61 protein-coding genes (2 of these 61 cut by a window edge) are annotated in these 54590 nt (G+C 71.0%); 23 read left to right on the forward strand and 38 right to left on the reverse strand.

The features are described from left to right. Both C7C45_RS21965 and C7C45_RS34185 read right to left on the reverse strand, forming a co-directional pair. Positions 1-901: the 5' portion of a helix-turn-helix domain-containing protein gene (locus C7C45_RS21965; RefSeq protein WP_110565581.1), read on the reverse strand. Its footprint begins 284 nt before the window's first position; the window shows 901 of its 1185 coding nt (coding positions 1-901); its start codon is at positions 899-901; its stop codon lies beyond the left edge, outside the window. Beyond that, positions 901-1047, reverse strand: a complete 147-nt coding sequence (locus C7C45_RS34185; protein ID WP_167454786.1) for a hypothetical protein — start codon at positions 1045-1047, stop codon at positions 901-903. Before C7C45_RS34185 ends, C7C45_RS21965 begins: the two co-directional genes overlap by 1 nt. A 199-nt stretch (positions 1048-1246) precedes the next feature. On the opposite strand from C7C45_RS34185, the gene C7C45_RS21970 reads away from it, so the two are divergent. Beyond that, a complete protein-coding gene (locus C7C45_RS21970; RefSeq protein WP_167454787.1) occupies positions 1247-2095 on the forward strand; it encodes a helix-turn-helix domain-containing protein in 849 nt (282 codons plus the stop codon). Beyond that, positions 2085-2273 carry a DUF397 domain-containing protein gene (locus C7C45_RS21975; RefSeq protein WP_110565583.1) on the forward strand — a complete coding sequence of 63 codons (189 nt, stop codon included), beginning with the start codon at positions 2085-2087 and terminating at the stop codon, positions 2271-2273. Before C7C45_RS21970 ends, C7C45_RS21975 begins: the two co-directional genes overlap by 11 nt. Before the next feature lie 57 nt (positions 2274-2330). On the opposite strand, the gene C7C45_RS21980 is transcribed toward C7C45_RS21975, so the two are convergent. The 6 genes from C7C45_RS21980 to C7C45_RS22005 all read right to left on the reverse strand — a co-directional run bounded on the left by C7C45_RS21980 (position 2331) and on the right by C7C45_RS22005 (position 7283). After that, positions 2331-4244 carry a GGDEF domain-containing phosphodiesterase gene (locus tag C7C45_RS21980; protein ID WP_110565584.1) on the reverse strand — a complete coding sequence of 638 codons (1914 nt, stop codon included), beginning with the start codon at positions 4242-4244 and terminating at the stop codon, positions 2331-2333. Further along, complete coding sequence (locus tag C7C45_RS21985) at positions 4231-4851, reverse strand: RNA polymerase sigma factor (protein ID WP_244200506.1); 621 nt, start codon at positions 4849-4851, stop codon at positions 4231-4233. The genes C7C45_RS21980 and C7C45_RS21985 overlap by 14 nt, the downstream gene beginning before the upstream one ends. Then, positions 4851-5144, reverse strand: coding sequence for a hypothetical protein (locus C7C45_RS21990; RefSeq protein WP_110565586.1), 294 nt, complete (start codon positions 5142-5144; stop codon positions 4851-4853). The genes C7C45_RS21985 and C7C45_RS21990 overlap by 1 nt, the downstream gene beginning before the upstream one ends. 261 nt (positions 5145-5405) lie before the next feature. Then, entirely contained in the window at positions 5406-5837 is a 432-nt protein-coding gene (locus tag C7C45_RS21995; RefSeq protein WP_110565587.1) for a hypothetical protein, read from the reverse strand. Positions 5838-5933: 96 nt separating this feature from the next. Further along, positions 5934-6638, reverse strand: coding sequence for a TMEM175 family protein (locus C7C45_RS22000; protein WP_110565588.1), 705 nt, complete (start codon positions 6636-6638; stop codon positions 5934-5936). A 189-nt stretch (positions 6639-6827) separates the two neighbouring features. Beyond that, positions 6828-7283, reverse strand: a complete 456-nt coding sequence (locus C7C45_RS22005; protein ID WP_146247370.1) for a hypothetical protein — start codon at positions 7281-7283, stop codon at positions 6828-6830. Positions 7284-7796: 513 nt separating this feature from the next. Between C7C45_RS22005 and C7C45_RS22015 the strand changes: the two genes are divergently transcribed. Then, complete coding sequence (locus C7C45_RS22015; protein WP_110565590.1) at positions 7797-11063, forward strand: arabinofuranosidase catalytic domain-containing protein; 3267 nt, start codon at positions 7797-7799, stop codon at positions 11061-11063. 181 nt (positions 11064-11244) lie between these two features. On the opposite strand, the gene C7C45_RS22020 is transcribed toward C7C45_RS22015, so the two are convergent. Genes C7C45_RS22020 through C7C45_RS22030 form a run of 3 tightly spaced genes read right to left on the reverse strand, consistent with a single transcriptional unit; the run spans position 11245 to position 13525 of the window. Then, entirely contained in the window at positions 11245-12261 is a 1017-nt protein-coding gene (locus C7C45_RS22020; protein WP_110565591.1) for an ABC transporter permease subunit, read from the reverse strand. Further along, positions 12258-13139: an ABC transporter ATP-binding protein gene (locus tag C7C45_RS22025; protein WP_110565592.1), complete on the reverse strand. Its 882-nt coding sequence runs from the start codon at positions 13137-13139 to the stop codon at positions 12258-12260. The genes C7C45_RS22020 and C7C45_RS22025 overlap by 4 nt, the downstream gene beginning before the upstream one ends. Beyond that, positions 13136-13525 carry a GntR family transcriptional regulator gene (locus tag C7C45_RS22030; RefSeq protein WP_110565758.1) on the reverse strand — a complete coding sequence of 130 codons (390 nt, stop codon included), beginning with the start codon at positions 13523-13525 and terminating at the stop codon, positions 13136-13138. The genes C7C45_RS22025 and C7C45_RS22030 overlap by 4 nt, the downstream gene beginning before the upstream one ends. A gap of 135 nt (positions 13526-13660) precedes the next feature. Between C7C45_RS22030 and C7C45_RS22035 the strand changes: the two genes are divergently transcribed. After that, complete coding sequence (locus tag C7C45_RS22035) at positions 13661-13936, forward strand: type II toxin-antitoxin system Phd/YefM family antitoxin (RefSeq protein ID WP_167454788.1); 276 nt, start codon at positions 13661-13663, stop codon at positions 13934-13936. Further along, on the forward strand, positions 13933-14190 hold the full coding sequence (locus C7C45_RS22040; RefSeq protein ID WP_110565594.1) for a Txe/YoeB family addiction module toxin: 258 nt from the start codon (positions 13933-13935) through the stop codon (positions 14188-14190). The genes C7C45_RS22035 and C7C45_RS22040 overlap by 4 nt, the downstream gene beginning before the upstream one ends. A 38-nt stretch (positions 14191-14228) precedes the next feature. On the opposite strand, the gene C7C45_RS22045 is transcribed toward C7C45_RS22040, so the two are convergent. After that, positions 14229-15464 carry a TolB family protein gene (locus C7C45_RS22045; RefSeq protein WP_146247371.1) on the reverse strand — a complete coding sequence of 412 codons (1236 nt, stop codon included), beginning with the start codon at positions 15462-15464 and terminating at the stop codon, positions 14229-14231. A gap of 159 nt (positions 15465-15623) precedes the next feature. Between C7C45_RS22045 and C7C45_RS33680 the strand changes: the two genes are divergently transcribed. Then, complete coding sequence (locus C7C45_RS33680; RefSeq protein WP_146247372.1) at positions 15624-16178, forward strand: hypothetical protein; 555 nt, start codon at positions 15624-15626, stop codon at positions 16176-16178. 170 nt (positions 16179-16348) lie between these two features. Here the strand turns inward: C7C45_RS33680 and C7C45_RS22055 are convergent, their stop codons facing one another. From C7C45_RS22055 to C7C45_RS22075, 6 genes are all read right to left on the reverse strand, one after another. Further along, positions 16349-16696 carry a hypothetical protein gene (locus C7C45_RS22055; protein ID WP_110565597.1) on the reverse strand — a complete coding sequence of 116 codons (348 nt, stop codon included), beginning with the start codon at positions 16694-16696 and terminating at the stop codon, positions 16349-16351. Positions 16697-16760: 64 nt separating this feature from the next. Then, the gene (locus C7C45_RS35550) at positions 16761-16889 is read right to left on the reverse strand and encodes a hypothetical protein (protein ID WP_280101386.1); all 129 of its coding nucleotides are present in this window, start codon (positions 16887-16889) and stop codon (positions 16761-16763) included. A gap of 241 nt (positions 16890-17130) precedes the next feature. Further along, positions 17131-17649 (reverse strand): hypothetical protein, encoded by a 519-nt coding sequence (locus C7C45_RS22060; RefSeq protein WP_110565598.1) that lies wholly within the window; start codon positions 17647-17649, stop codon positions 17131-17133. Between the two features lie 93 nt (positions 17650-17742). Then, positions 17743-18927, reverse strand: a complete 1185-nt coding sequence (locus C7C45_RS22065) for an NAD(P)/FAD-dependent oxidoreductase (RefSeq protein WP_110565599.1) — start codon at positions 18925-18927, stop codon at positions 17743-17745. A gap of 82 nt (positions 18928-19009) precedes the next feature. Beyond that, a complete protein-coding gene (locus C7C45_RS22070) occupies positions 19010-19954 on the reverse strand; it encodes an RNA polymerase sigma-70 factor (protein WP_110565600.1) in 945 nt (314 codons plus the stop codon). Beyond that, positions 19945-20382 carry an SDR family NAD(P)-dependent oxidoreductase gene (locus C7C45_RS22075; RefSeq protein WP_341866503.1) on the reverse strand — a complete coding sequence of 146 codons (438 nt, stop codon included), beginning with the start codon at positions 20380-20382 and terminating at the stop codon, positions 19945-19947. The genes C7C45_RS22070 and C7C45_RS22075 overlap by 10 nt, the downstream gene beginning before the upstream one ends. A 176-nt stretch (positions 20383-20558) precedes the next feature. Here C7C45_RS22075 and C7C45_RS22080 point away from each other — a divergent pair, with 176 nt between their 5' ends. Together C7C45_RS22080 and C7C45_RS22085 are read left to right on the forward strand one after the other, a co-directional pair. Next, positions 20559-21710, forward strand: a complete 1152-nt coding sequence (locus C7C45_RS22080) for an epoxide hydrolase family protein (RefSeq protein WP_110565601.1) — start codon at positions 20559-20561, stop codon at positions 21708-21710. Positions 21711-21750: 40 nt separating this feature from the next. Continuing rightward, positions 21751-22347 carry an HD domain-containing protein gene (locus C7C45_RS22085; RefSeq protein WP_110565602.1) on the forward strand — a complete coding sequence of 199 codons (597 nt, stop codon included), beginning with the start codon at positions 21751-21753 and terminating at the stop codon, positions 22345-22347. Between the two features lie 11 nt (positions 22348-22358). On the opposite strand, the gene C7C45_RS22090 is transcribed toward C7C45_RS22085, so the two are convergent. The 3 genes from C7C45_RS22090 to C7C45_RS22100 all read right to left on the reverse strand — a co-directional run bounded on the left by C7C45_RS22090 (position 22359) and on the right by C7C45_RS22100 (position 24587). Continuing rightward, complete coding sequence (locus C7C45_RS22090) at positions 22359-23555, reverse strand: MFS transporter (RefSeq protein WP_110565603.1); 1197 nt, start codon at positions 23553-23555, stop codon at positions 22359-22361. A 76-nt stretch (positions 23556-23631) separates the two neighbouring features. Continuing rightward, positions 23632-24111: a hypothetical protein gene (locus tag C7C45_RS22095; RefSeq protein ID WP_110565604.1), complete on the reverse strand. Its 480-nt coding sequence runs from the start codon at positions 24109-24111 to the stop codon at positions 23632-23634. 29 nt (positions 24112-24140) lie between these two features. Next, a complete protein-coding gene (locus C7C45_RS22100; RefSeq protein ID WP_110565760.1) occupies positions 24141-24587 on the reverse strand; it encodes a GNAT family N-acetyltransferase in 447 nt (148 codons plus the stop codon). A 74-nt stretch (positions 24588-24661) separates the two neighbouring features. On the opposite strand from C7C45_RS22100, the gene C7C45_RS22105 reads away from it, so the two are divergent. From C7C45_RS22105 to C7C45_RS22115, 3 genes are all read left to right on the forward strand, one after another. Then, positions 24662-25216 carry a Uma2 family endonuclease gene (locus C7C45_RS22105; RefSeq protein ID WP_110565605.1) on the forward strand — a complete coding sequence of 185 codons (555 nt, stop codon included), beginning with the start codon at positions 24662-24664 and terminating at the stop codon, positions 25214-25216. A gap of 347 nt (positions 25217-25563) precedes the next feature. Further along, entirely contained in the window at positions 25564-25833 is a 270-nt protein-coding gene (locus tag C7C45_RS22110) for a hypothetical protein (protein ID WP_110565606.1), read from the forward strand. Continuing rightward, positions 25833-26870 (forward strand): hypothetical protein, encoded by a 1038-nt coding sequence (locus tag C7C45_RS22115; protein ID WP_110565761.1) that lies wholly within the window; start codon positions 25833-25835, stop codon positions 26868-26870. The genes C7C45_RS22110 and C7C45_RS22115 overlap by 1 nt, the downstream gene beginning before the upstream one ends. Before the next feature lie 8 nt (positions 26871-26878). Here the strand turns inward: C7C45_RS22115 and C7C45_RS22120 are convergent, their stop codons facing one another. Beyond that, positions 26879-27316, reverse strand: a complete 438-nt coding sequence (locus C7C45_RS22120; protein WP_110565607.1) for a hypothetical protein — start codon at positions 27314-27316, stop codon at positions 26879-26881. A 119-nt stretch (positions 27317-27435) separates the two neighbouring features. Between C7C45_RS22120 and C7C45_RS22125 the strand changes: the two genes are divergently transcribed. Beyond that, a complete protein-coding gene (locus C7C45_RS22125; protein WP_146247373.1) occupies positions 27436-28188 on the forward strand; it encodes a hypothetical protein in 753 nt (250 codons plus the stop codon). Beyond that, positions 28185-29468, forward strand: a complete 1284-nt coding sequence (locus C7C45_RS22130; RefSeq protein WP_110565609.1) for an FAD-binding protein — start codon at positions 28185-28187, stop codon at positions 29466-29468. The genes C7C45_RS22125 and C7C45_RS22130 overlap by 4 nt, the downstream gene beginning before the upstream one ends. Here the strand turns inward: C7C45_RS22130 and C7C45_RS22135 are convergent. The 4 genes from C7C45_RS22135 to C7C45_RS22150 form a co-directional block, all read right to left on the reverse strand. Then, a complete protein-coding gene (locus C7C45_RS22135) occupies positions 29465-30586 on the reverse strand; it encodes a site-2 protease family protein (RefSeq protein WP_110565610.1) in 1122 nt (373 codons plus the stop codon). The genes C7C45_RS22130 and C7C45_RS22135 overlap by 4 nt on opposite strands. Positions 30587-30644: 58 nt before the next feature. Continuing rightward, a complete protein-coding gene (locus C7C45_RS22140; RefSeq protein WP_110565611.1) occupies positions 30645-31064 on the reverse strand; it encodes a PIN domain nuclease in 420 nt (139 codons plus the stop codon). Then, positions 31061-31270: a type II toxin-antitoxin system VapB family antitoxin gene (locus C7C45_RS22145; RefSeq protein ID WP_110565612.1), complete on the reverse strand. Its 210-nt coding sequence runs from the start codon at positions 31268-31270 to the stop codon at positions 31061-31063. The genes C7C45_RS22140 and C7C45_RS22145 overlap by 4 nt, the downstream gene beginning before the upstream one ends. 131 nt (positions 31271-31401) lie before the next feature. Continuing rightward, on the reverse strand, positions 31402-32256 hold the full coding sequence (locus tag C7C45_RS22150) for an alpha/beta hydrolase (RefSeq protein WP_110565613.1): 855 nt from the start codon (positions 32254-32256) through the stop codon (positions 31402-31404). 256 nt (positions 32257-32512) lie between these two features. Between C7C45_RS22150 and C7C45_RS22155 the strand changes: the two genes are divergently transcribed. From C7C45_RS22155 to C7C45_RS22170, 4 genes are read left to right on the forward strand one after another with little or no spacing between them, the layout of a single operon-like run. Further along, entirely contained in the window at positions 32513-33412 is a 900-nt protein-coding gene (locus C7C45_RS22155; protein WP_110565614.1) for an ABC transporter ATP-binding protein, read from the forward strand. A 1-nt stretch (position 33413) separates the two neighbouring features. Next, positions 33414-34220, forward strand: coding sequence for an ABC transporter permease (locus tag C7C45_RS22160; RefSeq protein ID WP_110565615.1), 807 nt, complete (start codon positions 33414-33416; stop codon positions 34218-34220). 26 nt (positions 34221-34246) lie between these two features. Further along, positions 34247-35377, forward strand: a complete 1131-nt coding sequence (locus tag C7C45_RS22165) for a sensor histidine kinase (RefSeq protein WP_110565616.1) — start codon at positions 34247-34249, stop codon at positions 35375-35377. After that, complete coding sequence (locus tag C7C45_RS22170) at positions 35374-36018, forward strand: response regulator transcription factor (RefSeq protein WP_167454790.1); 645 nt, start codon at positions 35374-35376, stop codon at positions 36016-36018. The genes C7C45_RS22165 and C7C45_RS22170 overlap by 4 nt, the downstream gene beginning before the upstream one ends. A gap of 10 nt (positions 36019-36028) precedes the next feature. Here C7C45_RS22170 and C7C45_RS22175 read toward each other — a convergent pair whose 3' ends face one another. Beyond that, positions 36029-36937 (reverse strand): L,D-transpeptidase, encoded by a 909-nt coding sequence (locus C7C45_RS22175; protein ID WP_110565617.1) that lies wholly within the window; start codon positions 36935-36937, stop codon positions 36029-36031. Between the two features lie 202 nt (positions 36938-37139). On the opposite strand from C7C45_RS22175, the gene C7C45_RS22180 reads away from it, so the two are divergent. From C7C45_RS22180 to C7C45_RS22195, 4 genes are read left to right on the forward strand one after another with little or no spacing between them, the layout of a single operon-like run. Continuing rightward, positions 37140-38777, forward strand: coding sequence for a ferric reductase-like transmembrane domain-containing protein (locus tag C7C45_RS22180; RefSeq protein ID WP_244200496.1), 1638 nt, complete (start codon positions 37140-37142; stop codon positions 38775-38777). Then, positions 38774-40240 carry an NADH-quinone oxidoreductase subunit NuoF family protein gene (locus C7C45_RS22185; protein WP_110565618.1) on the forward strand — a complete coding sequence of 489 codons (1467 nt, stop codon included), beginning with the start codon at positions 38774-38776 and terminating at the stop codon, positions 40238-40240. Before C7C45_RS22180 ends, C7C45_RS22185 begins: the two co-directional genes overlap by 4 nt. 40 nt (positions 40241-40280) lie before the next feature. Further along, a complete protein-coding gene (locus C7C45_RS22190; protein WP_110565619.1) occupies positions 40281-40901 on the forward strand; it encodes a TlpA family protein disulfide reductase in 621 nt (206 codons plus the stop codon). Beyond that, a complete protein-coding gene (locus C7C45_RS22195; RefSeq protein WP_110565620.1) occupies positions 40898-41821 on the forward strand; it encodes a cytochrome c biogenesis CcdA family protein in 924 nt (307 codons plus the stop codon). The genes C7C45_RS22190 and C7C45_RS22195 overlap by 4 nt, the downstream gene beginning before the upstream one ends. A 13-nt stretch (positions 41822-41834) precedes the next feature. On the opposite strand, the gene serS is transcribed toward C7C45_RS22195, so the two are convergent. The 5 genes from serS to C7C45_RS22220 all read right to left on the reverse strand — a co-directional run bounded on the left by serS (position 41835) and on the right by C7C45_RS22220 (position 47131). Then, complete coding sequence (serS, locus tag C7C45_RS22200; RefSeq protein WP_110565764.1) at positions 41835-43118, reverse strand: serine--tRNA ligase; 1284 nt, start codon at positions 43116-43118, stop codon at positions 41835-41837. 96 nt (positions 43119-43214) lie between these two features. Then, positions 43215-44297: a DNA polymerase III subunit beta family protein gene (locus C7C45_RS22205; protein ID WP_110565621.1), complete on the reverse strand. Its 1083-nt coding sequence runs from the start codon at positions 44295-44297 to the stop codon at positions 43215-43217. Positions 44298-44322: 25 nt separating this feature from the next. After that, positions 44323-45507, reverse strand: a complete 1185-nt coding sequence (locus tag C7C45_RS22210; RefSeq protein ID WP_110565622.1) for a saccharopine dehydrogenase family protein — start codon at positions 45505-45507, stop codon at positions 44323-44325. 50 nt (positions 45508-45557) lie between these two features. Then, the gene (locus C7C45_RS22215; protein ID WP_110565623.1) at positions 45558-46694 is read right to left on the reverse strand and encodes an alcohol dehydrogenase catalytic domain-containing protein; all 1137 of its coding nucleotides are present in this window, start codon (positions 46692-46694) and stop codon (positions 45558-45560) included. After that, positions 46691-47131 carry a hypothetical protein gene (locus C7C45_RS22220; protein ID WP_110565765.1) on the reverse strand — a complete coding sequence of 147 codons (441 nt, stop codon included), beginning with the start codon at positions 47129-47131 and terminating at the stop codon, positions 46691-46693. Before C7C45_RS22220 ends, C7C45_RS22215 begins: the two co-directional genes overlap by 4 nt. A 228-nt stretch (positions 47132-47359) precedes the next feature. Here C7C45_RS22220 and C7C45_RS22225 point away from each other — a divergent pair, with 228 nt between their 5' ends. Further along, positions 47360-50218, forward strand: a complete 2859-nt coding sequence (locus C7C45_RS22225) for a helix-turn-helix transcriptional regulator (RefSeq protein WP_244200497.1) — start codon at positions 47360-47362, stop codon at positions 50216-50218. 18 nt (positions 50219-50236) lie between these two features. Here C7C45_RS22225 and C7C45_RS22230 read toward each other — a convergent pair whose 3' ends face one another. The 5 genes from C7C45_RS22230 to C7C45_RS34190 form a co-directional block, all read right to left on the reverse strand. Then, the gene (locus C7C45_RS22230; RefSeq protein WP_110565625.1) at positions 50237-50785 is read right to left on the reverse strand and encodes a DsbA family protein; all 549 of its coding nucleotides are present in this window, start codon (positions 50783-50785) and stop codon (positions 50237-50239) included. Then, on the reverse strand, positions 50782-51279 hold the full coding sequence (locus C7C45_RS22235; protein WP_110565626.1) for a redoxin domain-containing protein: 498 nt from the start codon (positions 51277-51279) through the stop codon (positions 50782-50784). The genes C7C45_RS22230 and C7C45_RS22235 overlap by 4 nt, the downstream gene beginning before the upstream one ends. Positions 51280-51343: 64 nt before the next feature. Then, on the reverse strand, positions 51344-52030 hold the full coding sequence (locus C7C45_RS22240; protein ID WP_110565627.1) for a BON domain-containing protein: 687 nt from the start codon (positions 52028-52030) through the stop codon (positions 51344-51346). 660 nt (positions 52031-52690) lie between these two features. Continuing rightward, positions 52691-53089, reverse strand: coding sequence for a hypothetical protein (locus C7C45_RS22245; protein WP_110565628.1), 399 nt, complete (start codon positions 53087-53089; stop codon positions 52691-52693). 141 nt (positions 53090-53230) lie between these two features. Further along, entirely contained in the window at positions 53231-53368 is a 138-nt protein-coding gene (locus tag C7C45_RS34190; protein ID WP_167454791.1) for a hypothetical protein, read from the reverse strand. Between the two features lie 386 nt (positions 53369-53754). Between C7C45_RS34190 and C7C45_RS22250 the strand changes: the two genes are divergently transcribed. Then, a complete protein-coding gene (locus tag C7C45_RS22250) occupies positions 53755-54117 on the forward strand; it encodes an STAS domain-containing protein (RefSeq protein WP_110565629.1) in 363 nt (120 codons plus the stop codon). A gap of 17 nt (positions 54118-54134) precedes the next feature. Here C7C45_RS22250 and surE read toward each other — a convergent pair whose 3' ends face one another. Further along, positions 54135-54590, reverse strand: partial view of a 5'/3'-nucleotidase SurE gene (gene surE, locus C7C45_RS22255; RefSeq protein WP_110565630.1) — the 3' portion only. It continues 372 nt past the right edge of the window; only the last 456 of its 828 coding nucleotides appear in the window; its start codon lies off the right edge, out of view — the gene reads right to left on this strand; the stop codon is at positions 54135-54137.

Genomic DNA, 54590 nt, shown 5'->3' on the forward strand with positions numbered 1-54590 from the left:
GGTCACCAGACCACATCGCGATCAGGGCTCGGGCGAGGTCGACAGGTGTGGGACCGAATCCGATGCCGTCGCGGTCATGCTGACGCTGGCCGTCGGCGAGGCGAGCCGCGCGCTCGGTGAGTTCGCCTGCCGCGCTCGCGTCCCCGCTGACGGCGGCAGCGAGCGCCGCTTCGATCAACAGGGTTCCCGTCACGCCCGGCTGGCGGACGTGGGGCGGTGCCAGGTCCAGTTGGTGCACGGCGTTGACGGCGGCCGTCAGCGCCAACTGGCCTCGCCGTAGGGCTCGCAGCGCCTGTGCGAGAGAGATTGCCGCAAGGCCCGCCCGCCAGGGGCCACCGGAGGTCGCGCTCATCGCCCGATCGGCGGCCAGCCAGGCGAGATCCGCCTCGCCGAGCTTGACCAGCACCTGGGCGGCGAGCCGGTACACCCGTACCAGCAAATCCGCGGTGTCTCCCGGCTGCGTGCGGCTGTCGCAGAGCAGGTCGGGCAGCAGACGCAGCACCTGGGGGTGGTGACCGTTGCGGTACGCCATCCACGCGTACCCCGCTTGGGCATCGAGCTGGGCCAACGACGGCGCTGCTTTACCGCCGGAGGGTATGTCGTGGCGAGCCAGCGCCGCGCGGAGTCGTTCCACGTCGCCACCGGTGTCGGCGACCGGCTCGCGCGGTGCCTTGCCCGCGAGCAGGACGTCCGGGGCGACGCCGAGGGCTGCGGCGACCGTCTCGATCACCGAGAGCCGGTCGAGACTACGCACCCCGCGCTCGACTTTGTCCACCCAGCTCTTCGACTTGCGGATCCGGTCGGCGAAGACCTGCTGACTCATGCCCCGACGCGCCCGCAGCTCGGCCATCCGCCGCCCTATTGGCGGCTCGTTGCCGTTGCGGCGGCCCGGCCCGGTCATCACTCCCGCTCCGGCGACGGCTGGATGGCATCGGTGGACTCCCCGCAGCGCGGGCACCATCGCGACTTGACCCGGAAGGCGAGGAGCCCGAACAGGAAACCCGGCACCAGGCCGCCGAACACGATCGACACGACTTCGGAAACCATGCGCACGCTCGCTCTCTGACGACGCCGCGGGCCGGGAGGCTGCCGGGCGCCCGTGGCTCACGCTGTGGCGACGCCTCGTTGCTGACAGTCATCAGAGTTGCGCATCATGTGATGCAAAGCAAGAAGATGAGCATGATCGACACGCCGGGCACGTGAGTCAGGGCACGGAGAAATGCGAGGCAGGGAGCAGAATCACGACATGCCTCGATTTACGCCCGCGACACCGCGCTCTCGGCGACTGGGCCGGGAGCTGCGCAAGCTCCGCGAAGCCAAGGGTCTGACCGGTGAGGGAGTGGCGGAGACTCTCGCCTGCTCACCGTCTCGGATCAGTCGGATCGAGTCGGGCGAGATCAGGCCTCGTGTCGGTGACGTCATGGAGTTGCTGGTCGCGTACGGCGTCAAGATTGACGAGGAGCCAGGGACGTCGCTGCTCGATCAGGCGCGCGGTCTGCGTGAGGACGGCTGGTGGCAGCGCCTCGGTGGCAAGTACGCCACCTACATCGCGTACGAGATCGAGGCAGTGGAACTCAAGAACTTCGAGCCGATGCTCGTGCCCGGTCTACTCCAGACCGAGAGCTATGCCCGCGAGGTCAACGTCATCGGCCGGGAGACCGACCAGGAGACCATCGACCAGCGGGTTTCCGCTCGGATGACCCGGCAGGAGGTGCTGCGTCGGCAACCGACTCCGCTGCGGATGCACGCCATCCTGTCCGAGGCGTCCCTGCGCACCGAGGTGGGCGGCCCGGACGTGCTGCGTGAGCAACTCGATCATCTGGTCACCTTGAGTCGGCTGCCGAACGTGACGATCCAGGTGCTGCGCTTCGAGGCCGGTGCCCATCTTGCGATTAGCAGCGGCTTCGCCCTGCTCAGCTTCGAGCAGGACGAGCCGCCACTCGGCTACATCGAGACACTGGCCGGCGAGCTGTTCCTTGAGTCGAGCCGCGACCTGGCGCGGCTGTCGGCGGCGTACGACAATCTGAAGACGCTGGCGCGGTCACCCGCCGAGTCGATCAGGTTCATCAAGGAGCTGAGCAAGCATGGAACGTAACGCCTGGCGCACGTCGAGCCGCTCCGGCAACAACGGCCAGTGCGTGGAGGTACGCGACCGGCGCGTCCAGGTCGACGTTCGCGACTCCAAGGCGCCCGATGCCGGGATGCTGAGCTTCGCACCCGCCTCCTGGGACGCGTTCGTCGACACGATCAAGAAGAACACCTGCCGGCCCTGAGTCCAGGGGAGCGCATTGGCGGCCGTGGTCTGGGTGGCGCACGTCTCTGGCTCCCACTCAGCCCATGGCGGTGTGCTGCGGCGGTAGCCGCAGTTCGAGTTCGATCGTCCGCACCGCCTTCTCGGGGCTCACTGTGATCGGTTCGGGTCGTCCGGTCTTGTAGCCCTGGGCAAAGTCGACTCCACACTCCTTCAGAAATTCGAGCGTCTCCTCGTCCTGGACATATTCGGCAGCAACACGGATGCCGAGCGTGTGGCACAGCTCCACCAGCTTTGAGACGACGGCCTGGTCGGCGGGCGACCGGCAGAGATCGACGACGAACACACCGTCGATCTTCACTAGATCCACCGGAAGGTACTTCAGGTGGGCGAGGGCACCGTATCCCGTACCGAAGTCGTCCAACGCGAGATGACAGCCGACCTCTCTGATCCCAGTTGCGAAGGCGAGTGCCTCGTTACGGTTCTCGATGAGGGTGGTTTCGGTGATTTCGAAGGTCAGGCATTCCGGCCTCACTCCGTGTCGGCGGATCGCCTCGGTGACGTAGGTGAGCAGCCCCGGGTCGGCGAGGGACTTGCCGGAGATGTTGACCTGATAGTGGGAGGTCTGGGCCCTGCGGCCGATCAGTTCGAGGGCATGGTCGATGACCCACTTGTCCACGGTGAGGATTTCGCCGACGCGCTCTGCCATGTCGAGGAATCCCCACGGTGCCACGGAGTCGCCGGTATCGTTCCGAACCCGCAGAAGGATCTCGTGGCGAGTGACCTCGTTGAGGCGGAGGTCGACGATGGGCTGGGCGTAGAGAGCGAACCCGTTGGCAGACACTGCCTGTCGTACCTGCCTACGGCAATTGTCTATCCGGTCCTCGGTCGCCATCGGCTTGTTGAGCACGGTGATCGGGGTGCCGCTGCGGCGCGCGTCGCGGGCGGCGTGTTCGCCGTCGATGAGCAGGTCGAATCCGGTGGCGACAACCCCGCTCTCGAAGAGCACCAGACCCGCACACGTGTTGAGGCGCACGGTCTTGTGCTGAACGCTGAACAGGTGGCGTCGGAACGTGTCGACGATCCGAGCCGCCAGCGCCTCAGGAGCTTCCGCGTGCTCTTTCTGCGGAGCGAGGAGTACGCCCCACAGGCCGGGGCCGACCAGACCGCAGGTCACCCCGTCGCCAATGACTGTTCGCAGGTGCTGTGCGACCTCTGCGGTCAGTTGGTCGTGGTTCTCGTCGGTTAGCGCATCGGGTATCCGGGTGGTGGGTTCGGTTGCCACGACGATGAGCGCACCGCCAGTGGTGCGGCGGGCTCGGTCGACCTCGTCGGTCAGGTAGCTGCGGGTCGGCAGTCCGGTGACAATGTCCAGCGCTGCCAGGTCGGCACAGAGCATCTCGCTTCGAGTGGCGAGCCGGCGACGCTCTTGCCGCGCGAGTTCGAGCGCGGTGGCATCTGCGCCGGTGGCGACGATCCCTGATGGTGCGCCGTCGGTGGTGAGTATCTCGATGTGGCAGTGCACGTGGCGGACGGTGCCACCCGGCTGGATCACCCTGAACGTGACCTCGTCGGGGCGGCGACGGTCCCATGCCGTCCGCACAACCTTGCGAACCGCCCCCACGTCTGCGGGATGGACGAGGTCGGCAAGCCTTTCGGGCGTGAGACGCAGCGTTCCCGGAGCATGCCCGAAGATCATCGCCATCTCGTCCGACCAGGTGAGGCGGCCGAAACCACCGGACATCCCTCCGCCGGTCGTCCAGGTGATCGTGCCGAGCTTCGCCAGTTGCGCGGCACGGGCGACTCTGGTCGCCTCGTCAACAACCGTGGTCAACGGGTCGACGAGATCGGCATCGACAATGATTTCGTACCCATCGGCGACGGACTGGTCGTACCGGCCCTGCGCCGCCCGCGCCACGCGGCGTGCCCGGGCGAGTTCCAGAGGACTGGGTTGGCCTGTCTCGGCCAACGTGAGAATGTCATCGAGGTCCACGACTGCCTCCCTGCCGCCGGCGGCTTTCCGAGTCCGTATAGCCGGCCTCCTCGGCCAGCTCACGCAGGCGTTTCTTGGCAGCTTGCTTGTAGGAGCGGATGCTGGTTTCGGCCAATCCGAGGACGCGCGCGATGTCCTGGTTGGAGTATCCCTCGCGAGACAACTGGAACACTTCGGCGTGCCGCGGCGGCAGGTGGTGCAACCAGGTCCTCAACGTCTCCTGGGCCTCCCATGCGTCGGCGATGTCCGTGTGCGGCGCCGGGGGCAGATCCTCCGGTGCTACTGCGGCTTCGCGCTGACGTCGTTGCAGCTCCTTGAGAATCTTGTATCGAGCCGTGATGATCACCCAACCAGTCGGCTCCCTGTAAGTGCGGATCTTGAGCCACTGGACCCGCCCGTGCAGGTACGCCTCGTTGAGGGCGTCCTCAACGACCTCGCGGTCCCGGCACGCCGCTCGGAGAATCCGCTCCACAGTGTGGTAACTGCCCTCGGCGAAAGCGGCGAACTCCTTGTCGTGCTCTGCTTTGAGGCGCGCGGCCTCCGCCCTGCGCGCCGCTTCACTGTCGACCGGCTGCGGTGTCAGGGCCGCGGTGCCCTCCACCCCCATCACGCGGCCTCCTGAATGTCGTCGCGCCGTGCGGCGTCGCGGCTGCCGAGCTCCACCTCACGATGCCCGTCCCGATCACGCTCCACGATCCGCACGACGTCGTGATCAGCCTCCGCCAGCCTGATCAGCCAGGTCGCCCGGGCGGCGGTTCGTGTCGATGCCTCACGCTCTTCGTGCAGACGTGTTCGGTGCGCAACGTATGCGCGTACCAACCCTGCCGCCGTTCCGGCGATGGCTAGAGCCAAGGCCAACGCTCCGTGATCGGAGACGGCCGTCGCCAACGTTTCGTTCATCGTTTCCCCTCGTCATCCCCGGTTAGCTAATTACTATCCGTGGCGAGGGGTGAATGTGGATGCCTCACCGTCCACAATATTCCGCTTGATCAATGATCAGGCGTTTGAACTGCTAATACTTCCGAAAGTCATGCTACTGGCACGTCGAGCGAGCAAGGTCTGCTCTGCCCTCGTGCTCCACGATTCACTCGCTCGACTACTGTGCGTGAAATTGGGATCACTTGGGGCGGGTGCTTGAGGGCGGACCCAGCAGGACCGGTTTCAGGACTGAGAGCTACCAGTGCGGTCCGCGTACTCGCCAAACGGCTCGATGGACCCATCCCAACCGTTCCAACCCTGTTGGGTGATCTGGCCGTCCGCGTAGGTGTATGACCAGCGGGCGCCGTCTTCGCCCTCGATCTGGACGATTCCCGAGCGAGCGAACGGCGCGATCGCGACGTAGAAGGCCGTCGCCCGGTCGGACCACTTGGGGTCACCCTCGTCGTCGTACCCGAACTCGATCCAGTCTCCGTCGCGGGCAATTGAGGCTCTGGCTGCCTCTGCCAGGTGGACCAGCGTGCCGTTCGAGGGAGCCGCAGCCGGCTCGTACCACTCACCTCGCCCAGCCAGGGCGGCTTGGACGGCGGCGGCCGCAGCGGCGTCCTCTGACTCCGGGAGGTTCAGGCGGCCAGAAGGAATCACCGTGTATCCCACGCCGGGCACCCTACAAGGGTCGATGCGGTTCCAGGCCCCCATCCAGGATGCGGTGGGGCGGCTGTCGTGGAGGAGGAATGCCTGGAGAAGGTCGGGCTACAGGGCGCCGGGACTCTGCTCGCGGATGCGCCTGATGCTGGCGACCTCGCCATTGATTGGCCACCAGTAGAAGGGGACGAACGCGATGACCACGACGAGGCCCACGACCGGATGAAGAGCGCCCAGAGCGGTTCCGGCGGCGATCCAAAACGGCGCGGGGCGGAAACGTCTGCTGATCGCCCTGGCGGTGTCGTTGTCGGTGGCGGAGTTCAGCAAGCGACGGCCATGTCTGGCGTACTCCCAGATCACATTGAAGAGGATGGCGGCCAGCTCGTAGGTGGCTCCGTAGAAGATGAGTGCGGTTTGCTTGCCGTGGCCGGACTCGAAGGCGTGGGCCAGCAGGGATGAGGCGAACGGCAGGAACGCGATCACCATCAGCAGCAGGGTGTTGAGCAGGAGCAGTGGGCGGTCGGCCGAGCCGATGTGATCGAACATGACGTGGTGATTCACCCACATCTGCCCGATCAGTAGGAAGGTGATGGCGTAGGCCACGTATGAGGGCCACAGTTCGATGAGACCGCGAAGCAGGTGCTCGGTGTCCTCCGGCGGCTGGATCTCCAGGACCAGCAAGGTAACGGCGATGGCGATAACCGCGTCGCTGAAGGTGACCAACCTCTTCGGATCCCGTTCCGCGCCGATCGGGTTGCTGGATCGGGTTGTGTCCTTCGTGGAGCCGTCGCTGGCCGCACGGAACCAGCGCATGAGCCTCCCCCAACGGTTGAGGGCACCTGGGCGCACGCACCCGCAGGCAGGGCTAACCGCCTGCATGTGCTAGTGGGCCGTTTCGGTATGAAAGGACCCGTTGCACCCCGACCTTCCGGTGCCGAGGGTTCCCGCCGTCGCATGAACCAAACCGGCCATCCGGCCACCGACCGAGGTGCTCGAATGCCTTCAGCCAATGTGCAGCAGCAACACCTGGTCATCGCGGAGTTCGGAGATGCTGTCGCGCAACAGCCTCAGCCCGTCAAGAGCGACCATGCCGCTCTCCTCGAAGTCCATCCCCATTTCATCGAAGTGAGCGGCCAACTCCTCCGCACGGTGACCAGTGGGGTCGAGCTGATCCAATAATCGCTCCGTGGCGGGAGTGATGAGTACGGTCAGCCCGTAGGCGCTGTTGATGGCCTCCGACTCGGCATTGAACCCGGACCGCTCCAGGTCGATGCCGCGCTCCTCCAGATAGGTCAGGACGTTGAGCATGCAGTAGCCGGACCATTCGTACTCCTGCCGCGCCCTGCTCCCGTGTTCGGCCAGGTATGAATGGAGCGACGACGGCGATGTGCGGGCCAGGCGGGCCAACTCGGTGATGCTGTCCCTGGGGACCAGGGTCAAAGACGCGATCGCGGACACCACAAGCTCCCTCGTACGACTCTGCCGCCACGGTTTCCGGCCGGCTTGTCGGGCAGGCTACTGAGAGGGACTGACTCGGTTCAGGGCGGCACGCGATAGGGCACGTGCCGTACCGAACTCGCCGCCCGCGCCGTCACGTGTTCGAGTTTCAGCGGCGGGACGCCCTTAGGCGCTGGGGCGGCAGGACCCGGTCTGTCCACATTTGACTGGGCTGGAGACCTATCCCCGGGGGCCGACCGCAACCGTTGACACCAATGTGTCGGCGATGTTTCAATCAATGTCCACCGACGTTGTTAGCGCTAACAACCCTCACCATTGCGGCTATGCGGCAGTCCTCACGACCTGCATGTTGTCGCTCACATCGGCATGTGGCACCCGTGCGCCACAACGGCGACCGAACAGTGCCGCCACATCGTGCGTGACCTTCCGGTGATCGCGCACCAGCAACCCGGCCCGCCTCACGGCCACGCCAAAGCTCGGCTCGGTCAAGCAGGACGCAGTAGGAGCTGATCCATGTTCAGACCCACCACCGCCCGCGCCCACCACAGAAGACTCGCCACTCGTGCAGCGATCGCGTTATCGCTTGTCGGCACCTCACTTGCGTTGGCGCTGCCAGCGCAGGCGAGCGAGCCGGCGGCGCCAGCCAGACCGCAAGGCCCCTGTGACATCTATGCCGCCGATTCCACCCCGTGCGTGACCGCCCACAGCACCACGCGAGCGCTCTCCGCCTCGTATGACGGCCCGCTCTACCAGGTCCTGCGCACATCAGACCAGGCGGTCAAAGATATCGGCATCGTCGCACCATCCGCTGGGCCGGTTCCGGACGCGGGCGGATACGCCGACGCCGCCGCGCAGGACGCATTCTGTGCCAGCACGCTCTGTCTGATCACGGTCGTCTACGACCAGTCCGGCAAGGGCAACCACCTTTACCAGGCGCCACCGGGAACGTTCCGGGGCCAGGAGGTGGGGGGTTACAACACGCTTTCGATCGCCGACATGGCGCCGGTGACTGTCAGCGGCCACAAAGCCTATGGCGTCTACATCATGCCGGGCATGGGGTATCGCAACAACGACGCCTCCTACCTCGCGAAGGACGATGAGCCGCAGGGGATCTACATGGTCTTCGACGGCACGCACTTCGACAGCGGGTGCTGCTTCAACTACGGCAACACCTCGACCAACAGTCGTGCCGTGGGAACGGGCACCATGGACACCGTCTACTTCGGCACCGCCACCGCGTGGGGCAAGGGCCGAGGTCCGGGCCCCTGGATCATGTCCGACATGGAGGCCGGGCTGTTCTCCGGCTACAACGCTGGCGTGAACGAGGCGGATCCGACCATCGACTCGTGGCGGTTCGTGACCGGTTCGGTGAACGGCGGTGGCGGGAATCAATGGGATCTGCGAGGTGGCAACGCGCAGGACGGCACCCTCTCGACCTTCTACAGTGGACCTCGCCCCGGCTCGCTGACCAACAGCACCTACTTCCCGATGCACCGCAGGGGTGCTGTTCAGCTGGGCAATGGCGGCGACAACGGCAACGGCTCAGCCGGCACCTTCTACGAAGGCGTGATGACGGCCGGTTACCCGACGGACGCCAGCGTGCAGGCGGTTCAGGCCAACATCGTCGCGGCGAAGTACGAGGTACAGCGGCTGAGTCTCTCGCGGGCCACGACCTTCACGCCGGGCTCGACGCAGAGTGTCACCGAGACGTTCACGAACACCACCGGCTCACGTGCGACTGACGTCGAGCTGAGCCTCGCCACGCCCAACGGGTGGAAAGCCGTCGTCTCCGGCACCAGCAACACGTCGAAGACGATCTCCGCAGTTGAGCCCGGCGCAAGCGTGGAGGCGACCTTCACGGTCACCGCGGCGTCGACGACGGGTGCTGGCTACCTGAGCGGCAAGGCCGGGTGGACCAGTCCGACGCTTGGCGGGGGCCAGTCGACGTCGATCGCTCAGGCCGTCCGCAACGTACTCCCTGTGAAGATCAACGAGGTCCGGTTCCGGACCAGTAGCAATGCCACCGACCAGTTCATCGAGCTCTACAACCCCACGGGCGTCGATATCGACATCTCGAACTGGACTCTGACCAACACGCCGGGCCAGTCCGCTGCGACCCTGCTCGCGACGATCCCGGCCTCGACGAAGCTCGCGGCCGGCGGCACCTACCTGCTTGGTCTGTCCGGTTCGGGGCTGGCGGCCCCGGCGAACCCGGGCGCGACCACGATCAACGTCCGAAGCACCACCGATTTCGCTGTCGGCCAGCAGATCGACATAGACAACGGCTCGGGCCGGGGGACCCGCGTTGTCCAAGCGGTCGGGACCGCGGCCACCACGCCGACGACGCTGTTCGTGCCCGTCACCACCGGGCCGTGGCTGACGATTCCCGCAGGCTCGACCAATGTGCCGGTCACGAGTGCGGCAGGCTTCGCGGTGGGACAGAAGATCGCCATCGACTCGGCCGCCAACTACGAGTTGGCCACGGTGACCGAGGTCGGCAAGGCGTCCACGCAAACGACCCTGTCGGCAGCGGCGGCCGCGGGCGCGTCCAACATCAAGGTCGCGGCCAATGCCAACATGACGGTCGGTGACAAGCTGACGATCGACGCCGGAGAATACAAGGAGGTCGTCACGGTCGCCGAGATCGGCACCACCGGCGTGAACGGGACCGGCATCACTCTGACCGCCCCGCTTCGGTTCAACCACCGCTCCGCCGTCGACGTGTCCGATCGGGGCACCGGCATCAGCTTCTCGCCGGCCACGAGCCGAGCGCACTCGAGCGGAGTGTCGGTTCAGGCGCTCGGCAGTGGCATCACGCTCGACACCGCCGTGAACACCGGCCACCCGCTCGGCGCGGCCATCGTGAACCCGCAGGTCACCACGGCGGGATACCAGGGGTCGCCAAGGCCTGACCAGTGGTTCGGAGGCGCTCTGTCCGTCAGCGCCGGCTCGATCGCGCTGCGGGACGCCACCGGCGCGGTGGTCGTCGACGCGATGGTCTACGGCTCTCAGCAGAGCAGTTCGAGCGGGAACGGAACCATCACCAGCCCGGAGCTGGCGGTGCTGGAGGCCGACCAGGGCGGCGGGGGCTGCATCGTGGTGGTCGCCGGCTCCGCCGCCGGACCTGGGCGCAGCAACACCCGCGCCCCCGACGGCAAAGACGCCGACAGCCTTTGCCGCGACTTCGTCACCTCCACCGCGCCATCGCCGGGGGTGGCCAAGCCGGTGGTGACCGCGACGGCCGCCCCGGTGAACTGGGGCACCGCCGCGACGGTGACCGTGACCGTGAGTGCCGGCGGCAAGCCCGCCCTCGGCACGGTCGAACTGCGGGAGGGCGACACCGCCCGCGGCACGGCGACGCTCTCCGCCAACCGTGCGACGTTCACGCTCCCTGCCGGTCTGGCGGCCGGCAGCCACGAGCTCACCGCGCTCTACTCGGGCAGCGACACGCTCAGCGCGGCCCAGGGCACCGTGACGCTGACGGTGAACCTGCCGCCCGCGTGGACCGCAACGAAGATTTACAACACGGGCGACAAGGTCAGCCTCGACGGCAAGGTGTACCTGGCGTCCTGGTGGACCCAGAACCAGAAGCCAGGTGACCCGAACGGTCCGTGGCAGGAACTGGCCCTCACCGAGGACGGCCGGACGATCTGGACTGCGTCGCGCATCTTCAACGCCGGCGACCAGGTTTCGTACGCCGGTCATTCCTACGAGAGCAAGTGGTGGACGCGCAACCAGGCCCCCGGTGACCCCTCCGGACCCTGGAAGCTCCTGAGCTGATCCGAGCTGGACCTCGTCCCTGATCCGGGTTGCGGACCCCCTGCCGAGCAGGGGGTCCGCTTCGTCGGTGGCGCCAGGTCGATCAGGCGTGATCGACTCCATATCGCCGATGTGGGGGTATCTATCGCGGCGGATACCGCCATTTCGGCGAAGCGGTGTGGATCACTAGCCGCTCTGGCGGTCAGACCAGCCGGCGTCGGATCCACCACAGAGAAAACAGGGACAGTACGGCAGTCAGCGCGAACAGCACGCCGAACTCCCGCCACTGCAGGGTCCAGAACTTCGAGCCGGGCACGTAGGTCACCTCCTGCCTGAGGTTCTGCTTCTCCAACCATCTTGGGCACGTCTCGCGATGGCGGGGCGCATCCGGGCCGCACTGGGTCATGTCCGCCGGACCATTGAACTCGGCTCCGGTCGAGGTGATCGTGGTGCTCGACACGACCCAGTCACCCCGGCGATCTTGCTCGACCTGGAGCGTCATCCGTCCGGTGTCGGGGCTCATCGAGATTCCGTACCTCCCGTCCACATCCAGCGGGCTGACCGTGACGACCGGCTGGGCCAACCAGGGGCGCACCACGAATGGCGCGGCGATCTGGAGGCCGACGATCACGAGCAGGGTCACCGCCATCGCGGCGAGGGTCCGTCGCAGCAGCAGCCCGGTGGTGACACCGACCATGAAGGCCAGCGCCGCGTAGCCGACCGGCACGATCCCCCGGGCCGCGAACACCAGCGGGTTCATCCGGTCCGCCGAGGCTCCGTCGATCGGCTGCGCCCACCTGGTCAGCATCAGGCTGAGCAGGCCGGCGCCGAGCGCCGCGGCCCCACCGCCGACCGCCAGCTTGACCAGCAGCCAGCGGTCCCGGCTGACGGACTGACTGAAGACCATTCGGTACGTGCCGGACTCCAGCTCTCGGGCCACCAGCGGCGCGCCCCAGAAGATGCCCACGAGGGCCGGCAGCAGGTACAGGGCCGCGATGGCGGCAAGGTGGAACTCGCTCGCCCAGCCCGGCTGCAGCGCTTGGAGGAACGCGTCGCCTGCGGCGAGGCAGGCATCGCCCTGGCAGCCGGTGTATCCGGTCTGCGTGGCCAGGTCCGTCACCTCCGCCCAGGTCAGCGCCAGGCCGCCCATCAGCGCCAGCAGCAGGGCGCCGGTGGTCAGGGCAGGGGTCCGGAACTGCCGCCAGGTCATCCAGATCATCGCTGTCCCTCCAGAACCCGGTCCGGCCCGTTGCCGGCGGCTCCGCTCATGTACGCCAGCACGATGTCCTCCAGGTCCAGCTGATCGACCTGCCAGGACGGGTCGACGATCGGAGCGGTGCTGCGTACCACCAGGGTCGACTGCACGTCGGTGTGGCTCTGCTCCACCAGGGCCCGCCCGGCGCCCAGGTCGACGGTGTCGCGCCGCTGCCCGACGAGGCGGTGGTGGGTGGCGAGCAGGTCGTCCACGTCACCGGCCACCCGTACCTGAGAGGCGACCAGCACGATCAGGTAGTCGCAGACCCGTTCCAGGTCGGCGACCAGGTGCGAGGACATCACGATGCTCATGCCCTGCTCGGCGGTCAGCTCCATCAGCCCCTGAAGGAAGGTGCGCCGGGCGAGCGGGTCGAGTGCGGCCACCGGCTCGTCGAGCAGCAGGAGATTGGGCCGCTTCGCCGCGGCGACGGTCAGGGCCAGTTGGGCGCGCTGACCGCCGGAGAGCTTGCCCGCCTTCTGGTTCGGGTCCAGGCCGACCTGGGCGATCCGCTGTTCGGCGAGCGCAGCGTCCCAGGACGGATTGAGGTGCGCGCCCATCCGCAGGTGGTCCGCAACGGTCAGGCCGGCATAGACCGGAGTGTCCTGCGCGACGAACCCGACCCGCGGCGACCCGCTGACCGGTCGCGTGCCGAGCACCTCGATCCGTCCCGCGGTCGGATCGAGCAGCCCACAGGCCAGTTGCAGCAGCGTGGACTTACCGGCGCCGTTCGGCCCGACCAGGCCCACGACGTGGCCGGCTGGGATGTCCAGAGTGCAGTCCTTGAGTGCGGTACGCCGCCCGTATCGCTTGGTCAGACTGTCGGCGACCAGCGCGCTAGTCATGCTCGGGCCTCCGAAAACGCACGAAAACTGCTCAGGAAGAGCGCCTCGATGCTCTCGTCGTCCAGGCCCGCCTCCCGAGCCTCGGTCAGCCAGCGCGTCAGGGCCTGCCGCAGCGGTTCGTGCTTGCTCAGCGAGTCGCTGCCCAGCGTGCGGGTGACGAACGTGCCCAGCCCTGGCCGGGCCGTGACCAGGCCCTCGTACTCCAGCTCGCGGTATGCCTTGGAAACCGTGTTCGGGTTGATCGCGACCCGGGCCACGACCTCCTTGACCGTGGGCAGCTTGTCCCCTTCGTTCAGGACGCCGAGCCGGAGCGCGTGCCGCACCTGCCGGATGAGCTGCATGTACGGCGCGACCCCGGACCGTGAGTCCAGGTGAAACTCGATCACCTCGCCACCCCATTTCACTAGTTGGCTAGTAGAATAGGGCTATCGATGGACTCTCCGCTACCCGAAGGCGGAAACCGTGCAGTTCGCGTCACCCACCCCGAGGTACAATTTTCTGTACCTGCTCTGGAGGTGGTCATGCGGACCGTCAATTTCACTCAGCTACGGCAAAACCTGGCCGCCGAACTCGACAGCGTCATCAACGACGCCGAGGAGGTGGTGGTGACCCGTTCAGGCCATGAGCCAGTGGTGATCGTGCCGCTTGCGGAGTACGAGTCGATGAAGGAGACCGAATACCTCCTGCGTAACCCGAGCAACGCCGCCGCTCTGCGGCGATCGATCGCGGAACTGGAGGAGGGTGACGCGGCCGAGCGGGAGTTGATCGATCCGGCCACCGTGCAGGACGTCGCATGAGGCTGGTCTTCACCGCAACGGCCTGGAGTCAATATCTCAGTCACACGGACCGCAAGTTGGTCAAGCGCATCAACGATCTTCTCGCGGACGTGCTGCGCAACGGTTATGAGGGCATCGGTAAGCCGGAACCTCTTCGGGGCGAGCTGTCCGGTTTCTGGTCCCGCCGCATCGATCGCGAACACCGGCTGGTGTACCGGATCTCCAAGGACGACGTCGAGATCATCGCCTGCCGGTACCACTACGTGGACCGGTAGCGCGGGCTGGGGGATCGGTGAGCTCGCCGTAGGCGTACTCAGCGACCGGTGCGTCGCCGCTGCCGACGCACCAGAGCCAGAACAGCGAACAGCAAGGGTACGGCGAGTACGGCGTACAACCACGGTGGCGCGGCGAATGGGGATGGACGCGGCTCCGGACCGCCGAACGCGGCCCGGTTCAGCAGGTCGCCGGGCACCTCAATGTCGCTGACGCCGTTCGGGGCGGTGAGCAGCACCCGCTCCTGGCCGCGAACGCCGATCGCCGCGAGATCGGTGCGCCGCTTCTCATGGTCCGCCTCCGGTGACTGCCGCTCGACGACCGGGTCGCCGTTCTGCCAGCCGATAAGCTCCACTGCCGAGCCGGGGACGGGGAGCGCGTCGCCGACCGGGTTGCCGGTGGCCGCGTCGAGGAACTCGATCCGCCACGAGCGCCGGAGCAGCTCGGCGGTGTCCGCGCAGCGCATGGTCGGGCACCCGTCGTAGGCGAGCAGGGCGATCCGTCGGCCGTCGGGGCTCCAGGCGCCGCGGCCCGCCAACATCCGCCGCTCGCCCAGGTCGACCTGCCAGCGCACCCCACCGCCGGCTGGGTCGGCCACCACCAGCCGTTGCCGCTCGGCGATCTCGGCAGCCGGGTCCGGTGAGCCGACGACGGCAAGCAGCGAGCCGTCGGGGGACCAGGCACCCGAGGTGTGGCTGGCGAAGGTGCCGACCGGCAGCACCCGCTGCGTTCCGGCCCGTGGGTCGAATGTGAGTAGATCGTCCGGCTTCGACGGGTCGTTGAGCTGCTGGTTGTCCGGCCCGTACGTGATCACGTCGTCGTCGTTGCTCTTGCTCGCGAGGACCAGCTTCCCGTCCGGGGACCAGGCCAGCGGGTTCAAGCCTGGTTGGTGCGTACGCCGTTCGTCGCCGGTGCGTAGGTCGACAAGGCTGCCGACGCCGGGGCGCAAATACCACCGCCCGTCGGGCGAGAGCAGGCCGGGCGCCTCGGCCAGGTTGATGGGCAGCAACCGGTAGCCGCCGTCCCGCCCGACCACGACACCGGTCGACTCGAAATAACGGGTGTGCGCGGTGAAGAAGAGCATCGAGGCCGGGCCGACCGGGTGCTGGCCCACCGTTGCCTGCCACAGCCACGGGTCCTGCACCCGGCTCGGGACGACGTCGGCGGGGGCCGTGTCACGCCGCCCGGCGAGCCATCCGGGCGTCTGCACGGCGACGAAGATGATGGCTGCCGCGGCGATGAAGGTCGCGATGGCCGGCGCTCGACGCATGGACATCGCACCAGTAAATCCGACCCGGCAGGGCGGCGATGTTCCTCCTGGGCTTCCGCGCCGTCGCGAGTAGCAGCACTTCGGAGCCCGGCTCGGGTCCAGGGCAGACACCTCGATGCCGATATGGGGATGCGGGGCGGCCAACCTGCGGGTACCAATGCCGATATGGCGGAGCTGCGTGAGGAGGGGCGGGGCGGCGACGCCGGTCCCACTGATCAGGTTGTCCCCGTGGAAGCAGTCTTCGTGCTCCGCCAGATTGTCGCGGGGCTGCCTCACTGGGCGAAGGTTTCTGTTGAGGTTGAGCCGGCCGACCAGGACGAGGTGGCCGTTTCCCCGCAGGCGTTCGACTGGCTGCGGGACGTGTACGGACCACGGGCGGTGGTCGACAGGCGGGTCAACCATCAGCTCGTCACCGAGGCGTCGGCGGGCGCGCGATATGCGCTCGCCCATGTGCGCGGCCGCATCGGTGCCAGCCGAGTGACGCTGACGATGATCAAGGATTCTCCGGTCGACACGTGCGACGGCGACGTCACGCTGGCGGCCGCTCACGCGGTAGCTGCCGCACTGGACGGCCAGCTGGAACCAGCGCCGTACCTTGCTGCCCACGGTGCCGTCTTCGATTGCCCGGCCCCCAGCGGTTGTCGCCTGCCGGCATCGAGCCGATGCTGTTGTGGTGGGTGCAGCGGAGAAGCGTCAGCCGATACACCGCGAACAGGCTGACCGCCTCACACTCATCGATCGATGGCGGCACTTCGTCCTGGACCAACCGGTCCTCGTGCACCCCGGCGAGACCATCTGGGTCGAGGACGACCATCTCCTGGTGCAGCGGAACACCGGGCTGGTCGATGCCTATCCCGGGTTCGTGAACCGATGAGCGCCGTCGCCGCGCCTCAGCCGGCGGGATAGAGGACGGCCCGGAGTCCCCACAACGCCGCCATGCCCAGCACGACGATCCCCACGGCGAACGGCCACCAGCGCCCCCGGGGGCGGACCAGGGCAGCGGCGGCTGTCGCCAGGAGAAGCACCGCGACGATTGCCGTCCACCAGGTCGCGGTGGCCACCCGACCGGCACCGCCGCAGCCCGCGGGAGCGGGCAGGACGGCCGGGCACACATCGAAGCGGGGCACGGCCAACCACCAGTAGCTCACCCAGGCGCCAACAGCGATGACGCTGGCTGCGGCGACCCCCAACCAGGACCGGCGGCGCGCTGGTATCGCTGCCTCAGCATCCCTGCGCATGCCGTCATCATATTGATCGGCGTCGCGCAGAGGCAGGGGCGCGGCCGGCCCAGGCAGGGGCGTCTCACGAAATGGCCCGCAGGGGCTTGCCGCCCGGCCCTTCGGCGAGTGCGGCGTCGCCAACGGCGTACACCTCGGGGTGTGAGACCGACCGCATGGTGGCGCCGACGACCACGCTAGTTGCGAGAGGCACTGATCCCACAGCTTTTCTCAGGTGAGGTCATCGCCATGTGAGCGGGTGCGGACCTCAGCCATCACGAATAGCTAACGTGGTTCGCCGCCCGTAAGCCGGAGTCGGGCGACGCCGTGACCGTCAGCTACAGCAGCGCCGGCTGCGCTCTGCTGCGGTGACAGCGGGATGCGGCCGGTCCGAGGACCCCGCCCTCATCGGGCGGATCGAATCCAGGTAGCGCCTCGGAATGCATCCGCTTCCGTCAGGCGTGGCGGCTCGGATCTTCGTCTGCCGCCAGCGCTTGGGTGGGTGGTGTCGGATGCGCTTCCCCGTGCGTGCCGGCAATCCCGGCCGCCTGTTCGTGCGCCCGGTTGAGGAGCGCCTCCGCCTCCCGTCGGGCGCCGGCCACGATGCCCTCTGCTTCGAGCCGCGCCGCGATGAGGATGTCGTTGGCCTGCTGTTCGGAGAGTTTGATGATCTGCTCGACATGGGGGCCCAGGCTGCTGAAAGTTGGCCGCCGCTGTAGGTCCCGCGATAGTTGGTCCGTGACGACCGGCGTTCCGGTGGTTGTCCCGTCGGCTGTCCCAGCAGCGGCCCCGTCGCGGTTGACCAGGCCGTCCTCAACGAGATGGGACTCCGTGGTGCCTATGAGGGAGAGCACGACGCCGAGCGCGGCGATCGTGACGCCGGACCACGCGGCGGCCGGCCCGAGGGATGGGCCGACCGCGGCGCCGACACCGAGCCCGAAGAGAACGGCGGCAGTCTTGGCTGGCTTACGCACGAGTCCTCCTCGGGTGGCAAGGGGGTAGGTTCCGGTTCCAGCATGACGAACGAGTCAAGCAGGTCGATACTCGTTCTACTGAGAGTCACCCGGTCACGGCATCGTCGCGAGGCTCTCCGACTGGATAGCCGTGATGTGGTGGCGGCGCACCGGGTACAGCGTCGGGTGGGCGACTCCCCAGGCCGCGCCCTTGCAGATGATCTCCTTGTAGCGGGCCGCCAGCCTCCCGGTGATCAGCGACGGCTTGGCGCGATCGTCGGCGGTCACGTACTGGATGATGCCGTCGCGGCGGCCGAGGCTGATGCACTGGTTGAAGTAGCGCAGCGGGGCCTTGGGGATCTTTCGACCGGTCAGACGGGCGGCGATGGCGTCGGCGGCCTGCCAGGCCATCGGGACCCCCGAGGCGCAGGACATCCGCAGGGGCTTGTCGCCCGGCCCTTCCGCGAGCCCGGCGTCGCCGACGGCGTACACCTCGGGGTGTGAGACCGACCGCATCGTGGCGTCGACGACGATCTGCCCGGTCGGTGCGACGGTCAGGCTCGTGGCGGCGGCGATGGGATGGACGGCGAAGCCGGTCGTCCATACGGTCACGTCGGCCGGGAGCACCCGGCCGTCGGCGGTGACCGCGCCGGTGGCCTCGACTCCCGCGATGTCGGTGTGCTCGTGCACGGTGATGCCGAGTCGGCCGCAGACTCCGCGCAGGTGCTGCTGCGCCTTCTCGTTCAGCCAGTCACCGAGGCCACCACGGGCGGCGATCGCCACGTCGAGGTCCGGCCGGGCCTCCGCGATCTCGGTGACCGCTTCGAGGCCGGTGAGACCCCCGCCGACGACGAGCACGGTCCCGCCGGCCGCGAGGCGGTCGAGGCGGTCGCGCAGCCGCAGCGCCGAGTGCCGGCCGGCAATGTCGTACGCGTGCTCGACGACGCCGGGGATGCCATAGTCGGCGGCCGCGCTGCCGAGTGCGTAGACGAGCGTGTCGTACGCGATCTCGTCGGTGCCGTTCCCGGCGGCGAGCGCGACGGTCCTGCGGTCGACGTCGACGGCGGTGACCCGGGCCTGGCGGACCTCGACGCCGGTGCCCGCGTAGACATCGGTCAGTGGCCGGTGCTTGAGGTGCTGGCCGGTGGCGAGTTGGTGCATACGGACCCGCTCGACGAAATCGGTGTCGGCGTTGACGACGGTGATCTCCGTGTCGCCGGGGTGCAGCCGCTTGGCGAGACGCCCGGCGGCGATCGCTCCGGCGTATCCGGCCCCGAGGACGACGATCCGGTGCTTCATGGTGTCACTCCTGTCTCGGTGTTGGTCACCTCCTGAACCGGACAGCGACCCGATTCCTGACAGGGATCGGCTATGAGCTGGGTCACCAGACGACGAGGAGAGGCTCCCCGTGCTCGGAGGCGGCCCACTGGCGCGTGGCGCGTACGAGTTTGTCGGGGTTGACCTGGCTCTGGACTGCCGCGATGCCCTCCGGCGTCACCTCCAGGGACATGACGCCGAAGACCTGGCCGTCGGTCACGACCACCACGGCGGGAGCGCCGTTGACGACGTCGGCATAGAAGGCGAGGCTGCCGCCCACGAGGTTCCGCTTGGCGTCGGTGGGCTTGAACAGGCCCCGCAGGAACCTCGCCACCGCCGACGCGCCAACGATCGCCCCGGTCCGGGCCGGGATCTTGCCGCCACCGTCGCCGGTGCTCGTCGCGTCGTCGGTCAACAACTCGACAAGCGGCTGGATCTCACCGCTGGCGGCCGCGGTGAGGAACTCCGCGACGATCTTCCGCGCGGTGGCCCCGTCCACCACCGCGCGGGGCCGGCCCGAGGCGACGTGCTGCTTGGCACGTCGGAAGATCTGCTGGCAGTTCGACTCGGTGATGTCGAGGATCTCGGCGATCTCGCCGTGCGAGTAGCCGAAGGCCTCGCGCAACACGTACACCGCACGCTCGTTGGTCGACAGCCGCTCCATGAGCGTGAGCACCGCCAGCGACACTGATTCACGCTGCACGGCGGTGTCGACCGGGCCGAGCATCCGGTCTCCGGCGAGGACCGGCTCGGGCAGCCAGGTGCCCACATAGGTCTCCCGCCTGACCCGCGCCGAGGTGAGCTGGTTGAGGCACAGGTTGGTGAGCACCTTCGTCAACCACGCCTCGGGGGTCTCGACGCGCTCCCGGTCGGCGGCCTGCCAGCGCAGGAACGTGTCCTGGACGGCGTCCTCGGCGTCGCTCGCCGAGCCCAGCAGGCGATAGGCGATCGCCTCCAGGCGAGCTCTGGAGCGTTCGAACAGCTCGACCTCGTCCGGACTCAGCCGCATGGTGCGACAGTATCCACCCGTCGCGACGGGCACTCGCTCCCGTCGGCAACCGCACTCGACGCCGGCGCGGCAGCACTCGGGGCGGTCGTACCCGGGCCCGGCGACCGGCACTCACGCCGGGTCACCCTCCTGGCCCGGCGCCGCCTGCTCCGCCAGCCAGCGCCAGTCGTTCCAGGTGGCTGGCCGAACGTTTCCGCTGCCCGGGACACCGCGTCGAACACGGCCGAGCGGTCGGTCACGTCGAGGGTGAGTGGCAGAACCCGGTCCCCGTAGGCCTCGGTCAGATCCTGAAGCGCCCTGTGGTCGCGTGCGGTCGCGGCGACCCGATCTCCGCGTGTGAGCGCGGCTTCGGCCCAGATGCGGCCGAAGCCGCGGGCGCCGGCAGGGACCCGGTCGAGGGCCGCCACCTGGGAGGCAACCCGGAGCACACCGGGACGTGGATCTCAACAACAACCGTCGGCATGAGGGGTGATTCTGCATCACCGGAGGCTGTGCGGATCACGGGAGCAGGGGCGGGGCGGGGCGGTCGTACCCTTGCCGCCGTGACCGCCGACCCCCTGCGCCGCGCTCTCACCGCGCTGGCCTCTGGCAGCTGAGGAGCCGTATGCCTGTCGAGGTTCAGCCCTACCGGGTGCACGTGCCGGATTCCGAGCTGGTTGATCTGCGCGACCGGTTGGCGCGTACGCGTTGGCCAGAGGCGGCGACCGCGCCCGGCTGGGCGCACGGCATACCCCTGCACGAGGTGCAGAGCCTCTGCGGCTACTGGGCCGAGGCGTACGACTGGCGAGCCGCCGAGGCGCGGCTCAACGCGGTCCCGCAGTATCTCGTCAACGTGAACGGGTTGACGATCCACGTGCTGCACGCCCGGTCGCCGCACCCGGGTGCGATGCCGCTGGTACTCACCCACGGCTGGCCCGGCTCGGTGCTGGAACTGGTCGACCTGATCATGCCGCTCACCGACCCGCTGAGCTGTGGCGGCACCGCCGAGGACGCCTTCGACGTGGTGATCCCGTCGCTGCCCGGGTACGGCTTCAGCGCCAAACCCGTCCACCCTGGGTGGGGCATCGAACGGATAGCCGCCACGTGGGCGGAGATCATGGCGGCACTGGGCTACACCCGTTACGGAGCCGCTGGCAGCGACTGGGGCACCAGCATCTCCAGCACCATCGGTGTCCTGGACGGCGAGCACGTGGCGGGCATCCATCTGGTACCACCGCTGGTCGGCCCGGATCCGACCGCCCCCGACGACCTCACCGATGCCGAACGCGAAGCGCTGGCTCAGCTGCACGAACGCGGCAGATCCAGCTCGGCGTACTCCGAAGCCCACCGCACCGCGCCGCAGACCGTCGGGTACGCCCTGCTGGATTCTCCGGCCGGCCTGTGCGCGTGGATGGGCGAGAAGTTGCTCAGCTGGACCGACCCCAACGGCCACGGCCTCACCCGTGACCAGGTCCTTGACCAGGTCACGCTTTACTGGTTGACCGGGTCTGCGGCATCGTCGGCACGCCTGTACGCGGAGAGCATAGACCGGGTGTCCGGGTGGATCAGCGGTGAGAACGCCGCGCAGGTTCGCGTACCCGTCGGTGCATCGATCTTTCCCGCCGAAGTGCCCCGACCGTCCCGACGGTGGACGACCCGTCGCTACCCGGACCTTCGGTACTGGAAGGAGCACGACCGTGGCGGGCACTTTCCCGCGCTCGAGGTGCCGGAACTGCTGATCGCCGACCTGCGCGCCTTCTTTCGACTGGTGCGCTGAGCCCAGGGGGACCACCGGCGGTGGCCGTACCCTTGCCGCGGTGACCGCCGACCCCCTGCGCCGCGCTCTCACCGCCCCCGCGGACCCGCCGCTACGGTCCCTGCCCGACCAGGTCGTCGCCCTGTTGGAGACCCTGCATGCGCCGCCGCGTCTCGCCGCGCACCTGCGGGCCGTGCACGACGTCGCCGCGCAGCTGACCGATGCGATGGCGGAAAGGTTCCCGCAGCTTCCGTTCGATCGCGATGCGGTGCTCTTCGGGGCCGCCACCCACGACATCGGCAAGGTCCGGCACCCGGAGGAGTTGTCCGGGCCCGGATCCGCCCACGAGCCCGCCGGCTACGAGCTGCTGCTGGGGCATGGTGTCTCCGAGGCGCTGGCCCGGTTCGCGCGTGACCACGCGTCCTGGCAGCAGGACGGCATCGGCGTCGACGACCTGCTGGTCAGCGTGGCCGACAGGGTGTGGAAGGGAAAGCGGGTCACCGACCTGGAAGGGTTGCTCGTGGACCGGCTGGCCGAGGCCACCGGCCGCGAGCGGTGGTCGGTGTTCCTGGACCTCGACGACATCCTCGACCACATCGCCGCCGACGCGGACCGCCGGCTGGCCTTCCAGGCAACCCATCCGGTACGCGACCGGTGACGCCCTGCCCGTCATCGGGTCGCGGGATCCCGGTCAGCCATCCGACGGGCGCTCCGGAGGGACTCTGGGCGGGGGTGCGTGACAGCCACGGCCGTCAGGCAGATCACGACGGCGGCGACGAGCGGCGGGCGGGCGCCGAGGTGGACGGCCGCGGCGCCGAGGGGGATCGCCACCACGAGTGGCCCGAACATCGCGGTGTTGGCCGTCGCGGAGACCCGGCCCAGCAGCGCCGACGGTGTGTGTGTCTGCACGGCGGTCACCGCCGCGACCAGGGTCCAGGGCAGGCCGACGCCGGCGACCAGCGCACCGGCGATCGTGACCGGCCACCACGGCAGGCAACGCGCCAGGAGACCGAGCGCGAACAGCAGCGTCCCGGCGACGCCGACGGCAATGGGACCGCGTCGGGCGAGCAGCCGGCCGACAATCAGCCCGCCGATGATGGAACCGGCGCCCTGCGCGCTGGCCAGCACGCCCAGGAACGTCGTCGGTAGGCGCAGCTCCGTGATCACGACCGCGTAGACCGCCGCGGTCGTGAAGCCGGACATGGCGATCGACACGGCCGCGAGCGTGACCGGCACCCGGGTCACTCGCTGTCCGAACAGGACCGACAATCCGGTACGCAGGCCGTTTCGCCGTGGTGCGGGCTGGTCGTGCGGAGTCCTGTTTAGGCGTACCGCCGCGTACAGGGTGGCGACCAGGACCGGCATGGCCGCGCTGAGTACGACGACCGCGTTCCCGCCGCGCCACGCGTAGAGGCCCGCCCCGGCGAGGGGAGCGATGAGCTTCATGCCCTCCTGCGCGCTGGAGCGCCACCCGTTGACGTCGCCGAGTTCGGTCGGTGACAGCGCGGACGGCAGCAACGCCGTCTCGCCCGCGTCGATGAGCACGTAACTGACGCCGTAGACGGACGAGACGGCGAAGATGAGCCACGTCTGCCCGGGCCCCCGCACCGCGAAGAGGGCCAGCAGGGCGGCGGCCAACGTGAGGTTGACCGCGATGACCAGCGGCCGCCGGGGGGCCCGGTCGAGCAGACCGCCCAGCCACGGGCCGGCGAGCACCGGGGCGTACACGCAGAGCCCGGCGAGGGCCGCGAGCCCGGTGGAGCCGGTGAGGTCCAGGATCCAGATGCCGGCCACCAGGGACATGGCACTGCTGCCGAAGCCGGACAGCAGCGAGATCGCCACGAACAGTCCCGCGTTGCGACGCATGTGCCCTCCAGGATTGAGCCGAGACGACTCACATCCTGATTCTTGAGCCCTGACGGGGCAATGCTGTCGACCGGTGTCAACGTGTCATTGACAGCGCCGCGTCGACCTTCGCTGCGGCGGCGCGCACGGGCACCGGCAGTCGTTCGCCCGCCTCGGCCAGGTCGGCCATGAGATGCAGGGCCAACGCGTACAGCGAGCCCGGGACGGCATCCAGCGCCGCGTCAACCGTGCTTCGCACGAGCGCCGCCCGAGTGAACCGGGCGTCCCATCGTCGGTCCGCGGCGATCCACCGCCCGACGTCGGCCACGGCGGTTCGCAGCGCCGCGATCCGCGCCGAGTAACCGCTGTCGAGGTGCTGCCGTCGCGACCACCGCGCCGCCACCAGGCGCTGCCGGCGCTGCTCCGCGGCCTGCCGGCTGCCGAGGCCCAACGCCTCGGCGATCTGCGCCCACGTCGCGCCGTCGTGACGCGCCCGGTCGATGAGCTCCAACTCCTGCTCGTCCAGTCGGGCGCGGGCGGCGCGAACGTCCGCCAACTGGGCCAGCTCCACGGTCACGTGTCAACGCTACATTGACACCCTGGGTTCTAGAGCGAGGTTTGCTCGCGCACCATGAACACGTCCACCGGATCCTCGGTTTCGAGGGTGAATCCGTGCCGCTCGTACAACCGCCGGGCCGGACTGCCCTGCAGCACGTTCAGCCGGACCCGGGCGCCATCGCGGTCGCACTGCTCCAGCAGTTCGCGCAGCACCGCCGTACCGATGCCACTGCCCTGCAGATGCGGGGCCAGGTAGAAGTGCTCCAGCCAGTGGGCGTCGTCCGCCCGGCGCAGCGCCACGCAGCCGGCGAACGCGCCGTCCACCTCGACAACCCAGGTGTACGCCGGCGCGAACCCGTCCCGCAGGCGCTGCCGTACCCGCTGCTCGTCGTACCGCCCGAGCCGCTCCAGATCGGCCCGCAGCACCACGGCCCGCAGTTCGGCCACCGCGTCGACGTCCGTTGCCAAGGCCCGCCGAAGTTTCCAGTCGCCCATGATCACCACGCTATTGTCCAAACGCGTTCCTGTGCTGCCGGAGTCGGTGCGACTGGTCGCTTAGGATGAGGCTCATGAGCGCTGAGGCAGTTGGCATGCACATGCCTGCCGTCGTGACGCTCGACGACGTGGCGGCGATGAACGCCGCAGATCCGAACGGTCACCGTTACGAGGCCAGTCCCGAGGGGGTCCTGTCGGTCATGCCGCCCCCCGATTCGGACCACGCCATGATCGCCAGTCGCCTCTTCGCCTGGCTGATCATCGCCGGTTGGCCCGCCGAACAGGTGCTTCAGGCGGCCGGTCTGCGGATCGCGGGACCGGACGGCGACGGTGGTCGCATCCCCGACCTCAGTGTGTGGCGCAAGCCGCCGACCCGCAGCGTCTGGGCCGCGGTCGACGATGTCGTACTCGTTGTCGAGATCGTCTCGCCGGGCTCGGAGGCGATGGACTCGGTGACGAAGGTCCGCGAGTACGCGTCGGCGGGGATTCCGCAGTACTGGGTGGTGGACCGGGACAGCGCGCAGACTGTCGCCCTGCATCGGCTGGGCGGGGCCGGCACCTACGAAGAGCGGGCACGGATGCCGCTGGCGTGGTTGCTCCAGACGGCCCCCGCCGACCACCTCGACTGAATATCCAGCGCCGCTGATCGTCTTCCTGCTCGGGTTGGGCGTCCCGCTGGCGTCCAGATAGCCGCCCGGTTTCGCGTTTTCCCAGGTCAGAGCGTGCCCCTGTCGTACACCTGACAAGACGGTGGAGCCTCTGACGGGGCACTGTTGCGGCAGGTACCGACACCGCTGGGGGCGCCCGCAGCGGTGTCATCCTCACCGGGACAAGGACGTCATCATCGCCGACGCCGCCCCATGGCCACGTCGCCCGCGCCGGTGTCCCGCCCTTCTTTCCGCCCCCCGTGCAGGATGCCGGTCCAGCGTCGGTCACTCGCTCCGCCCGGACCGCGACCAATCAGAGAGGGCCTGACATGGCCACTCCCACCGCGATCGCAGCCCTGAGCGCACCGGCCTACTCGCCGGGCGACCAGATGCTGCTGACCGTCAACTACTCCGACGCCGACAACAAACCGCTCACCGTCACCATCGTGGTCACCGACGCGCGCGGAAACAGCAGCGCACCGGTCACCACCAGCGTCGTCATCGACCCGCTCACCGTGAGCGTCACCGACGACTCCGGCCGTACCTGGGCCCGGGTCTCCGACAACGGCGCGGTCGCCGTGTACCGAGCGGTGGCGTGATGCCCCGCGTCACCGTCCAGGTCCGCGACGCCGCCGGCAACACCGCGACGGCCACCGCCGACTACGCCGTGGGAAGCCGACCCGTTCTCGGCGGCTACTACCTCGCCGGTAATGCCGACCCGACCGCCGACATGGCCGGTGGCAACTTCCGCTCGCTCACCCAGTACCGCAGCTTCGCCGACGGCTTCATCTTCCCCGGCTACAACCGGCCCTGGCTGATCACCCTGGGTCGGGCCGGGATACAGCTGAACATGGTCCTGGAGTTCAAGCACTACGGTGCCCCGGACGGGCCGCAGACCTTCACCGTGGACGGCACCACCTACACCGTGCCGGCACCGTCGATGACCATCCAGCAGCGCCCCGGCACGACCTGGCCGAAGGCGTACGGGTACAGCCAGGTGCTCGACGGCCAGTGCGACGGGTTGTTCCACCGCGCTCTGGCGCAGTACCGGACGCTCGGCTTCGGCGTGAACATCCAACTCGCCTCCGAGTTCGACACCGACCACGAGTTCGGCACCACCGACGCCGGTGTGGCGTACACCTGGGCACAGTCCGACGCCCGCGCGGTGCAGGCGGTCAACTACGTCCTCACCTGGTTCAAGGCGCGGACGCTGCCCGGCGGCACGACCTTCTCGGTCGGGATCGCCGGTTTCGACCGGGCCTGCTTTCAGCGCATCCACCTGGAACCGCTGATGACCCGCCTGGATTTCCTGCAGTGGAACGTCTACGCCACCAACGCCAGCCACACCGCGCTGGCCCGGTTCCGCCGCACCAAGGACTGGGCGGTGGCCGACCTCGGGCCGGTGGCGCTGTCCCGTCCGGTGCTCATCGCCGAGTGGGGGGTGCGGGTGGCGGAAATCCCCAACCAAGCCGCCTGGATCGCGACCGTGCCGGCGGCCATCGCCCAGCTCAACGCGGAGCGTGGGCCGCGAATCGCGCGCACCAACTACTTCAACTCCGGATGGGGCACGCTCACCCCGAAGGCGACCGGGCTGGCCGCGCTGCGGGCGGCGTACGCCACGGCGCCGTTCATCTGAACGGCCGGTCAGGCGTCGCGGTGGACGCCGCTGCCCGTTCCGGCGGCGTGCGGGTCGCGCAGCACCGTGTCCAGCCGCCCGTCCCGATCACTGTCCACATAGGTGATGTCCGGGATCCCGTCGCCGTCCACGTCGATCTGGACGACGTCGGCGACGCCGTCGCCATCCAGGTCGGTGACCACCTCCACCGACCCGTCCAGGTGCCGGGTCACGATCGACTGTGCCCCGGCACCGGGCCCGCGCGGCGGCGGCCCGGGCGCCGGCACCGGTGTCGGTGCCGGGGCGGGCGCCGGAGTGGGGCGGGGGCCGGGCGTGGGCGCCGGATGGCTCGCCAACCCGGCGGACGGCGGCGCGCTGGCCTGCTCGACCCCCATGCCGGTCGGGTCCATCTCCTCCTCGGAGGGGAAGACGTCGCCTCGTAGGGCCGGATCTCGGTAGCTGCTCATGAGCGTAGGGTTCCCCAACGATGACGAGAACAACCGTGCCCGATCGACCGGTGTCCCCGGTGCCCGGTTTGGCGGAAGATGCTGGGACCGACGCCACGGTCATGAACGGGGGTCCGAGCGTGGAACTGCGCCGGAATCGGGGGGCCCGTGCGCTCGCCCTGGTGTGCGTACTCGGTGGGGTGCTCCTGTTGGTCTATCCCAGCGACGGCGCCCTACTCCGGACGATCATCGCGGGGGGTGCCGTCGCGCTCGGCGTAGTTGCGCTGGTCAGCGCGCTGCGACCGTTCCGGTTCGGGATCGGGGCCGAGGGGCTCACCATCCGACGGCCCGGCCTCCGTCGGATGATCCGGTGGGCCGAGGTCGACGCGGTGGTCCTCGACGAGCCGCCCCGACGCGACGGCTACCCGAAATCGCCGCGGCTGCTGCTGGTGCCCGCGCCGGGGGTGCCGATCGAGCCGGCGACCGCCCGCCACCCACTCGACGGTCGCCCCGCCATCGAGTTGCTCGTCCTCGACCAGGTCCGTGAGCAGCCCGAGCAGGTGTCCGCCGCGCTCACCCACTACGCCGGCGATCGTTTCGTCGACCTGCCGGCTCTGCGTCGCGCCGCCTTCGCCGACCCGGACCTCCCGGTGGGCCTGCGGGGTTACCAGATGGACCGGGTCGACCGCTTGATCCGACGAGGCCAGGACGCCCTGGTGTCCGGGGACGCGCCCACCCGGCAGGCGGCCCGGGGGGAGATCGAACGCGCCAGCGCGGCCGGTCTGCCGATCGCCCAGCGTGGCTACCACACGCTCCAGACGGATACGGTTCTGGACGCCCTCGTCGCCGCGTTGGCCGAGAACCAGTCCACCGATCGGGAGACCGCAACATGATCGTGCAGGGACAGAACGCCACATCGGCCGCCGCGACTGACGTTCCGCGCCGCAACTGGGCCGGCAACGTGCGGTACGCCGCTCGGGCGTTCCACCGACCGACCTCCACCGACGAGCTGCGCCGACTGGTCGCCGGCAGCACCCGGATCCGGGCGGTGGGCAGCGGACACTCCTTCAACCGCTTCGGAGACACCGACGGCGACCTGGTCACCCTCGCCGGGCTGCCCCAGGCCGTCGACGTGGACCACGAGCGGAGGCAGGTCACCGTGAGCGGCGCGATGCGCTACGGCGACGTCGCCCGACAACTGCACACCCAGGGGTACGCGCTGGCGAACCTCGCCTCGCTGCCGCACATCTCGGTAGCCGGCGCCACCGCCACCGCCACCCACGGCTCCGGCCAGGCCCACGGCAACCTGGCCACCGCGGTCGCCGGCCTGGAGTTGGTCACCGCCGATGGTGACCTGCTGCGGGTCGACCGCGACGCCGACGGGGACACGTTCGCCGGCATGGTGGTCGGGCTCGGTGCGCTGGGCCTGGTCACCCGGGTCACCCTGGACGTGGTGCCGGCCTTCGAGCTGCGCCAGTACGTGTCGCTCGACCTGGACCGGGAGGCGCTGGACGAGGCTCTCGGCTCGGCGTACAGCGTGAGTGTCTTCACCGACTGGCGTACGCCCCGGCTGCGTGAGGTGTGGCGCAAGCAGGTGGCGGACCAGGCGCCGCCCCCGGCGGACTGGCTCGGCACCACCGCCGCCGACGCGCCACGGCACCCCGTGCTCGGGATGCCGCCGGAGAACTGCACCCCGCAGCTCGGCGAGCCGGGCCCGTGGCACGAGCGGCTGCCGCACTTCAAGCTCGGCTTCACCCCGAGCAGCGGCGACGAGCTGCAGTCCGAATACCACGTGCCGCGTACGGCGGCAGCCGACGCGCTCGCCGCGCTGGACGACGTGGCGCACCTGATCGCACCGGTGCTGCTGGTGAGCGAACTGCGGACCGTGGCGGCGGACGAACTGTGGCTCAGCCCGAACCACCAGCGGGACAGCTTCGTCGTGCACTTCACCTGGATCGACGACACCGCGGCCGTGCTGCCGGTGGTGGCCGCGGTGGAGGAACGGCTGGCACCGTTCGCACCCCGCCCACACTGGGGCAAGGTCTTCGTCACCGACCCAGCCGAGCTGGCCACCCGCTACCCGAGGTACGCCGACTTCGCCGCCCAACTCACCCACCTGGACCCGACCGGCAAGTTCCGCACCGACCTACTGGACCGGTACTTCCCCCGTTAAGCCCGCAGGGTGCTGTGCTGGACGGCGCGGCTGATGTCGCTGGGGGAGACGATGCCGACCAGTTGGCCGTCCGTCACCACCAGGGCGCGGCCGTCGGCGCACTCACTGAGCCGGGGGAGCAGGTCGTTGAGCTGCTCACCCGTCTGGGCGAGGACGAGTTGGTCGGCCCGGCAGGCCACCTCGGCCAGCGTGGTCGATGCCCGCCGCTCGGCCGGCACGCCACGCACCCGGTCGACGGTGACCAGGCCCGTCGGCCGGCCCTCCTCGGTCAGCGGCAGCGCCGAATGCCGGTACGCGAAGAGGTAGTGGTCGACGAAGTCGGCGACCGTCATCTCCGCGGAGGCGGTCTGCGGCTGCGGGGTCATCACGTCGCCCACCCGTACCCCGCGTAGCGCACTGCCGGTGCGAGCCTGCCGCTCCTCCGCTCCGGCGGCGCCGATCAGGAACCAGCCGATCAGGGCCAGCCAGAGCCCACCGAAACCGACCCCGGACAGGAACTGCCACAGCCCGAGACCGATCAGCAGCACGCCCAGCACCCAGCCGGCCCGGGCGGCGACCACGGACGCCCGGGCCCGGTCCCCGGTGGCTTTCCACACCGCGGCGCGCAGCAACCGGCCGCCGTCCAGGGGTGCGGCCGGCAGGATGTTGAAGATGGCCAGCAGCACGTTGATGCCGGCCAGCCACGCCACCGCGCCGAAGAGCAGCCCGTCCTGCCCGGCCAGCGCGAGCAGCGCGGCGATCGCGCCGAAGAACGCCCCGAGCAGCAGACTGACCAGCGGGCCGACTCCCGCGATCCGTAGCTCCGCGCCCGGGTCGCGCGGCTCGCCCCGCAACTCGGCCACACCGCCGAACAGCCACAGCGTGATGCCGTCGACCGTCAACCCGTTGCGCTTGGCCAGCACCGCGTGCGACACCTCGTGGGCGAGCAGGCCGACGAAGAAGACCACCGCCGCCGCCAGCCCGGCGAGGGCGTACCCCACTGGCGAGCGGTCGGGGTACGAGCGGGGGAACTGGTTGGCGGCCAACCCCCACGCGATCAACGCGAAGATGACCAGAACGCTCCAGTTGACCCCGACCGGTACCCCCGCGACCCGGCCAAGCCGGAAACTCGCCCTCATCCCACCGAGATACCCCGCCAGGCCGTCGGCATGCCGAAGAACCAGGCAAACCGTGTGATCAGTCGGCGGTGCCGGGCGGGACGACCCAGGCGCTGGGTTGCCCGGTGATCGCGCTGATGAGATCGAAGTCGCCGTCGTAATGCAGGACGGTGACCCCGTGTCGCTCGGCGGTGGCGGCGATCAGCAGATCCGCCATGGAAAGCGCGCGGTGGTTGCCCTTGTGTAGGGCCTGCACCTGCACGTCGATCGCTCGATCCCAGACTTCGTCAGGCATTGGGAGCCACTGGAAGCCGCCCATCAACCACCGGGCACGCTGCGCATCTTTGGCAGTTCGGGCACTGTGAATGACTTCGATCTCGACAGCCCCGCACACCGCGAGCAACCCTCGGTCGGAGAGCTCACCGAGTACCGGAGCCACGTGGCGTTTCGGCCAGCGGGCAAGAGCCGATTTGTCGAGCAGGTATTGCTCGTGCTTCACGCCGCGTCCGGCTCAGCGGTCCCGACGGGGCCGGTCAGATCGGGCAGCCCGCCGCTCTTGAGCCAGTCGGCGAACTGCCGTCGTTTCTCCCGATCGACGACCGCCTTGAGAGCGGCGTTGACGGTGGCCTTCTTCGTCGTGGTGCCGAGAATCTTGCCGGCTTCGGCGAGGAGTTCGTCATCGACGTCGAGGATCGTCCGGCTCACGGTGCCTCCCAGGTAGGCGATCAGCGTCGATGATATCAATTTGCCGCGCTTTCGATATCACGCCTCGCTGAAGCGTCGCCCACGCCGTGACGACCGCCGTCCTGGGCCTGATGGCTATTCGTACCAGCGGGTCAGCGGCGCGGGCTTTCGCTGGCGATCGTTGCTTCCCGGGGCAGGGCCGCCGCGCGGAGTGCCCAGTCCAGCGCGTAGTCGGCGATCTTCTCCCAGCCGTCCTGCCCGACGGTGAAGTGCGACCGGCCGGGGAACTCCTCGTACGCGGTGAGCGCCCTGGACTTCTGGTAGAGCCCCGCGTTGGCGCGGACCACCGACGCCGGCACCACGTGGTCGTGTTCGCCGGCCATCAGCAGCAGCGGCGCGCGGTCGTCGCGTCCGACGTCGACCCGGGCGGGTGAGCGCGGGTCGACGTTGGCGAACGCGCCCTCGAAGAACACCCGGCCGGCACCGGGGACGGCATAGCGCTGCCAGGCACGGTCGGAGTCTTCGCGGCTCATCGTGTTGCCGAAGTTGTAGGCGAAGTCGTCCGAGGTGAACGGGACGGCCCTGCTCCGGTTGGCGGGGCTGCGCAGGATCGGGAAGCCGGAGCGTAGCTGGCTCAGCGGCACCTTGAGCACACCCTTCACCGCCGCGGGGTGCACCCCCACCGCGGCCGCGCCGAGGCCCCGGTCGACAAGGACCTGCGCGAACAGGCCGCCGAACGAGTGCCCCATGATGATCGGCGGTCGGGGCAGCGCCCGGATGATCCGGTCGTAGTGCGCGACGATCGTGGCGATGCTCTGCTCGGCGATCGGGCTGGGATCGTCGCGCAGTTGCTCCACGGACCGGTCCATGCCGGGCCAGGCGGGGGCGATGACGTGCATTCCGCGCTCGGTGTACCGCTCGGCCCACCCCTCCCAACTGCGCGGAGTCATCCAGAGCCCGTGGATCAGCACGACCGTGTCGACCCGGCCCTGCGGCGTGGCACCCATCGCATCCTCCCGGTGTCGCGGCGTTCGGCCCGGCGGATACCCGTTGCGGTGCGCGAAAATCCTCCGCCGTCCGTGGGGCCGGACGTGCTGGTGAGCGATATACCTCAGAGGTATATCTATGACTCTGAGGTATATCGCTCCGCGCGGCGTCCGCTCCGCGCCGCCGCGGCTCGGGGACGGCCCCTGACAAATGTCACGGTCGGGGCGTGACGGCCGCTCCAGGCATCGGAGTACGCAACGCCGGAACATCTACACCATGACCAGTACGAATCCGGCCGTGGAGTTGGACGGCCTCACCAAGACCTTCGGCGCGGTCACCGCGGTCGACGGGCTGAGCCTGCGGGTGCAGCCTGGCGAGGTGGTGGCGTTCCTCGGCCCGAACGGCGCGGGCAAGACCACCACCATCGACATGCTGCTCGGGTTGGCCCGCCCGGACGCCGGCACCGTCCGCGTCCTCGGCAGCACCCCGGACAACGCGGTGGCCCGGGGTCGGGTCGCCGCCGTCCTGCAGACCGGTGGGTTGCTCAAGGACCTCACCGTCGGCGAGACGGTCGAGATGACCTCGCACTTCTACCGGCACACCCGCCCGGCCGTCGAGGTGCTGGAGCGGGCGGGCATCGCCGACATCGCCAATCGGGTGGTCGGGCGTTGCTCCGGCGGCCAGCAGCAGCGGCTGCGCTTCGCGCTGGCCCTGTTGCCCGACCCGGACCTGATGGTGCTCGACGAGCCGACCACCGGCATGGACGTCGAGGGTCGGCGGGACTTCTGGCAGGCCCTGCGCCGGGACGCCCGGGCCGGACGGACCGTCATCTTCGCCACCCACTACCTGGACGAGGCGGACGCGTACGCCGACCGGATCGTGCTGGTCCGGCAGGGGCGCATCGTCGCCGACGGCACCACCGCGGAGATCAAGAACCTGGCCGCCGGTCGTACGGTGCGGGCCACCCTGCCCGGCGCCGACCAGGCCACGCTGGCCGCGCTGTCCGGCGTGGACGCCGTGGAGGTACGCGGCGACAGCGTGCTGGTGCGTACCAGCGACTCGGACGCGATCGCCCGGTACCTGCTCACCCGGACCGACGCCCGGGACGTGGAGATCACCTCCCGCAACCTCGAGGATGCCTTCCTCGCCCTGACCACCGCGCACACCGGAGCCTGAGATGACCACCTCCACCCCCACCTCCACCCACACCCGTGCCGGTGAGCCGGACCGTCGGCTGCCCGCACTGGGCGGGTTCGCCCCGGGCGCCCTGCGCATCGAGCTGCGCCGGGTGCTGCGCAACCGCCGCACCCTCGCCTTCACGCTGATCATGCCGGGCGTCTTCTTCCTCATCTTCGGCCTGCCACAGGGCGGGCAGTCGCTGGACAACGGCCGCCCGGTGACGGCGTACGTCATGATCAGCCTGGCCGTGTACGCGGCCATGGTGGCGACCACCAGTGTCGGTGGCGCGGTGGCCACCGAGCGAGCGCTGGGCTGGAGCCGGCAGTTGCGGCTCACCCCGCTGCGCCCGGCGGCGTACGTGGCGACCAAGCTGATCACCGCGATGAGCCTCGGTCTGCTCGCGATCGTCGTCGAGTTCGTCGTCGGTGCCGCGGCCGGCGTTCGCATCCCGCTGTACGTCTGGCTGTTGTCCGGCCTCGCCGCCTGGGTCGGCTCGTTGGTCTTCGCCGCGTTCGGTCTCTTCATCGGCTACCTGGCGCCGGCCGAGAACGTCATGCAGATCATCGGCCCGGTCCTGGCCGTGCTGGCCATGTTCGGTGGGCTGTTCGTCCCGGTCGAGGTGCTGCCGGACGTGCTTCAGCAGGTCGCGAAGTTCACCCCGGTGTACGGCGTGGGTGTGCTGGCCCGCGCCCCACTGACCGGCGACGGACTGAACATGGCGGCGGTGGCCAATATCGTCGCCTGGGCGCTGGTCTTCGGCTTCGGTGCGGCGCGGCTGTTCCGGCGGGACACCGCGCGGGTCTGACCGCCGCGACGGCTAGCGTGAACCCGATGGACCTTTCGACGGGGCAGTCCCGGTCGGCGAGCCGCCACTGGCGGTTCACCGGCTGGCTGCTGGCAGCCGTGTGGTTGTTCTTCCTGAACGTGCCGCTCGCCACCGCGTGGCACCAGCCACAGCCCTGGCGGCGGGTGCTCGGCGTGGCGGCACTTGTCGCTTTCGCTCTCGGTTACGTGCTGCTGTTCCAGTGGGCCCGCCGGCTGCGGGAGTCGCTGCTGCCGATCCCGGCGGGTCGGGCGCGGGTCGGGCTGTTGCTGCTGCTCGCGGTGGGCCTGGCCAGCATCCCGGGCGCTGGCGGGGACTGGCTGGCCGCCCTGGTCTACGTCGCGGCGGCCGCGGTGTTCCTGCTGCCGCCGCGGGAGGCGTTGGCCTGCGTGGTGGTCTGCGCGCTGACCCCCGCGCTGGCGTCCTGGCTGGTGCCGGGATGGGAGGCGGAGAGCGGCATCTTCTTCGCGGTGCTGCTCGCCTCGTTCGCCATGTTCGGGGTGTCGCGGCTGGCCCAGCGCAACAGCGAGCTGCAGGCCGCCCAGCAGGAGATCGGCCGGCTCGCGGTGGCCGAGGAGCGCGCCCGCGCCGCCCGCGACCTGCACGACATCCTGGGGCACTCGCTGACCGTGGTAGCGATCAAGGCGGAGTTGGCCGGACGGCTGATCGAGGTGGACACCGAGCGTGCCGCCGTCGAGGTGGCCGAGGTGGAGGCGCTGGCGCGGGCCGCGTTGTCCGACGTGCGGCAGACGGTTGGGGCGTACCGCGAGGTCAGCCTCGCCGCGGAGCTGGCCGGCGCCCGCTCCGCGCTGGCCGCGGCGGGCATCGCGGCGGATCTGCCGGCCGAGGTGCCGGAGCTGCCGGACGAGTGGGACCGGTTGTTCGGCTGGGCGGTACGGGAAGGGGTGACGAACGTGGTCCGGCACAGCGGGGCGCGGTGCTGCACGGTCCGGGTGCACCCGGACCGGGTCGAGGTGAGCGACGACGGTCGGGGCCCGTCCACTCCCGACTCCACCGGGCACGGGCTCGTCGGCCTGCGGGAGCGGGCCCGGGAGTTGGACGCCTCGCTGACCGTCGGGCGCCGGCCCGACGGGAGTGGCTTCCTGCTCCGGGTGCACGTCCCGGCGGAGGCCCGGTGAGCGGCCTCGGCGATGAGCAGCCCAACCCGATCCGCCTGCTGCTCGCCGACGACCAGGCGCTGGTCCGGGGCGCGCTGGCGGCGCTGCTCGCGTTGGAGGAGGACCTGACCGTGGTGGCCGAGGTCGGCCGCGGCGACGAGGTGGTGCCCGAGGCCCGTCGCACCGCCCCCGACGTCGCCCTGCTGGACGTGGAGATGCCCGGCCTGGACGGGATCGCCGCTGCCGCCGCGTTACGGGCCGCGCTGCCGGCCTGCCGGGTGCTGATGGTGACCACCTTCGGCCGGCCCGGGTACCTGCGCCGGGCGATGGAGGCCGGGGCGAGCGGCTTCGTGGTGAAGGACACCCCGGCCCGGCAGCTCGCCGACGCGGTCCGCCGGGTGCACGCCGGCCTGCGGGTGGTCGACCCGACGCTGGCCGCCGAAACCCTGGCCGCCGGGGTGAGCCCGCTGACCGAGCGGGAGACCGAGGTGCTGCGGACGGCTCGCAGCGGCGGCACGGTGGCCGACCTGGCCGGGGCGCTGCACCTGTCCGAGGGGACGATCCGTAACCACCTCTCGGCGGCGATCGGCAAGACCGGTGCGCGCAACCGGGCCGAGGCGATCCGGGTCGCCGAGCAGAACGGTTGGCTGCTCGGCGAGTGACGGCTTCCGCTCAGGCGGTCGGCGGCGGGGTGGGCAGCTTGTCGACAACCACCACGCTGCTGCCGGGACGGACCTCGGCCAGCAACTCCCGCTGACCGCTGCGGGTCAGCCGGATGCACCCGTTCGTAGTGTTCTCACCCAGCTCGTCGTCGTTGTGCCAGGTGTGCACCCCGATGTGCGCGCCGCGCAGGCTGTCCGGCACCGACTCCGGGTCGTCGGGCACCGCGCCGAGGGCGTAGACGTCCACTCCGCCGTAGACCTCCTCGGGTGGCGGGGTGCGGCCCAGGATGAAGGTCCGCCCGAGCGGAGTGTCCTGCCCCGACTGGCCGAGGCTCACCTCCCAGGAGCGCACCGCCTTGCCGGCCCGGTACCAGGTGAGTCGGTGGACCTTGCGTTCCACCACGATCTGGTCGCGCAGCGGCACGGTGTCGAACCCGCCGGGAGGCAGCCAGGCGAGCCGCCGGTTGGCGGAGGGCAGCAGGACCGCCGTCCAGCCGGCGCGCCGGTCGGCGATCGGCATGGTCAGGTCGACACCGCTGATCGTCGGTTCGAGGAAGGCTCGCGGTCGGCCGCCGGGTGCGTCGTACGCGGCGAGCCGTTTGGTCGGGTGCGCGCCCTCGGTCAGCGGTGTGGTGTCCATGCTGGCCGGATCGACGGGGAACCCTCCGGGCGCGGGGTCGTAGTCGACCACCGGTAGCCCGGCTGGGGCGGGCGCGGCCGCGGGGATCGACTCCTCCGGGCTCTGCTCGACACTGCTCGGCGTGGGGGCGGACGCCGCAGTCGGCCGGTCGGGGTCCGTCGACTGCGGCGTCAGGGCCTGGCCCACCAGCAGCGCGGCCACCAGCAGCGCGGGTACGGCGATGGCGGCGCCAACCCAGACGCCACGGCGGCGGTACGGGGACATTCGGTCAAAGCGCACGAATCCACTGTATCCGACTTGTGTTGCCAGGAAAGCGTCCCTGCCGGACGAAATGCGACAGCAGGGGTGCCTTCCTGGCTCGGTGGGGGCGGCACAACGCACGCCGCCGCCACTCGGTTCGATTTCGGCCCAGAAATTTCTGGCTACGGGTGATCCGCACGCCCCGCCGGTCCGTACTGGATGGGGGAGCAGGGGTCGGCCGGTGGTACGCCGCCGCGAGACGATCGAGGAGCACATGGCCCGGGCACAGCAGAACCAGAAGGCGGCCACCGTCCGGACCAGCGCCAGCAGTCGGGGGGTGCGCGCCCCGTCCCGGTCGGCGACCACCCTGCTGATCGCGTCGGTGCTCGCCGCGCTCTGGGCAGCGATCATGCTGACTGGCGCCGGCCAGACGGCGTACGCGTACGGCTTCTTCTTCACCGAGTTCTTCGCCGGGGTGGTCTCCCTGGTGGCGTTGAGCCTCACCGTGATGCTCGGTCTGCTCGCCACCGACCGGCTGGTGCTGCGCATCTCGCACCGGGTGCTGATGCAGTCGGCGCACCGGGCCACCGGCGTGCTGGGCGTGGCCGGGCTCGGCTTCCACGTCCTCACCAAGATCGCCACCGGGCGGGCGGCGGCGACCGACGCGCTGGTGCCGTTCGTCGGCGGCCGAGGGCTCTACGTCGGGCTCGGCACGGTGGCCGCCCTGCTGATGGTCAGCGTGATCTGGACCGGCATCATCCGGGCCCGCTTCGCCGGCGTCGGTCCGAAGTGGCTGTGGCGAACGCTGCACTCCACCGCGTACCTGGCCTGGCCGTTCGCTGTCTTTCACGGCCTCAACGCCGGTCGGGCCGCAGCGCCCTGGGTGATTTTCAGCTACCTCGGCTGCATCCTGCTGGTGATCCTGGCACTGCTGGTCCGGCTCTCGGTCACCATCGGACGCCGTAGCCGCGAGCAGCACCAGGCCGCGGTGCACAACGCGGCACTGGCCGGCCGGGACGGTGCGGCGGCCCGTGGCCGATCGCTGCTGAGCCGACGCCGCGGCGCCGACGCGGACAAGCGGCCCGCCTGGGCGGAGAGCACCACCGCCACCTGGGCCGCGCCGGCCGCGCGGCGCGACCCCGAACGGTTCACCGTTCCGGTGGTGCCCGAGCCCGGCTCGCTCGCCGAGCCGACCCGACCCAGTCGACGCCGCCGCGAGGAAGAACCGGCGGCCCGCCGCGACACCGAACGGCCCTCGCGCGGCCGACGCGACGAGGTGGAACCCGCGACCCGCCGGTCGACGCGGCGCAGCGTGGAGCAGACCGTCACCCGGCGGCGCGACGAGGAGGAGTTGGAGCCGGTGACCCGGCGGCGCTCGCGTACCCGGGACGAGGCTGCTCCGAGCGGGCGACGACGCGCCGAGGAACCGGTCACCGAGCGTTCCAGCCGCCGGTCCCGCAGCGAGGACGACGGCAGCCGGTACTCCGCGCCGCCGCAGCCGGTCGAGCCCGAGGAGCCGTGGGACAGCCCGCGCCGGTGGCAGGCCGCCGAGCCGATCTCGGCCGGCCCGGTCTCCGCCGAGCCGATCTCCACCGGCCCGATCTCGGCCAGCCCGATCTCGGCGACGCCGCGCAGCGGCAGCGGCCGGCACAGCGTCGAGGACGACGTGCCGGAGGAGCCGGACTACTGGCGTCCGCCGGCCCGGTACGTGCCCGAAGACGTGCCGCCGCCCGTCGACGACACCCCGACCCTTGTCGACCTGGCGTCCCGGCGCGCTCGACGGGCCGCCGGCGAGGGCCGGTCCGCCAAGCGTCGCAAGGCCAGCGCCGACGCGGTGGACGGGGCGTACTGGGCCGGGCTGCGGGGTGAGGCGAAATGATGCGGACAGCCGTGCCACCGGTCGCCTGCGTGGGCGAGCCCCGGCTCACCGCCGGCTTCGCCGAGTACGGCCGGCTCGACCTGGCCGCGCACGAGGAGGTGCACGGCCCGATCGGTCCGATGGAGCCGGCTCAGCTGCTCCGGCTCGCCGAGGGCATGCAGCTCAAGGGCAAGGGCGGGGCGGGTTTCCCGTTCGCCCGCAAGCTGCGCGCCGTGCTGGAGTCCTGCGAACGGCAGGACCTCGCAGCCGTGGTGGTGGTCAACGCCAGCGAGGGGGAGCCGGCCAGTTGGAAGGACAAGGTGCTGCTGACCCGCGCACCGCACCTGATCCTGGACGGCGCGGCGTTGGCCGCGTACGCGCTGGACGCCGACGAGATCGTCATCGGTGTGGCCGACGACGGGGTCGGCCGGGACTCGTTGATGGAGGCCCTCGAAGAGCGCCGGATGCCGGTGCTGACCACCATCGTCACCGTGCCGCACCGGTTCATCTCCGGCGAGGGCGGCGCACTGGTCAACGGAATCAACGGGCTGCCGCACATTCCGCCCGGCACCAAGAAGCGCTCCAGCGACTCCGGGGTCAGCGGCCTGCCCACCCTGCTGTCCAATGCCGAGACGTACGCCCAGCTCGCCGTCGGGGCGCGACTCGGCCCGTACGAGTACGCGGCGCTCGGCACCGACGACGAGCCGGGCACCGTGCTGCTCACCGTGACCGGCGCGGCGGGCCGACCGGCCGTGGTGGAGTGCACCGCCGGGATGCCGCTGCGCGACGTCCTCGACCTGTGCGAGGTCCCGGAGACCCAGGGCATCCTGATGGGCGGCTACCACGGCAAGTGGATCACGCCGGAGGCGGCGGAGAAGGCCGAGGTCTCCCGCAAGGGCCTGGCCGCGGTGGGTGGCACGCTCGGCGCGGGCATCATCGTCCCGCTCGGTGTCGACACCTGCCCGCTCGGTGAGGCCGCCCAGGTGGTGCGCTACCTCGCCGGTGAGTCCGCCGGCCAGTGCGGGCCGTGCAAGATGGGCCTGCCCGACCTGGCCCGCGCCCTCGACCTGGCCGTCGCCGGCAGTCAACCGGCCGACGTGGTGCGGGCCGCCGCCGGCGAGGTGAAGGGCCGGGGCGCGTGCAGCCACCCGGACGGCACCGCCCGGTTCGCGCTCTCCGCGATCGAGGTCTTCACCGAGGACCTGCGGATGCACAGCACCGGTGACGGCTGCGGCCGGCGGGTCAAGGGCGTGATGGGGTTGCCCGGCGCACCCGATGCCAACCCGCAGAAGCTCACCCTGGACTGGTCGCGCTGCGACGGGCACGGGCTCTGCGCGCACGTCGTACCGGACTTCATCCGGCTCGACGCGAACGGCTTTCCCGCCTTCCCGCCCACCCCCGTGCCGACCTGGCTGCGGGAGGGCGCGCTGAAGGCGGTCAAGGTGTGCCCGGAGCTGGCCCTGCGACTCGCCAAGGCCGAGTAGGGAAGGGCACCTTCCGCACGACTGTCGAACGGAGACGCGGATGCGCAGCTGGCACGCACGGGGATGGCGGTCCAGGGTTGGTGTGGCCCGCCGGGTCGGCACCGCTGCGGCGCTGACCGCCGCCCTGCTCGGTGCGGTCTCCTGCACCGGCACGGCCGACCCGGCACCGGCGGTCGCCGGTACCGCACCGGCGGCCACCGGCACCGCACCGGCCGGCACCGGCACCGGCTCGCCGAGCGTCGCCCCGGCACCGGTGCCGGACGTCCTGCGCTTCACCGGGACCACCCTCACCGGTACCGCGTTCGACGCGGCGCAGTTCGCCGGCAAGCCGGTGGTGCTGTGGTTCTGGGCGCCGTGGTGCGCCACCTGCGCCAGCCAGGCGTGGACGGTGGCGGAGATCGCGCCGAAGTACCGGGACACCGTGCCGATCGTCGGCGTCGCCGGGCTCGGTGAGCAGCGGGCCATGAAGGAGTTCGTCACCGAGTTCGACCTGGCCGGGACGACCCAGGTGGACGACCGCAAGGGCGCGCTCTGGAAGCGGTTCAAGGTGACCGAACAGAGCATCTTCGTGATCATCGACCGGACCGGCACCGTGGTCCACCAGGGTTTCCTGGACGGTGAGGCGCTCAGCGCCCGGGTCGCCGCGCTGGCCGGGGCGTGACCGGCCCGCTGCTGCTCGCGCTGACCGCGGGCATGCTCGGCGCGGTCAACCCGTGCGGCTTCGCGTTGCTGCCCGCGTACCTCTCGCTGTTGGTCGCCGGGGCGTCGGACACCCGCGGCGCGGTCGGTCGCGCGCTCACCGCGGCGGCCGGGCTGACCCTGGGGTACGTGCTGGTCTTCGGCGCGTTCGGCCTGGCGCTCGCGCCGCTCGCCGGTTGGCTGCGACCCCGCCTGCCATGGCTGACCGTGACGCTCGGCGCGCTGCTGGTGCTGGCCGGTTGTTGGCTGCTCGCCGGACGGCGACTGCCCACCCCCGGCTGGTCGGCCCGAGCGCCCCGGCTGACCCGTTCCTGGCCGTCGATGGCCCTGTTCGGCGCGGCGTACGCGTTGGCGTCGCTCGGCTGTGCCATCGCCCCGTTCCTGGCCATCGTGGTGACCAGCCTGCAGGCCGGCTCGACCGGCCATGGGCTGGCGCTGTTCGGGGCGTACGCCCTGGGGATGGGTCTGGTGGTCGCGGTCGCCGCGCTCGGGGTGGCGCTGTTGCGCGACGGTCTGGTGGCCCGGCTGCGTGTCGCCGGCGCGTTGGTGCCCCGCCTCAGCGGCCTGGTGCTGCTGCTCGCCGGAGGTTATGTCGCCTGGTACGGCCGGTACGAGTTGCGGCTGGCCGCCGGCCGCCGAGACGCGCTGCACGACCCGGTCATCCGAGCAGCTTCCCAGCTGCAACACGCCCTGGCCGACACCCTGAACCCAACGGCACTGCTAGCCGCCCTAGCAACCCTCCTACTGACAGCAGCCCTAATCCGCCGCTCCCGCCCCACCCCGCCGCCGCGTCACCCTCCCCGCGATCTTGCACTTACTGTCGCGGCAAAAGCCGCGGAGGGTCCTATTTCGGGGACCGAAAGTGCAAGATCGACGGGATGAGGGGGCGTCGGGTTTAGCGCGGGGTTAGGCGGTCCGTGCCTAGGCGGTCTTGGAGGACCTTGGGGATCAGGACACTGCCGTCGGCCTGCTGGTTCTGCTCCAGGATCGCCGGGAAGAGCCGGCTCGTGGCCAGCGCCGAACCGTTGAGCGTGTGCACGAAGCGGGTCTGCTTGCCGCCCGGCTCGCGGTAGCGGATGGCCGCCCGGCGTGCCTGGTAGTCGCCGCCCCAGGAGACCGACGACACCTCCTTGTACTTGTCCATGCTCGGCATCCACACCTCGATGTCGAGGGTCTTGCGCATGGCGGCGCTGGCGTCGCCGGCCGACAGCAGGCTGCGCTGGTAGTGCAGCCCCAGCTTCTCCACCAGGCTCTCGGCGTGGGTGACCATCTCCTCCAGCGCCGCTTCCGCCTGCTCGGGCAACGTGAACTGGAAGATCTCCACCTTGTTGAACTGGTGGCCCCGCACAGTGCCGCGCTCGTCCGAATGTGAGCCGGCCGCCTCCCGGCGGTAGCACGGCGTGTACGCGAAACGCTTCAGCGGCAGCTTCGGGGTCTCCAGGATCTCGTCCTGGTACGCCCCGAGGATCGCCGTCTCCGAGGTGGGCAGCAGGAACTGCCCGCGCGGGGCGGACTCCGAGTCCAGGTGGTAGACGTCGTCGTAGAACTTCGGGAACTGCCCGGCGGCGAAGCCGGCCGTGTCGAGCAGCAGGTGTGGCGGCAGCAGAAACTCGTAGCCGGCCTTGACGTTCTCGTCGATGAGGAAGTTGAGCAGCGCCCACTCCAGCCGGGCACCCATCCCCGTGTACATCCAGAAGCCGGAGCCGCCGAGCTTCACACCGCGCTCGTGGTCGACGAGACCGAGCATCCGCGACAGCTCCACGTGGTCGCGGACCTTCTCGATCACCGGCGGTTCACCGAAGGTCTTGACGACCCGGTTGGCTTCCTTGCCGCCGGCGACGACATCCTCGGCGGGCAGGTTGGGCAGCTCGCTCATCGCGGTGCGCAGCCGGGACTGCACCTCGTTCAGCTCGAACTCCAGCTCGGAGAGCTGCTTGCGGCCGGCCTCGGGCGCGACGACGTCCGGCTCCCGGCCGGCGCGCTTCGCCTCCGCGTACGCCCGCGCCTCCGCCTTGCGGCGCTGCCGATCGGCGTCGATCTCCGTGATCAGGGCGCGTCGTTCCTGGTCGAGCCGCTGGATCTCGTCCAGGGCACGGGTGACCTCGGCGGGATCCAGGCGCTTCGCCAGCGCGGTCGCCACCGCCTCGCGATCCTTCCGGATCAACTCCATGTCGAGCATGCTGCTCCGTACGCCTCCGTCCGGGGTCACAGGTGGACCACCCGATGCTACCGTCGCGGGCTTTTCGTCCCGGGACGGGGAGTGCTGGCCGCCGGCTCAGAGCCGGATCGGCATGAGCACCGAGTAGGTGTCCGCGTCGTCTGGGCGGCGTACGGCCAGCGGGGCGATCGGCCCGTCCAGCTCCAACACCAGCTGCGGCGCGCCGGCCGCGTTCAACGCGTCCAGCAGATAGCCACCGTCGACCCCGACCCGCAGCTCGTCGGTGCTCAGGTCGGTGGCGGGGAGCAGGCACAGGCCGCCCTGGTCGTCGAGGCCGAGCACGGTGACCGCCAGCGGCCTGCCACCGTGGTCACGGGCGACCGTGGGAGCCGCCGGGTCGGCCAGTGCTGCGCTCAGCGCGGCCACGTCCACCGGGATCCGGCGAGCGTCCGGCCGCTCGCCGACGGCGTCGCGCAGCAGCCGACGGTAGTCCGGGAAGTCGTACGGCAGGGCGGTGCCGGTCAGCGTCCGGCCGGCCACCAGCACCCGCAGGTCCGTACCCGCCACGGTCAGCCGCACCGGCCGGGGGTCGGTGGTGTGCAGCGACGCACGGAGTTCATCGACGAGGGCCACCGGGACGAACACCCGTACCGGCGGGCCGTCGACGTCCGCCTCGGCCCGAGCCAGCGCGAGCCGGTGCCGGTCGGTGGCGACGAGCCGGACGCCGTCGGGCTCCACGTCGAGCAGCACGCCGGAGAGCATCGGCAGCTCCGGGTCGGTGCCGACGGCGAACCGCACCGCGTCCAACGCGGCGGCCAGGCCGGCGGGGGAGAGCAGCAGCATGGTGGTGACGGGCTGGGCCGGGTCCACCAGGGCCCGAAGCCGGGCAACCTCGCGGCGGGCGTCGGCGAGCCCGTCCACCAGCCGACGCAGCTGCGTGTCGAGGAGTTGGTGCACCGCCGCCGGTTCGGCGCGTACCGCGGCGGCGATCTCCGGCACCGGCATGCCGATCCGGCGTAGCCCGGCCACCAACCGGGCCGGAGTGATCTGCTCCTCGGTGTACCAGCGGTAACCGGTCACCGGGTCGACCAGGGCCGGCTCCAGCACCCCCGCCGAGTCGTAGAAGCGCAGTGCGCTGACGGTCAGGCCGCTGGCGCGGGCCAGCTCGCCGATGCTGTGCAGGTCGCTCACGCTGGGCATCCTGCCCCCTCGACCCGGTCGAGGGTCAAGCCGTGCCCTGCTTCAGCACCCGGAAGGTGAGGCCGGCCCGGACGAGCCGGTCGAGCAGCGCGTCACCCATCGCGGCGACCGGGGTGAGCTGCCCGGCGGTCGGCGGCAGCTCGTCGAGCGCCAGGCAGAGCGCCGACTCGCCGAGCATCTTCGCCGTCTCGTCGTAACCCGGGTCACCGCCGGCGACCTCGGTGACCACCCGTCGCCCACCGCCGGTGCCGACGAACCGGACCCGGAACCAGGACGCCGCCCGCTGCTGAGCGCTGGGCCCCTGCCCGGAAGCGAGTCGACCGAGCAGCCAGCGTCGGCTGGGCGGCAGCTTCACCAGCCCGATCAGCGCGCCGAGCCCGACCGCGCCGACCACCACGGTGGGCAGCCGCTGCACGGCGGCGAAGTGTCGGTAACGGAAGTCCGGGCCGTACTCCGGGCGGGCCGCCGCCGAACGACGGATCACCTGCGGATCGATGGTCGGCAGTGGCACGGTCCAGATGCCCAGCTCCGCCGAGCGGGCCAGCCGCCCGGGCACCGCCCGGACCCGACGGTCGGTGGGGCGCGGTTCGACAGCCCGGCGGTCCCGGGCGGCCTGGCTGGCCTGCCCGGTGCGGGAGAACGCGGTGAGCGCCGAATGGTAGGTGCCGGCGGAGACCCGGCCACCGGCGCGCACGTAACCGTCCACGGTGATCGGGACGTCGGCGGGCAGTTGCTTGATGGTGAACCAGACGCCCAGGTCGTGCGGGACGGAGTCGAATCCGCAGGCGTGCACCAGCCGAGCGCCGGTGCGGGTCGCCTCGGCGTGGTGACGCACGTACATCAGGTCGACGAACTCCGGCTCGCCGGTGATGTCCAGATAGTCGGTGCCGGCCGCCGCGCAGGCCGCGACGAGCGGCTCACCGTGGTGGATGTACGGGCCGACCGTGCTGGCCACCACCCGGGCGGACTCCGCCACCGCGTGCAGCGAATCGGCGTCGGTCATGTCGGCGGTGAGCAGCGGCAGGTCGGCCAACGTCGGGTCGATCGCGGCGAGCCGATCCCGTGCGGCGGCGAGGCGGTCCGGGTTGCGGCCGGCCAGCGCCCAGCGCAACCTGGCCGGGGCGTGTCGGGCCAGGTACTCGGCGGTCAGACCTCCGGTGAACCCGGTCGCTCCGAACAGCACCACGTCGTACGTTCGCTCCCCAGCCATCTCCGAAGTCTGCCATCCGGGTACGCCGATGAGTGATCACGAGTGGGGCGTCAGGGCGTGAACACGGCTCGTACACAGCCGTCGGCCCGGTCCCGGAACAGCTCGTACCCCTGCGGACCGTGCTCCAACGGCAGCCGGTGGGTGGCCAGGTGTTCGGTGCGCAGCTCGTCGCGGGCCATCCGGTCCAGCAGCATCGGTACGTCCCGCAGGTCCGGCCGACGGGCCCCGCGCAGCGTGAGTCGCCGGTCGGTCACCGCGCCCAGCGGGAACGCGTCGACGAACCCGTCGGTCGCGCCGAGCACCACCACCACACCGCCCTTGCGGCAGGCGTGCACGGCCTCGCGGCTCGCGTCCGGGCGGTCGACGGATCGGCCACCGAACCGGTCTGGCGGCGGGGCGCCGACCGCGACCACGCACACGTCCGGCCCACGTCCACCGCTGCGGTCGCGCAGTTCGGCCGCGACGTCGGTACGGCGGTAGTCCAACGGTTCCGCGCCGGAGTGCCGCTCGGCCATCCGCAACCGGTCCTCGTGCCGGTCCACCACCAGCACCCGGGCGGCACCGTGCAGCACCGCCGCCCGGGCGGTCAACTGGCCCACCGCACCGGCGCCCCAGATCGCCACCACGTCACCGGGCCGCACGGCACCCAACTCCGCGGCCAGCCACCCGGTCGGCGCGGCGTCGGCGGCGAACAGTGCCCGGTCGTCGTCGACCGCGTCCGGCACCCGGAACGCGCCCACGTCGGCGTACGGCACCCGCACGTACTCGGCGTGACCGCCCGCGAAGCCGCCCGCCGCTCGGGGGCGGCCGAAGCAGCCGGCGTCCGAGCGTCCCCAGTCCGGGTCGACGCTCGCCGGGTCGGCATGGGCGTTGTCGCAGCAGGAGTGCAGGCCCTGGCGGCAGTACCAGCACCCACCGCAGGCGACGCTCGCACCGACGACCACCCGGTCGCCGGTCCGGTGCCGGCGAACCCCGGGGCCGACCTCGACCACCTCGCCGAGGAACTCGGCCCCGAGCACGTCGCCGGCCCGCAGCAGCGGATCCCGGCCGGCCAGCAACGGCAGGTCCCCGCCGCAGGTCGCACTGCGGCGTACCCGGACGATCACGTCACGCTCGTTGCGCAGCTCCGGGTCGGGGACCTCGCGTACCGCCAGCTCGTCGGCGGCCACCCAGCACAGCGCCCTCACCCGCGGACCTCGGGGCGGTCCAGCGCGGACCGGTCCGCGCGCAGCACCTCGCCGGCCTCCACCCGCTGCTTGACCTGGCGCAACGTCCGGCGGACCAGCAGGTGAGGGTCGTCGCCGACCAGGTGCGCGGCCAGCCCGGTGGGCGGGGTGGCACCGGCCATCGGCCGGGCGGCCAGCTCGGTGCCCCGGTCCCCGGGCGCCGCCCGCACCCGCACCTCGACCGCGCCGTCCAGGCGGCGCAGCGGTTCGGGCCAGCGGCCGTCGGGGAGCACCTGCTCCGGCGGCCGGTCGACCGTCACCACCTCCCACCGGGCCGGCGCGGCCGGGTCGCGGTCCGCGCCGGTCCGGCCGCGCCACCGGGGTACGCGCCACAACCGCACCACCCCGGTCAGCGCCGCGCTGCCGAGGGCGGGTCCCGCCCGCGCCAGCCGTCCCATCGGTCCCACCCGTCCCACCCGTCCTCCCGGTTCACGTCCCTCGATCATCGGTCGCGGTCGGGTGAAGCGTGCTCGCCCGGAAGGGGTGAACCGGCCCGCGTCGGGTAACCGCTCGCCGACCGGGGGCGGAACGCGTGATGGGGGTGGGGCTGAGTGCCAGCACAGCAGAATCGTGTACGGGTCGACACGGCGCGTGAGCGCCCGGCGGACACAGCCCCGGAGCGCCCGGTGGAGTCACCGCTGCTGGCGTCCCGGCTGACTCCGGCCGTGCCGGCGGAGCCGGTGGTGGCCCGGCCCCGACTGCTGCGTCGCCTGGACGAGGCCAGTGCCGGGCCGGTCACCCTGGTCGCCGCCCCCGCTGGCTGGGGCAAGACCACGTTGCTCGCCACCTGGGCGCGGCTGGCCGGCGCTTCGCCCGAGGTCGACCCCGGGGCGATCGTGCCCGACTCCGGCCAGGTGTCGGTCGAGCCCGAGGCCGGTCCGGTCTCGGCCTGGGTGTCGGTGGAGGTCGGCGACGACGGGGACCGGCTCTGGGCGTACCTCGCGGCAGCGCTGCGTTCGGCGACCGGGTCAATGGAGGGTGGCCCGGTGCCGGACCGGCTGCCGCGCCCCGACCAGCTGGAACGGCTGGCCGCCACGCTCGCCGACGCGGACCAGCCGGTGCTGCTGATCCTGGACGACCTGCACCGGGTCGCCGACCCGGCGGCGCTGACCGGCTTGGAGTTCCTGCTGCGGCATGCCGGTCGGCGGCTACGCCTGGTGGTCGGGGCGCGGGCCGGGTTGCACCTGCCGCTGCACCGGCTCCGCCTCGCCGGCGAGCTGACCGAGATCGGCCCGGACGATCTGGCGTTCACCGACGACGAGGTGGCAGATCTGCTCACCGCGCACGGCGCGGCCCTGCCGGCGGTCGCCGTGCACCGGCTGCGCGAGCGCACCGGCGGCTGGCCGGCCGCGCTGCGCATCGCCGCCCTGGCGGTGCGTGGGCAGCCCGACCCGGAGCGCTGGGTGGGGCAGTTCGGTGGTGACCAACCGGAGATCGCGGGATACCTGCACGAGGAGGTTCTCGCGACGCTCGACCCGGCCGAGGTGGACCTGCTGCGCCGTACCGCCCTCGTCGAGCACGTCTGCGCCGACCTGGCCGAGGCGCTGACCGGCCGCGCCGACGCCGGGCAGGCGCTGGCCGACCTGGCCGGGACCGGTGGCCTGCTGCACCGGGAGGACACCCGCCCGCCCTGGTACCGCTGCGAGCCCCTGCTCGCCGACCTGCTCCGCGCCGACCTGGCCCGGCTGCCCGGTCACGAGCTGCGTGAGCTGCACGTACGGGCCGCCGACTGGTACGCGGGCGACGGCCGGCCCGCCGACGGTCTGCGGCACGCGCTCGCCGCCGGCCGGTGGGACCTGGCCGGTGACCTGTTCGTCGCGCACTGGCCGGAACTGACCCGGTACGACCCCGACCCGGTGCACGCCCCGACACCCGTGTCGCCGCCGACGGAGGTGATCCGCGCGGATCCGGAGGTGGCGTTGGCGTTCGCCGCCGAACGTGCGTACGCCGGTGATCTCCCGGCCGCCACCAGCCACCTCCGTGCCGCCGCCGGGCACGCCGCGGGCCTGCCGGTGCCGCGGCGGGACCGGTTCCTGCGGTTGGTCACCGCGCTGGAGCTGACCGTGGCCCGGCTCGCCGACGACCCGGCGGAGGCCCGCGCCGCCGCCGCCCGGCTGCTGCGGACCCGACCGGCGGGCGCCACGCCGACCCGAGTGCCGGACTCCGCGCCGCCCGGGGTGACCAGTTCCGCTCCGACGGCCGGTGGGGGCGGCGCCGCCGACGACGCGGACCTGCGGGCGTTCACGGGCACCGCGCTCGGGCTTGTCGAGTTGACCGAGGGCGCGCTACCGACCGCCCGGTTCGTCCGGGCCCGGGCGGCGGCCCGGGAAGCCGGCCGGCCGCGTACGGAGTTGGTCGACACCAGCCGGGCCGCGCTGCTACTGGCAGTACGTGGTGAGCTGCGAGCGGCAGAGCAGGCGGCCCGCGACGCACTGGGCATGCCACCCTGTCGGGGCTGGTCCTGTCGGCTCGACTGCGCCTACGCGTACCTGGCGTTGGCCCTGGTGGCGTTGCTGCGTGACCAGCCCGAGGAGGCCGGGGCGAACCTCGCCCTCGCCGGCCCCGCGCTCGGTGTCGCCAGTGGGTGGGTCGGTGCGTCCGAGGCGACCACCGGCGACGGGTGGTTTGCCGCTGCCTCCGGCACCGGCGACGGGTGGCTTGCCGCTGCCTCCGGTGAACCGGTCGCGGCGGCGGTGGCCGCACTGTGCCGGTCGCAACTGCACCGCGACTCCGGTGACCCGGCGGCCGGCCAACGCCTGCTCGTCCGGGCCCGGGAAGCGCTGGCCGTCCGGACGTCCGCCGCCGAACTGGCCGGGCTGCTGCGGGCCGCCGAGGCCGAACTGCGTGCTGAGCGGGGTGACCTGAACGCCGCCCGCGAGCTGCTGGGCGACGCCGCCGCCGACGGGACCCAGCCGGCGCTCGCGGTGGCGCTGGCCAAGGTGGAACTGCTGGCTGGCGATGCCGCTGCCGCCGGGCGGACCCTGCCGGCCTGGCAGGCGCCAGTGGCCACCGCCTGGCCCCTGCCGGTACGCCTGGACGCGGGCCTGCTCGACGCGGTGCTGGCCGAGCAGGCCGGCGACGGGCGTCGGGCAGGTCGGATCCTGGAGCAGGTGCTGGATCTGGCTGGCCCACAGGGTTGTCGGCGGGTCTTCACCCGCGCCGAACCGGCCGTCCGGGCTCTGCTGGCCGCACACCTGGACGCGGGGACCGCGCACTTCGCGCTGGTGAGTGACCTGGTGCGGGGGGCCGGAAAGAGCACCCGGCCGGCCGCCGAGCCCGCAGGCACGCTCGACGAGCCGCTCACCGAGCGGGAGCTGACCATCCTGCGCTACCTGCAGAGCATCCTGTCCAACGTGGAGATCGCCAGCGAGTTGTCCCTCTCGGTCAACACGGTGAAGACCCACGTTCGCAACATCTACCGCAAACTCGACGCGACCCGCCGGCGCGAGGCGGTCCGGCGGGCGCGCGAGTTGCGGCTGATCTGAGCGGGAGCGGGATCGTGGTCAGGCGTTGCTCGCCCCGTCCACGGCCGCCAGGAGATCCGGCAGGTCGTATCCGCCCTCGTGCCGGACACCGTTGACGAACAGGGTGGGGGTGCCGTTCACCCCGCTGCGAATGCCGCCCACGAAGTCCCGGCGTACCCGGTCCGCGTGCGCTCGGCTCTCCACCTCGGCGTTCAACTCGTCCGGCGGCAGCCCGACCTGCTCGACACCGAGCGAGAGGTGCACCGGGTCGAGTTGGTCCTGGTGCTCGTAGAGCCAGTCGTGCATCTCCCAGAACCGGCCCCGGACCGCCGCGGCCTCGGCCGTCTCGGCGGCGCGTTCGGCGTACGGGTGGACGTTGGCGATCGGGAAGTACCGGTAGACCAACCGCACGGTGTCGGCCCGCTGCCGCAGCACCTCGTGCAGGTTCGGGTAGGCAGCACCACAGAACTGGCACTGGAAGTCGCCGTACTCGACGATGGTCACCGACGCGTCGGCCGGCCCCCGGATGTGGTCCGCGGTGGTCACCGGGTCCCGGAGTCGGGCGGTGACCTGCAGTGGCGTGGTCATCCGGCCATCACCTTCCGATCGGCGGCGAGTTGGTCGAGCGCGTCGAAGATGCCGTCGGCGCCCGGGTTGACGTCGGGCGGGGAGCGGTAGCTCCAGGTCACCTTGCCCGTCGGGTCGAGCACCACCAGCGCGCGGTCCGCCTCACCCTGCGCGTTGTACGCGCCGTAGCGGCGGGCAACCGCACCCTTCGGCTCGAAGTCGGCCAGCAGAGGGAACTCGATGCCCCGGCTCTCCGCGAAAGCCCGGTGCGACCAGATGCTGTCCACCGAGACGCCGAGCACCACCGCCTTGTACTGCGCGAAGACGGGTGCCGCCGACTGGTAGAGCGACATCTGGTCACCGCAGACCGGGCTCCAGTCGGCGGGATAGAAGGCGAGCACGACCGGCCGGCCACGGAACTGCTCGGGCCCAACCAGGCCCCCGTCCGGGGTGGCCGGCAGGGTGAAACCGGGCGCGGGACGCCCCGGTTGGATCAGCCCGTTCGGATCACTCATGCCACCAGCCTGCTCCCGGGGTGGGTGAGGTCGGCTCACCCGCCCCGGGTGGTTTCGCGCTCGCTCAGCGCAGCACCGGAGCGACCGCGATGTGGTTCTGCACCTCCCGGATGCCGGGTGCGGACCAGGCCACCTGCTCCACCTCGGCCCGTTCGGGCATCGAGTGCACCAGACCGGCGAGCACCGCGGTGTCGCCGTGCACCCGGACGCTGATCCGTTCGGCCTCGGTCGCTCCGGCCCGGGTGAGGGCGTCGACGATCCGATTGGCCAGGTTCTGGCCGTCCGGCGCGGCGGCCGGCTGGACGGCGATGCCGTTGCTCACCCCGCGTACGCCGGTCAGCCGCCCGACCGCCCGTTCGGCGGCGCGGCGCTGGTATTCCCACTCGACCTCACCGTGCAGGGTCACCCAACCGGCCGAGACGGTCACCTGGAGCTTCTCGATGGGTACGAACGCGTCCCATTCCAGCGCGTGGCTGGCCGCGGCGGCCAGGTCGGGGTCGGCGCGCTCAGCACCGCTGTCCAGTTGGACGGCCAGGTCATTGGCGACCGCCCGGACCCGGGCGACCCGGTGCGCGGCCCGCTCGGCGGCCCATTTCTTGGCGTAGCTGTCCACTCGGCCGTTCAGCGTGACGACGCCCTCGGCGACGGTAACGCCGATCTCGTGTGGCTGCACCCGCGGTTCCCAGGTCAGCTCGTCGAGTACGGCGGACTGGATGTCCTGGTCGGTGCGGCCGATCTCCGCGATCGCCATCTGGCCCTCCCTCGGTGCGTGGGTGGCGGACTCGGGTGGCGGCTGCGGCCGAAGGTCCGCCGGTGTCCGAGGCTGCCGCCGCCCCGGGTGAAGCGTCCTCGCCCGAACCGGGTGACGGCACCGTCGGGCTTCTTCGCCAGGGCCACGAACATCGATGATGGGAGCGCTTCCAAAGCGAGCGCATTTCGGTTACGGTAATCGCGTTCCTCGATCGCGGGAGCCGTCGCGTCGGGTGGCGGGAGCCAGGGCAGCTCCGCCCGTCCCGTCGTCGTGCTCGTCCCCCGGGCCACGGCGGCATCCACTCCGGTCGACCCCGTCCCCCGAGGCCCGGTCCGGAGAGGAAGCACCGACGGGCCGGAGTCTCGCCCGGACGGTCCTGCCCGTGCCCGGGATCACGAGTCGCCGGCCACCCCCACCCGTGCGAGTCGCTGACCTGGTGATCCGGGCGCCCCGGACCGCCACCTGAGCACCGGTCCGCCGGGCTGCCTGAGGGGTCCGGCACCCGGCGGGCCGGCCCGGCTCCTTGGCTCATGCGTCGATCCTGCTCGTTCTCACCACTGTCGTCCCACCAGCAGAACTCCATGATCGACTGTGCCGGCGCAGACGCGGCGGAGCCCCGCTCCACCGTGGTTGAGCGGGGCTCGGCGGATTGCCTGTCGTTCAGACCGCGGGGGAGTTGGGGCGGTCCACGTCGACGAACTCCACATCGTCGATGGCGTGGTCGTCCCGGCTGCCGGCGGCCCGCGCGGCGGAACCGACGGCCCAGCCGACCGCCGCGCCGACCAGCGCGGCACCGATCAGCAGCGTCCAGGGCAGAGCCGGCTGCCGGCCGGCGAGCGCGTCGAAGGCCAGCGAGGCACGGCGCCGCGCCTCGTCGGCGGCGGAGCCCACCAGGTCACCGGCTCCGTCGGCGAGGTCACTGCTGTTGCGGCGCGCGGAGCGGGCGGTGTCCCGGACACTGTCTCCGGCGGAGCTGACGGCGGAGAGCAGGTGCTCCCAGGCCTGGTCCGCGATCCGCTCCGGCCTGGAACGGCGGTCCAGCAGGTTCGTTCCGAACATCGTGGTTACCTCCTCGGGTGCCGAAGCCGCCGGCCACTTCGGACTTCGGCGTCTGTTCAGCGCGTCACGGTTCGCCTACCCCGCCAGTGCCCAGGGCCGCCCGGGCGCAAACCCGGCCGGGGTCGGCCCGCCGCCAGGAAGTCAGCGCACCACTGCCACGGCGACGCCGCGGGCGAAGTCGTCGTCATCGTCATCGTCGTCTCCGCCGCCGAAACCGCAGGCCAGTACGAGGGCGAGCAGTACGCCGACGCCGGCCAGCCCCGCAAGTCGCTTGATCATCGAAGGTCCTCTCCGTAACGGTGGGTGTCCCGGCCCGATGCTAGGCGGCGTCGGCAACCGTGGGCGGGGTTCCGGCGGGGTGTCCGCAGGCGACACGCCGGTCGCGCGGGGGCGGCGTCGGTAGTGGGCCGGCTGTCGGGCGCGTCGGGCCCGAACCGCTACCCTGGTTCGGCGGCGCGTCGGTCACGACCGATCGTCGCGGACCAGATAACGAAAAGTCTTGACTAATCAGATACTCAAAAGTGCGGATATGGGCGGCTTTGTGGGTCCGGATCCGCGAATTGCTCATCCCGAGGGGTGGCGACCGAGGCCGTCAGAGGAATACTCTCGGTCGCGGCCCGCGTACTGATGAGGCGCCCGGGGGACGGGCGGGTGGAGGTGCTCGCGTGAGCCTGTCGATCGTGAAGTCGGTTTTGTCTGGTGGTGTCGTGGAGATCGCCCCGCGTGGCGAGATCGACGTCGACACAGCGTACGAGGTGCGCGAGGCGATCGCGGAGGTGCTGGCCAAGAGCCGGCCGCTCCGCATCGAGCTCAACATGAGGCTGGTCACCTTCATCGACTCCGTCGGCATCAGTGCCATGGTTGCCGGCTTCCAGACGGCCGAGGTGAGCGACGTCAAGCTGGTGGTCACCGAGCCGAGCCGGTTCGTGCACCGGCAGCTCTGGGTGACCGGCCTGCTCGGCCTGTTCGGTGCCCCGGAGCCCTACTTCGCCGGCGCCGGCACCCCCGAGGTGCTGCCCGGCGCCTGAGCGCGCCGGCATCCCTGTCAGGGCTGGTCGTCCAGTCCGGTCAGGTCGACGTCCGTGGCCTCGGTGACTGCCCGGATGGCCGTCACCGAGGCGTAGCCGGCGGCCAGTAGCGCCACGTCCGTGCCGGGCTGCGCGGCCTGCCCCGGCTCCTCCAGCGACGTCCGGACGAAGCCGTGGCCGGATTCGGCGACCGTCATCTGCACCTGGCCGAAGCTGGCCAGTGTGCCCCGGCGTACCCCGCGCAGCCGCCCGTGCGGCAGGTCCGGGGCGTTCACGTTGAGCACGCTCTCGATCGGCGCGGAGGTCAACCGGGGGAGCAGGTCCAGGGCGACCCGCGCGGCGGTGCTCCAGTGCCGCTCGGCGTCGCGTACCCGGGCGGCGGCGTCCACGGCGGCCCCACCGCTCGCGGCCGTCGCCTCGCCCGCGGAGAGCACGTCGAGTGAGACCGCCATCGCCCGGCAGCCGTTCGTGGC

The organism is Micromonospora arborensis (assembly GCF_003205615.1).
GTDB classification, from domain to species: domain Bacteria; phylum Actinomycetota; class Actinomycetes; order Mycobacteriales; family Micromonosporaceae; genus Micromonospora; species Micromonospora arborensis.

Coding starts and splice junctions, on each gene's coding strand:
- C7C45_RS22090 (WP_110565603.1), bottom strand. CDS start 23,555: ATGCGTCGCAACGCGGGACTGTTCGTGGCGATCTCGCTGCTGTCCGGC.
- C7C45_RS22245 (WP_110565628.1), bottom strand. CDS start 53,089: ATGTTCGGAACGAACCTGCTGGACCGCCGTTCCAGGCCGGAGCGGATC.
- C7C45_RS22065 (WP_110565599.1), bottom strand. CDS start 18,927: ATGAAGCACCGGATCGTCGTCCTCGGGGCCGGATACGCCGGAGCGATC.
- C7C45_RS22070 (WP_110565600.1), bottom strand. CDS start 19,954: ATGCGGCTGAGTCCGGACGAGGTCGAGCTGTTCGAACGCTCCAGAGCT.
- C7C45_RS22235 (WP_110565626.1), bottom strand. CDS start 51,279: ATGAGTGATCCGAACGGGCTGATCCAACCGGGGCGTCCCGCGCCCGGT.
- C7C45_RS22115 (WP_110565761.1), top strand. CDS start 25,833: ATGCCCCGCGTCACCGTCCAGGTCCGCGACGCCGCCGGCAACACCGCG.
- C7C45_RS22230 (WP_110565625.1), bottom strand. CDS start 50,785: ATGACCACGCCACTGCAGGTCACCGCCCGACTCCGGGACCCGGTGACC.
- C7C45_RS22025 (WP_110565592.1), bottom strand. CDS start 13,139: ATGACTAGCGCGCTGGTCGCCGACAGTCTGACCAAGCGATACGGGCGG.
- C7C45_RS22185 (WP_110565618.1), top strand. CDS start 38,774: ATGATGCGGACAGCCGTGCCACCGGTCGCCTGCGTGGGCGAGCCCCGG.
- C7C45_RS22150 (WP_110565613.1), bottom strand. CDS start 32,256: ATGGGTGCCACGCCGCAGGGCCGGGTCGACACGGTCGTGCTGATCCAC.
- C7C45_RS22130 (WP_110565609.1), top strand. CDS start 28,185: ATGATCGTGCAGGGACAGAACGCCACATCGGCCGCCGCGACTGACGTT.
- C7C45_RS22135 (WP_110565610.1), bottom strand. CDS start 30,586: ATGAGGGCGAGTTTCCGGCTTGGCCGGGTCGCGGGGGTACCGGTCGGG.
- C7C45_RS22190 (WP_110565619.1), top strand. CDS start 40,281: ATGCGCAGCTGGCACGCACGGGGATGGCGGTCCAGGGTTGGTGTGGCC.
- C7C45_RS34190 (WP_167454791.1), bottom strand. CDS start 53,368: ATGATCAAGCGACTTGCGGGGCTGGCCGGCGTCGGCGTACTGCTCGCC.
- C7C45_RS22220 (WP_110565765.1), bottom strand. CDS start 47,131: ATGGGACGGCTGGCGCGGGCGGGACCCGCCCTCGGCAGCGCGGCGCTG.
- C7C45_RS22055 (WP_110565597.1), bottom strand. CDS start 16,696: ATGCGCAGGGATGCTGAGGCAGCGATACCAGCGCGCCGCCGGTCCTGG.
- C7C45_RS22210 (WP_110565622.1), bottom strand. CDS start 45,507: ATGGCTGGGGAGCGAACGTACGACGTGGTGCTGTTCGGAGCGACCGGG.
- C7C45_RS22155 (WP_110565614.1), top strand. CDS start 32,513: ATGACCAGTACGAATCCGGCCGTGGAGTTGGACGGCCTCACCAAGACC.
- C7C45_RS22105 (WP_110565605.1), top strand. CDS start 24,662: ATGAGCGCTGAGGCAGTTGGCATGCACATGCCTGCCGTCGTGACGCTC.
- serS (WP_110565764.1), bottom strand. CDS start 43,118: ATGCTCGACATGGAGTTGATCCGGAAGGATCGCGAGGCGGTGGCGACC.
- C7C45_RS22160 (WP_110565615.1), top strand. CDS start 33,414: ATGACCACCTCCACCCCCACCTCCACCCACACCCGTGCCGGTGAGCCG.
- C7C45_RS21985 (WP_244200506.1), bottom strand. CDS start 4,851: ATGGGGGTGGAGGGCACCGCGGCCCTGACACCGCAGCCGGTCGACAGT.
- C7C45_RS22240 (WP_110565627.1), bottom strand. CDS start 52,030: ATGGCGATCGCGGAGATCGGCCGCACCGACCAGGACATCCAGTCCGCC.
- C7C45_RS21970 (WP_167454787.1), top strand. CDS start 1,247: ATGCCTCGATTTACGCCCGCGACACCGCGCTCTCGGCGACTGGGCCGG.
- C7C45_RS22100 (WP_110565760.1), bottom strand. CDS start 24,587: ATGGGCGACTGGAAACTTCGGCGGGCCTTGGCAACGGACGTCGACGCG.
- C7C45_RS22020 (WP_110565591.1), bottom strand. CDS start 12,261: ATGATCTGGATGACCTGGCGGCAGTTCCGGACCCCTGCCCTGACCACC.
- C7C45_RS22000 (WP_110565588.1), bottom strand. CDS start 6,638: ATGCGCTGGTTCCGTGCGGCCAGCGACGGCTCCACGAAGGACACAACC.
- C7C45_RS33680 (WP_146247372.1), top strand. CDS start 15,624: ATGGCGGAGCTGCGTGAGGAGGGGCGGGGCGGCGACGCCGGTCCCACT.
- C7C45_RS22110 (WP_110565606.1), top strand. CDS start 25,564: ATGGCCACTCCCACCGCGATCGCAGCCCTGAGCGCACCGGCCTACTCG.
- C7C45_RS22165 (WP_110565616.1), top strand. CDS start 34,247: ATGGACCTTTCGACGGGGCAGTCCCGGTCGGCGAGCCGCCACTGGCGG.
- C7C45_RS22035 (WP_167454788.1), top strand. CDS start 13,661: ATGCGGACCGTCAATTTCACTCAGCTACGGCAAAACCTGGCCGCCGAA.
- C7C45_RS22080 (WP_110565601.1), top strand. CDS start 20,559: ATGCCTGTCGAGGTTCAGCCCTACCGGGTGCACGTGCCGGATTCCGAG.
- C7C45_RS22120 (WP_110565607.1), bottom strand. CDS start 27,316: ATGAGCAGCTACCGAGATCCGGCCCTACGAGGCGACGTCTTCCCCTCC.
- C7C45_RS34185 (WP_167454786.1), bottom strand. CDS start 1,047: ATGGTTTCCGAAGTCGTGTCGATCGTGTTCGGCGGCCTGGTGCCGGGT.
- C7C45_RS22205 (WP_110565621.1), bottom strand. CDS start 44,297: ATGCCCAGCGTGAGCGACCTGCACAGCATCGGCGAGCTGGCCCGCGCC.
- C7C45_RS21990 (WP_110565586.1), bottom strand. CDS start 5,144: ATGAACGAAACGTTGGCGACGGCCGTCTCCGATCACGGAGCGTTGGCC.
- C7C45_RS21975 (WP_110565583.1), top strand. CDS start 2,085: ATGGAACGTAACGCCTGGCGCACGTCGAGCCGCTCCGGCAACAACGGC.
- C7C45_RS22045 (WP_146247371.1), bottom strand. CDS start 15,464: ATGTCCATGCGTCGAGCGCCGGCCATCGCGACCTTCATCGCCGCGGCA.
- C7C45_RS22040 (WP_110565594.1), top strand. CDS start 13,933: ATGAGGCTGGTCTTCACCGCAACGGCCTGGAGTCAATATCTCAGTCAC.
- C7C45_RS22015 (WP_110565590.1), top strand. CDS start 7,797: ATGTTCAGACCCACCACCGCCCGCGCCCACCACAGAAGACTCGCCACT.